This is a genomic window from Ralstonia sp. AU12-08 (assembly GCF_000442475.1).
Classification (GTDB): Bacteria; Pseudomonadota; Gammaproteobacteria; order Burkholderiales; family Burkholderiaceae; genus Ralstonia; species Ralstonia insidiosa.
This window is the reverse complement of the sequence record NZ_ASZV01000058.1, coordinates 1-57,671: the sequence shown is the minus strand read 5'-3', so window position 1 is coordinate 57,671 and position 57,671 is coordinate 1. Positions and strand designations below refer to the sequence as shown.

The window sequence follows — 57,671 nt, the reverse complement described above, 5'->3', positions numbered from 1 at the left end:
GTACGTCATGTGCGTAAGAGCCCTTTGAATGACTCTGTGCAACGTACATCATGCGACTAAGCCGTGGGTTTTTATATCTGCGAGATTCCCTAGTTGTCCTGATCGGATTGCATGTGTACCATGCGGTACGTTTTAATTTTGAACTGATGCAGGATCGCCATGAAAGCAGCGTTTACCCCTGAGCAGGGCCAGGAATTCCAGAGGCGTGCCGATGCGGTGTGTGCTGCCATGCGCGCGGCGGGCCTGCGGCAACTGGTGCTGACAGACACCGACAACCTGTTCTACCTGACCGGCGCCACCTTTGACGCGCTGGAGCGGCCGTTCTTCCTGATCCTTGATGCAGATGGCGGGCGGCAGCTGGTGGTGCCGGCGCTGGAACTCGACCACCTGGGCAAGGCGTGGGGCGCGCAGGACCGTGTCTCGACCTATCGCGAGTACCCGGCACCGGCCGGAGAGACCTGGCATGACGCATTGCTTGGCAAAGGGCTGCTGCAAACGGGTTTCGCGTTTGAACCCAGCCTGCCGATGTCAATGGCGCGGGTGTTGCTGGATGCCGGTGGCGAGCCGCACGAGCTGATGGAAGGCATCCGCATCATCAAATCTGCCTGGGAGATTGCCGCCATCGAGCGCGCCGCACACTATGCGGACTGGGGCGTCCGGCAAATCCTGCGCAATGCCTCGGAGGGTGCGCTGGTGGCCGAAACGTTTACGCCGGGGCAGGCGCTCTCGCGCAAGATCATCCGCGAGACCCCAGATTGGGACCCGGTCGCCACGCGCGTCATCTGCGGGGCGTGGCCGGCGCCGCTGAGCGCGGAGCCGCACGCCATTCCGCGCCTGGACATGACGCTGGGCGAAGGCCCACATGTGGCGATGGTGCTGACCCGCGTCAACGGCTACGCGGCGGAGAGCGAGCGCACGTTCTTCACCACACGCCCCGACCCACGTGCGCGCGAACTGTTTCACCTGCTGGAGGCAGCGCGCGAGCGGGCGTTCTCACTCGTGCGGCCTGGCATGCACTGCGCAGAGCTGGACTGGCAGGTCAACCGCTTCCTGGCCGGTTGCGGCTATGCGGGCGACAGCGTACGGCTGCACCGCTGCGGACACGGCTTTGGCCTGGGCAATCACGAACCACCGTGGATTGCCGAAGGCAGTGAACACGTGCTGCAGGAGAACATGGTGATCTCCATCGAGCCCGGCATCTACCTGGCGGGCGAGGGCGGATACCGTCACTCCGATACCGTACTCGTCACCGCCAATGGCTACCGCTGCTTGACCAAGGCACCAATACGGCTGAATGAGCTTGTGCTCGGGCGCCCCGGGTTGCGCCACCGCTTGCAGCGCAGCCTGGTCCGCAACGCGCTGAACCTGTGAGCGGCCATGCAGATCGTGCTGCTGCAGATTGCTTACCTGTGTATCGCGCTGGGCTTCAACGCGCTGAGCGCCGGTCTGGCGCTGGCGGGTAGCAAACCGCTGGCACCCACCAACCTCGTTGCCGCCACCGGCGTGTTCGCGCTGTACGCGCTGTCGCTGTGGTCGGGGCATGCCGTGTTCGATACGGCGTACCGCGCGGCGATGCTGTGTTTCGTTCTGGTGCTCGGCACTGGTGGCGTGCTCGCCCATCTGCGTCGCGGGCCGACGCAGGCCTATCGGTCAGCGTTTGCCTGGGGCGCCGCCATTCTTATCAATGGGATGGGTGTGGTGCTGAATATGGCCGGCGCGCTGCTGGGCGCCCGTGCTGTCCTCTGACGCCATCAGCGGCCACTCGTGAGTGACTGGCGCAACGTGTCTTTCAAGACCTGAAACGCTGGGTTGTCGTTGTCCTTACGATAGGCCAGCCATAGCTCCACCGGCTTCGCGGGGGTGGTGCGCACGGGGCGGTAGACCACGCCTTCAAAATGCAACATCGATGCCGCAGCGGGAATCAGCGCCACGCCAATCCCCGCGCGCACCAGTGCCAGCATTGAGTGAATCTGGCTGACGTACTCGACGATGTCGGGCAACACCTCGGCACGTTCGAGCAGACCACTCACCAACTGGTGGAAGTAGCGCGCCTCGTAAGGCGAATACATCAGCAGCGGTTTGCCCTCGCAATCGCGCAGGCTGGGGCGCTGCGGCCAGGTGTCGGCCACCGCTTCGGGCAGCGCCAGTACGAGCGGCTCTTGCGAGCACGGTACGGCGATCAGTTCGCCATGTTCCACGGGCGGGCGCAACAGGCCAACGTCAATCTCGCGCGCATCGAGCGCAGCGAGCTGTGCGCCGCTCACCATCTCCTTCAACGTCAACCGCACCCCAGGGGACGCCGCTCGCACGGCACTCACCAATGCGGGCAACTGCCCATAGCCGACCGTTGCCGTAAAGCCGATCGCCAATGAACCGGCGGCACCCGTGGCAACGCGCCGTGCCGTGGCCGCCGCTTCATCGGCCAGCCGCAGGATGCGCGCGGCATCCGGCAAGAAGCTACGCCCAGCAGCGGTCAATCTGACAGAACGGCTGTTGCGCTCAAGCAGTTCGGTGCCCACTTGGTGCTCCAGCAAACGCACCTGGCGCGACAGCGGCGGCTGCGTCATGTGCAGGCGCTCAGCCGCACGCCCGAAGTGCAGTTCTTCTGCCACGGCGACAAAGCAACGGAGTTGGCTCAGCTCGAACATTGATTCAAGACAGGTATGGATTGACGTTCATGACTATCTTGAATTGGAATGATGCGCAGCGCAAGAATTGGCCCGCTCGGCAGTCCCCGGACAGCGCCCACCATGCGGCACAAACACCTTCCTGCATGGCGCGATAGTGTGTCTGGGCGCCAGGCGGCGGTCACTTCATGTGCATTTGCAGCATCCGACCCGATGGCCAAGGGAACACCCTGTATCAATACAAAACGTGTATCAATCGAGTTATTAGTTGGCTTGGACTTGAATCGCTCCCGATGCAAGAATTCGCTCACCAACAACACGTGACCACTGCCCCACGGTGGTCTCCATGCAGAGCGAGACATGTCCCGATATACCCCCAAAGAATTCGCCCAACAGATTGGTTCGGGCTTGCTGTCCTTCCCGGTCACGCACTTCAAGGCGTCCGATCTTTCGTTTGACGAAGAGGCCTACCGCAAGAACCTGGCCTGGCTGTTCAGCCACGAGGCTGCCGGCCTGTTTGCCGCAGGTGGTACGGGTGAGTTCTTCTCGCTCACCGCTGCAGAAACGGACCGCGTTGTGCGCGCTGCCGTGGCCGAGACGGGCGGCAAAATTCCGGTGATCGCCCCGGCAGGCCGTGGCACCGCAGAATCGATCGAGTACTGCAAGGCCGCGGAAGCCGCCGGCGCCGACGGCATCCTGCTGCTGCCCCCGTACCTGACCGAAGCCTCCGCTGATGGCGTAGCCGCGCACGTGGAGCAGGTCTGCAAGTCGACCAAGCTGGGCGTGATCATCTACAACCGCGCCAACCAGATCCTCGACGCCGATCACCTCGAGCGCCTGGCAGAGCGCTGCCCGAACCTCGTCGGCTTCAAGGACGGCGTGGGCGATCTGGAACTGATGACGCGCATCTACGCCCGCCTGGGCGACCGCTTCACGTACATCGGTGGCCTGCCCACCGCTGAGACCTTCGCGCTGCCGTACCTGACGATGGGTGTGACGACGTATTCGTCGGCCATCTTCAACTTCGTGCCGAAGTTCGCCCTGGAGTTCTACGCTGCCGTGCGTGCGTACGACAACGCCAAGGTCTACAAGATGCTCAATGACTTCGTGCTGCCGTACATCCAACTGCGCAACCGCAAGCGCGGCTATGCAGTGTCGATCGTCAAGGCCGGCATGAAGGTGGTTGGCCGCAGCGCGGGCCCGGTGCGTGCGCCGCTGACGGACCTGACCGACGCAGAACTGACCGAGCTGTCGGCCCTGGTGTCGCGTGTGGCCGAAGTCGAAAAACTGGCTGCCTGAGCGCAACTCGAATAAGGAACCCACTATGTACTTGAGCGGCGAACTGCTGCTGGGTGCTGCCCGCGTTGCGGGCGGTGCCGGCACGGTTCGCGCCATGAACCCCGCCACCGGGGAATGGCTCGAACCCGAATTCACCCTGGCCTCCAAGGCCGATGCCGCGCGTGCCGCCGAACTGGCCGCCGCGGCTTTTGACGTTTACCGCGAGACTGCGCCGGAAGCGCGCGCCGCCTTCCTCGAAGCCATCGCCAGCCAGATCGAAGCGCTGGGCGATGCGCTGATCGAGCGTGCGATGGCCGAATCCGCTCTACCGCGTGCCCGCCTGGAAGGCGAGCGCGGCCGCACCTGCGGCCAACTCCGCCTGTTTGCAAACGTGGTGCGTGCCGGTGATGCCGTGGGCGCACGCCTCGACTCGGCACTGCCCGAACGCAAGCCGTTGCCCCGTTCCGACCTGCGCCTGCGCCGTATCGCGCTGGGCCCGGTGGCCGTGTTTGGTGCGAGCAACTTTCCGCTGGCGTTCTCGGTGGCCGGTGGTGATACCGCATCGGCACTGGCCGCCGGTTGCCCGGTCGTCGTGAAGGCGCACCCGGCACATCCGGGCACGTCCGAGCTGGTGGGTCGTGCCATCCAGGCGGCGGTTGCCCAGTGCGGGCTGCCGGAAGGCGTGTTCTCGCTCATTCTGGCCGACAACGATGTGGCAGGTGCCCTGGTGGCCGATCCGCGCATCCAGGCGGTGGGCTTTACCGGTTCGCGCGCGGGTGGTCAGGCACTGCTGCGCATTGCGCAGGCACGACCGCAGCCGATTCCCGTGTATGGCGAACTGAGCGCCATCAACCCCGTCTTCCTGCTGCCGGACGCGCTGGCCAAGCGTGCCGCTGCGCTGGGGCAGCAGTACGTGGCGTCCCTCACGATGGGCGCTGGCCAGTTCTGTACGAACCCGGGTTTGCTGCTGGCCATTGATGGGCCGGACCTCGACGCGTTTGAAGCGGCTGCCGCTACCGCCATGGCCGGGGCCGCTGCACAACCGATGCTCACTGCCGGTATTCACGCTGCGTACACGCGCGGTGTCGACAAGCTGGCCGGCGAGGCCAACGTGCGTTGCGTCGCACGCGGGCAAGGCAGCGACCAGCCCAACCGCGGGCAGGCCGGCTTCTACACCACGGATGCCAAGAGCTTCCAGGCACAACCGACGCTGCACGACGAGGTCTTCGGCGCCACCGGCCTCGTCGTACGTTGCCGCGATGCGGAAGAGCTGCGCGCGCTAGCCGAATCGCTGGAAGGCCAGTTGACCGCTACGCTGCATCTGGATGCTGGCGATACGGCGATCGCCCGTTCGCTGCTGCCGATCCTGGAGCGCAAGGCGGGCCGCATCCTGGCCAATGGCTGGCCGACCGGCGTTGAGGTGTGCCAAGCCATGGTGCACGGCGGCCCGTGGCCCGCCACGACGGATTCGCGCACGACCTCGGTCGGCACGGCAGCCATCGAGCGCTTCTTGCGTCCGGTGTGCTACCAGGACCTGCCGGCAGACCTGCTGCCGCAGGCACTGCAAGACGCGAACCCGCTCAAGCTGCGCCGTCTGGTCGACGGACAGTGGCAGTAACCAAGCAGTCAGCAAGCAAATAAAAAGCCGGGCCGCACAGGACCCGGCTGCTTCAACCCCGGCGCATCTGGCGCCGGACGATGGAGGAGACCATGGATATCAAAGCCCCAGCTGTGGGAGCGCAGAGCGTGCCGCGCACCGAGCGCATGACCCGCGTGCGCTTTGTGATCCTCGCGATGCTGTTCATCGTGACGACCATCAACTACGCCGATCGCGCGACCATCTCCATTGCTGGCTCAGCCATGCAGAAGGAGCTCGGCATCGATGCCGTGTCGCTCGGCTACATCTTCTCGGCCTTCGGCTGGGCCTATGTGATTGCGCAGATTCCCGGCGGCTGGCTGCTCGACCGTTTCGGTTCCAAGCGCGTTTACACGTTCAGCATCCTGCTGTGGTCGCTGTTCACCCTGGCGCAGGGCGCGGTCGGCTTCTTTACGGGCGCGGCGGCCATCACCGTGGTGTTTTGCCTGCGCTTTCTGGTGGGGGCGGCAGAGGCGCCGTCCTTCCCAGCCAACAGCCGCATCGTGGCGGCATGGTTCCCTGCCAATGAACGCGGCACCGCATCGGCCATCTTCAATTCGGCGCAGTACGCGGCCACGGTGGTGTTTGCCCCGTTGATGGCATGGCTGGTGCACGAGTTCGGCTGGCATCACGTGTTTGTCGTGATGGGCGTGATCGGCATTGCCATGGCGATCGTGTGGAAGACCTTCGTGCACGACCCGAAGGACCACCCCGGCGTCAACCGCGCCGAGATCGACTACATCGAAGCCGGCGGTGGTTTGGTCAACATGGACCGCGCCGGCGTGGCCAAGACCGAAGGGCCGAACCTCGGCTACGTCAAGCAACTGCTTGGCAACCGCATGCTGATGGGCGTGTATATCGCGCAGTACTGCATCAACGCGCTCACGTACTTCTTCATCACGTGGTTTCCGGTGTACCTAGTGCAGGCGCGTGGCATGTCGATCCTGAAAGCCGGCTTTGTGGCGTCGATTCCGGCAGTGTGCGGCTTCTTGGGCGGCATTCTGGGCGGGATCATTTCCGACGCGCTGCTGCGCAAGGGGGCATCGCTGTCGGTGGCGCGCAAGGTGCCGATCGTGCTGGGCATGCTGCTCTCGATGAGCATGGTGATCTGCAACTACGTCGATGCACAGACCATCGTGGTGGCGGTGATGGCGCTGTCGTTCTTCGGCAAGGGTCTGGGCGCACTAGGCTGGGCCGTCAACTCCGACACAGCACCCAAGCAGATTGCCGGGCTGTCGGGCGCGCTGATGAATACCTTCGGCAACCTGTCGAGCATCACGACACCCATCGCCATCGGCTACATCGTCAATACCACGGGCTCTTTCAACGGGGCGTTGGTGTACGTGGGTATCCATGCTGCCGTGGCCATCCTCTGCTACCTGGTCATGGTGGGCGAGATCAAACGCGTCGAACTCAAGCCGCTGTAAGCCGACAGGAGACGCCGTTATGACGTTGCAATCGATCGAATCCGGCGCACGCACGGCTGCAACGCAGACGCCGCGTGTGACGGAGATGCAGGTGATTCCCGTTGCCGGGCGAGACAGCATGCTGTTGAACCTGTGTGGTGCGCATGCCCCATTCTTCACCCGTAACCTCGTCATCCTGAAGGACAACGCCGGGCGCACCGGCGTGGGCGAGGTGCCGGGCGGGGAGGGCATCCGCCAGGCGCTGGAGCGCGTGATTCCGCTGGTGGTCGGGCAATCCGTCGGCCGCAGCAACGGCGTGCTGAACCGCATCCGTCGCGCGCTGGCGGGCGGTGGCAACGCCGCACATCAGGCGACGGTGCATCAGGTGACGTCCGCCTCGGAAGCCGCTGTGCTGCGGCAGCCGCACGAGATCAACCTGCGTATGGACAACGTCATCACGGCCGTAGAAGCTGCGCTGCTGGACCTGCTTGGCCAGTTTCTGGAAGTGCCGGTAGCGGAACTGCTGGGCGCCGGACAGCAGCGCGACTCGGCCCCGATGCTTGCTTACCTGTTCTACGTGGGCGACCGCCGCAAAACGGATCTGCCGTATCTGGACGGGAAAAACGGTGCGGATGATTGGCTGTGTTTGCGCCACGAAGCCGCCATGACTCCTGAGGCCATCGCCCGCCTAGCGGAAGCTGCCACCGAGCGCTACGGCTTTGCCGACTTCAAGCTCAAGGGCGGTGTGATGCGCGGCGCGGAAGAGATGGAGGCGGTTGCCGCCATCAAGGCCCGCTTCCCGCACGCACGTGTCACGCTGGACCCGAACGGTGCCTGGTCGCTGAACGAGGCCATCGCGCTGTGCAAGGGGCAGGGCCACCTGCTGGCCTATGCCGAAGACCCCTGCGGCCCGGAAGCCGGCTACTCGGGGCGCGAGATTATGGCCGAATTCAAGCGCGCCACCGGCATCCCGACCGCCACCAACATGATTGCCACCGACTGGCGGCAGATGGGTCACGCGATCCCGCTGCACGCCGTGGATATTCCACTGGCCGATCCGCACTTCTGGACCATGCAGGGGTCCGTGCGCGTTGCGCAGTTGTGCGATGAATGGGGGCTCACATGGGGCTCGCATTCCAACAACCATTTCGATGTCTCGCTGGCGATGTTCACGCATGTGGCCGCCGCCGCACCGGGCAACATCACCGCCATCGATACCCACTGGATCTGGCAGGAAGCCGAAGAGCGCCTGACACGCGAGCCGCTGCGCATCCAGGGCGGTCACGTGGCCGTGCCGGATCGCCCGGGACTGGGCATCGAGATCGACATGGAGCGCGTCATGGCGGCCCATGCGCTGTACAAGACTCTGGGCCCAGGCGCACGCGACGACGCGATGGCCATGCAATACCTTGTGCCAGGCTGGACGTATGACCCCAAGCGTCCGAGCCTGGGGCGCTGACCCGCGAGACCGCTTGAGTTGCACCACCCAATTCCGGAGCCTGTGATGTCCGAATCCACGCTGGCCACCGAGGCTGGCACTGAAACCGAGAAAGCGCTGACGATCCGCGTGCATGACGGTGACAACGTCGCCATCGTCGTCAACGCGCGCGGCTTGCCGGCAGGGACAGCGCTGGCCGATGGCACCGTGCTGGTCGAAGGCGTACCGCAAGGGCATAAGGTGGCATTGGCCGACCTTGCAGAAGGCGATGCCGTCATCCGCTACGGCGAGGTCATCGGCTATGCCGTCAAGCCGCTGCCGCGCGGCAGCTGGATCAACGAGCATGCGGTGAAGCTACCGTCCGCGCCGGCGCTCGACGAGCTGCCGCTTGCCACGCGCCCCGACCCCAAACTGGCAAAACTCGAGGGCTATACCTTCGAGGGCTATCGCAACGCAGACGGCACGGTCGGCACGAAGAACGTGCTCGGCATCATGACCAGCGTGCAGTGCGTGGCCGGTGTGACGGACTACGTGGTCGGCCGCATCAAGCGTGAACTGCTGCCGCGCTACCCGAACGTCGATGACGTAGTTGCGCTCAACCACGTGTACGGCTGCGGCGTGGCCATCAACGCGCCGGCAGCCATCGTGCCGATCCGCACGCTGCAAAACCTTGCCCTCAACCCGAACTTTGGCGGCGAGATCATGGTGATCGGCCTGGGCTGCGAGAAGCTCGTGCCCGAGCGCCTCGTGCCGGAAAAGCTCGCTCCCGGCGGCCGCATTCCCATCGAGGTTGCTGGCACGGCAGACTCCCCCGTGCTGCGTCTGCAGGACGAAGCATTCGACGGCTTCGTCGGCATGACCGACGCCATCATGGAGATGGCAGAACGCCGGCTTGAACACCTCAACAAGCGCCAGCGCGAAACCTGTCCCGCATCTGATCTGGTGGTGGGCGTGCAATGCGGTGGCAGCGATGCGTTTTCCGGCGTGACCGCCAATCCGGCCGTTGGCTTTGCCGCCGACCTGATCGTGCGCGCTGGCGGCACGGTGATGTTCTCGGAAGTGACCGAGGTGCGCGACGCCATCCACCTGCTCACGCCGCGCGCCATCAACGAAGACGTCGGCCGCGCATTGCTGCGCGAAATGGCGTGGTACGACGACTACCTGAGCGGCGGCCAGACCGATCGCAGCGCCAACCCGTCGCCGGGCAACAAGAAGGGCGGCCTGTCCAACGTGGTGGAAAAGGCGCTGGGCTCGATCGTCAAGTCGGGCAGCACGCCCATCGTCGACGTGCTCGGCCCCGGTGAGAAAGTACGCCGCAAGGGCCTGATCTTCGCCGCCACGCCGGCCAGCGACTTTGTGTGCGGCACGCTGCAGCTCGCCTCGGGCATGAACCTGCAGGTGTTCACCACTGGGCGCGGCACGCCGTACGGCCTGGCCATGGCGCCCGTCATCAAGGTGTCGACGCGCAAGGCGCTGTCTGAGCGCTGGCATGACCTGATTGACCTCGACGCCGGCCGCATCGCCACGGGTGAAGCCAGCATTGCCGACATCGGCTGGGAGCTGTTCCACCTGATTCTCGACGTGGCCAGCGGCCGCAAGCAGGTCTGCGCTGACAAGCTCGGCTTGCATAATGCGCTCGCGCTGTTCAACCCCGCTCCCGTAACCTGAACTATGACTGTGACCCATACCGACACGCCTGTGCAAGCCGATCCGCTGGCAGGCATCACCACCCGCTGCCATCGTCTGCTGCTGACGGGCGCGGGCGGCAATCTGGGCAAGGTGCTGCGCGAGCGCCTGCCGAAGTACGCCGACGTGCTGCGCATTTCCGACATTTCAGACCTGGGCGCCGTGCGCAAGGGCGAGGAGGTCATCCCTTGCAACCTGGCCGATCCGCACGCAGTTGACGCACTCGTGGCCGGAACGGATGCCATCGTGCACCTGGGCGGCATCTCGGTGGAGCGCCCGTTTGAAGAGATCCTGCCGGCCAATATTCAGGGCGTCTACAACCTGTACGAGGCGGCGCGCCGTCACGGTGTGCGCCGCATCGTGTTCGCCAGCTCCAATCACACCATCGGCTTCTACAAGCAGGGCGAGGTCATCGACAACACGGTGCCGACCAAGCCCGATGGTTACTACGGTTTGAGCAAGGTCTTTGGCGAACAGCTCGCCAGCTTCTATTTCAACCGCTATGGCATTGAGACAGTGGCCATCCGCATTGGCTCGTCGTTTGCCGAGCCCCAGGACCGCCGCATGCTGGTCACGTGGCTGGGCTACGACGATCTGGAGCAACTGATCCGCCGCGCCGTATTTGTGCCAAAGGTTGGTTTTACGGTGGTCTACGGCATGTCGGCCAACCGAGACTGCTGGTGGGACAACCGCCACGCTGCCCACCTCGGCTATGTGCCCACCGAGACCAGCGAGATCTTCCGCGCACAGGTAGAGGCACAACCACCGCTGCCCGCGGACGACCCGGCCGCGCTGTATCAGGGCGGTGCGTTTGTCAAAGCCGGCCCGTTCGGAGACTGACCCGATGCATGCAAATGTAGAACGCATCGGCACGATGCACTGCGGTGTCGGCGAGAGTCCGGTGTGGCACGTGGGCGAGCAGGCGCTGTACTGGACGGACATTCCCGGCCGCACGCTGTGGTGCTGGAACGCATCCACAGGCCATTGCGACGCATGGACGTTGCCCGAAATGGCAGGCTGCATCGCCATGACGTCCGGTGGCTGGGTCCTGGCAATGGAGACCGGCATCTTCCGCGCGCAGCAGCCGAAAGCAGATGTTGCGCTTGCGCCGCTGGAGCGACTCGCCACGGTGGAACATGCGCGCCCCGACATGCGCTTCAACGATGGCCGCTGCGACCGTCAGGGCCGCCTCTGGGCGGGCACGATGGTGTTCGACACCGCGCTGGGTGTGCCTGCCGGCAAGCTCTATCGCTTCGATGCCGCCGCCCGCCGTGTAGAAGCCGTCATCGATGACCTGATCGTCCCGAACGGCCTGGCCTTCAGCCCCGATGGCCGCACGATGTACCTGTCGGATTCACACGCCAGCCGGCAGACCGTCTGGGCATTCGACTACGAGATCGACACCGGCACGCCGCATAACCGCCGCGTCTTCATCGACATGCACGCCCACCCCGGTCGCCCCGATGGCGCCGCCGTGGATGCCGACGGCTGCTATTGGATCTGCGGCAACGATGCCGGCCTCGTCCACCGCTTTACGCCGGACGGCCGACTCGATCGCAGCATCGCCATTCCCGCAGCCAAACCCGCCATGTGTGCCTTCGGTGGGCCGGGGCTGGACACCCTGTTCGTCACGTCGATCCGAATCGACAACGACCCGCTCTCGGGCGCCACGTTTGCCGTGCGCCCGGGCGTGACAGGACTACCGGAACCTGCCATGCATTGCTAACCGCAGTACCGCCCCACACAGTGCAATGCCCCGTGTTCTGCCGCAGGTGCGCTGGGCAGTTAGCATGCGCTCAGCCGCACCCGGCGGTACGCGCTGACGTCAACACCGCCGCACGAAGCGCCCAGCCATGTATTTTTTGGCTGGGCGTTTTCATTTTGCCCGCGCCCGCCCGCTACAATCGCGGGCTTGGATTCGTAGATGGCATTTCGAAATGGGGCTTGGCTGGTTTGGCATTTCTACCGTGTGGCTGCTGCCGATGGTGTGGCGGTACGCGACGCGGGCACTGGCGGGGGAGCGCGGCTTTCTCAAGGGCCGGGGCACCGTGCGGCTCTGGCTGGTCACGGTGATGGCGCTGTGCACCAGCGCAACGCTCGAAGCGCTCACCTCGGGCGCCGATCCGCAGGACAAGGCCGGTGGAGCAGCAGGGCGCGCGCTGTCGGCGCTGTTCTCCCACATGCTGGGCTGGACTGGCGCCTTCCTGCTGATGCTCGGCGTGCTGGTCTGGGTGGCGCCCATGGTGTTTGGACGATCGTGGCGGCAGCTGTTCAACCGCAGCCGCACCGTGCAGGAAGACGCACTCGACGAGCCCGCCCCGGATCATGAAGAACCGCATGACGAGAGCCTGAAGCCGACTGCGCTTGGCCTCGGCGGCGCTGCGCAAGCCCATTGGACCGGCAACGCTGGCCCTGCGCAGCCGACCGTACGCCACCGTGGCATCGAAGCCGTTTCTGCCCGCCGCCAGCCGACGTGGCAACCACCCCCTCGCACGCGTCCGTCGCCGCCGCAGCCTGGTGAGATCTGGCCGCTGCTCGATGCGCAGAAGGCTGCGGCTGCCAATCCTGCCGTCGACACAAAAGCGGCCCCGACCTCGACACCTTTAGCGACACCTTCTCCGGCGCCTGCGCCTGCGCCTGCATCCGCCCCGGCTCGCCCCAAGCCGCGTGCCACGATCGTCAGTAGCCCGTTCCATCAGCCTCAGCTGGGACTGCGCCAGCAAATGCAACCGGCGCCTGCCACCGCGCAAGTCGAAACACCTCCCGAGCCACCCAAGGCCGCCGATGAACCTGTTGTCGAAGCAGTCATGACAGACCATCCGGAAGTGGAGACCGTTGAGACACAGGAAGCGGCACCCGAGGTGCAGACGGTGGATCTGGAGGCGGTGCGCCAGGAAGCCGAAGCACTGCTGGCGGAACTGCGCGAGCTGATCACACCTGCACCTGCGCCTGCGACGCCCGAGCTGGCACCGATCGCTGTCGAAGCTGGAGTCGACGCCGAAGTCGAAATCGAAACCACCGAACCGGAGCCGATTGTCGAGGCGTTGCCGATGCCTGAGGCACCTGACGCCGAGCCATCGCTGGAAGAGCTCGAGCCATCGCCCGTTGCAGCACCGGCCACCAAACCGCGCATCGTTCTGCCCGCTGTGGTGGGCAACGTGGTCTCGCGCGCGGCGCCGCAGGCCGCTGCCGTGGCTGCCCCCGTGCCTGCGCCGGCCCCTGTCGTGCCGCGCCATGTGGACTACCGCCTGCCGGGCGCCGCTCTGTTGACGGCAGCTTCCGCCAACACCGAGGCCGTCTCCCCCGAACACCTGGACGAAACCAGCAACCTGATCACCCAGCGCCTGGCCGAGTTCAAGGTGCCGGTGACCGTGGTCGGTGCCTCGGCTGGCCCGGTCATCACGCGTTTTGAGGTCGATCCGGCCATCGGTGTGCGCGGTGCGCAGGTGGTGGGGTTGATGAAGGATCTGGCGCGCGCGCTGGGCGTGACCTCCATCCGCGTGGTTGAAACCATCCCCGGCAAGACCTGCATGGGCCTGGAGCTGCCCAACGCCCGCCGCGAAATGATCCGCCTGTCGGAAGTCGTGAACGCGGCGGATTTCCAGTCGCACGCCTCGCATCTCGTGCTGGCCATGGGCAAGGACATCACGGGCAACCCGGTGGTGACGGACCTCGCGCGCGCGCCGCACCTGCTGGTGGCCGGCACAACGGGCTCGGGCAAATCGGTGGCCGTCAACGCGATGATCCTGTCGATGCTGTACAAGGCCACGCCCGACGACGTGCGCATGATCATGATCGACCCGAAGATGCTGGAGCTCTCGGTGTACGAGGGCATTCCGCATCTGCTCGCGCCGGTCGTGACCGACATGAAGCAGGCCGCGCACGCGCTCAACTGGTGCGTGGGCGAGATGGAGAAGCGCTACCGCCTGATGTCCGCCCTGGGCGTACGCAACCTGGCCGGCTACAACCAGAAGATCCGCGCAGCAGAGCAGGCGGGCCGCAAGGTGCCGAACCCGTTCTCGCTCACGCCCGATGCACCGGAGCCGCTCTCCACGCTGCCGCTGATCGTGGTGGTGATCGACGAGCTGGCTGACCTGATGATGGTGGCCGGCAAGAAGATCGAAGAGCTGATCGCGCGGCTGGCGCAAAAGGCGCGCGCGGCGGGCATTCACCTGATTCTGGCGACGCAGCGGCCGTCGGTGGACGTCATCACCGGCCTGATCAAGGCCAACATTCCGACACGCGTGGCGTTCCAGGTGTCGTCCAAGATCGACTCGCGCACGATTCTCGACCAGATGGGCGCGGAATCACTGCTCGGCCAGGGCGACATGCTGTTCCTGCCGCCGGGCACCGGCTATCCGCAGCGCGTGCACGGCGCCTTTGTGGCCGATGAAGAAGTTCACCGCGTGGTCGAGCACTGGAAGCAGTTCGGCGAGCCCGAGTACGACGAGGCGATCCTGGCGGGCGACCCGGGCGAGGCTGCTGCCAGCGGCGACCTGTTCGGTGGCGAGAGCGGCGACGTGGAAGCCGACCCGCTCTACGACGAAGCCGCAGCCTTTGTGCTGAACACGCGCCGCGCTTCGATTTCTTCTGTGCAGCGGCAACTGCGCATCGGTTACAACCGCGCCGCCCGCCTCATCGAGCAGATGGAAGCCGCTGGGCTGGTATCGCCGATGGGTCGCAACGGTCAACGCGAAGTGCTGGCACCGGGCGGCGGTGATTGAGCGCCGCCACCGCATGGAGACAAGCGATGGACGAGAACCAGGGCAATCTCTTCGCTGATGTGCCGGCCGGTGCTCCCGAAGAGGTCTTCACCGCGCTGCTGGAGCGCCCCGGGCTGAAGATCGAGCGCATCGTCTCCAATGGGCAGGCCAGCCCGCCCGGCTTCTGGTACGACAGTGCCCAGGAAGAATGGGTGCTGCTGCTGAAGGGCAGCGCGGCGGTGCAGATCGAGGGCGAAACGGAACCGCGCTTGTTGCGGCCGGGTGCTTGGCTGCACCTGCCCGCGCATTGCCGGCACCGGGTGGCATGGACCGATACCAGCCGACCGACCGTCTGGCTGGCCGTGCACTACGGCGCCGGCTGAACGGAAACGACTTCCCTGCGCGCTTCCATCAAGCGTGCAGGCTAGCGCCCAGCTTGTCGGGATTGCGCACCAGATGGATGCTGGCCACACGGCCATCTGCCTGCCAGTGCAGTGTGGCGGCAAGCTCCAGGCGGCCGCTGGTGTCGTGCAACAAGTAGCCAGGCTGGCCGTTGATCCGGGCACGCCGCAGGTCGCCTCCAGGCTCGCGGCGGCGCCAACTCTCGACCAGTCCGCACAGCACCCGGGCGACCGCAGCATTGCCGCGCACCGGACGTGGAATGGCTGCCACGCGACCTCCACCGTCGCTCATCAAGGTGGCCTCGTCACACAGTAGCGCTGCCAGCGCGTCCGGGTCGCCCGCCTGCAGTGACGTCTCAAAGGCCTGCAGCAGCGCATCGACCTGGGTCTGGTCAAGCTCGCAACGTACGTATTCGCGCCGCACATGCCCTCGGGCCCGCGCGGCCAGTTGCCGGCAGGCGGCGGTATCGCGGCCGAGGCGCGCCGCCACCTCATCGAAGGGCAACTCAAACACATCGTGCAGCAGGAAGGCGGCGCGCTCGAGCGGTGTCAGGCGCTCAAGCGCAAGCAGGAACGCCGTGGAGACATCCTCGGCATAGGACAGGTGGGCCAGCGGATCGGCACCGCGATGTTCAGTCGCCGCCGCCATGCCGCTCTGCTCAAGCACGGGCTCGGGCAGCCATATGCCGACATAGTGCTCGCGCTGGCGCTGCGCGCTTCGTAGCTGATCGATACAGGCATGGGTGGCCATGCGGGTCAGGTAGGCTGCGGGTTCGTGCAGGCCGATCAAGGGCGTGTCCTGCCATTGCAGCCAGAGCGCCTGCACCAGGTCCTGCGCCTCGCTGCGCGCGCCAAGCATGCGCCACGCCAATGCCAGCAGGCGTGGGCGCTGGTCTTCGAAGATGCGCAGATGTTCGCCCTCGGCTGGCTTGGTATCGGCTTGGGAGCCGCTCATCGGGTGGTCTCCAATCGGTGGCGCGCCGTTTCACGCCAAGTCGAAAGCAACGCTACCACACGGTCAGGTTGGTCGACGTGCAGGTAATGGCCACTGCCGGCCAGCACCTCGGGCGAGACGCCTGCCTCGCGCGCAATGCTCTGCTGGTTGCCCTGCCAGGCGGCGTGCATGGTCTCGTCTTCCAGGCCCGCCGGAAAGTCGCGCATCACCGCACTGCTGAGTACCACGGTCGGCACTGGCGGCAGGGCCGGCAATGCACGTGCCTGCTCCAATACGGCATCGAAGCCGGCATTCTCATCTCGCAGGGTTCGGTAGTGGCGCGCAGAAAATGACCAGTCAACCGCACTGGCACGCTGCGCATCCGGCAGGCGCTGGGCAATGAGCGAGGCCGGCTGGTTAACCAATCGCAGTACCCCCAGCGGCGCCAGCGTATCGCTGAGTGCAAGCAGGCGACCGAGGTCTTTCCGGAAGCGGGCGTAACGATCGGGAGGGAACTGCGCGGCATAGTCGCGCCCGACCGCGTCGATAAAGGCCAGGCCTGCTACATCTGCCGGGTAGGCGCGCGCGTGCATGCCGACCAACAGACCGCCCATCGAGTGACCCGCCAGCAGCCAGGGTGGCGCTTCGCCCGCAGCAAGCAGCGCACGCCGCAAATCGTCGACCGCCTGCATGCCGAGGCGCGGTGCGGGTGCTGCGTCCGACCAGCCATAGCCGGCACGGTCATAGCTGCAGACTCGCCCGCCGGCTGCCAGGCCGTCCTGCACCCAGGCCTAATCCTGTGACCAGCCTGCCATGCCGGCTTCGAGCACCAGCGTCGGTGCACCCTGGCCGGTGCAATACAAATGCAGATGCCGGTCACCAATCAGCACGCGTTGGCCGGGGGGCGTGTGCGCGGCGGCGGCCTCCTGCTGGTACTGCCAGGCGCAACCGCCTGCGGCAAGCGCGATCAGACTGCCGAGCGTGGCAACGGCGATGCGCAGGCTGGTTGACCACCGGCGCGCAGACGTGGAGGAGGAGTCGAGGAAGAAGGTCATCGGGACAGGCGGATCAGGTTGGTTGACGTGATGCGACCAGCCACATGCCTCTGGCCAGCCGCATCTTCGCTTGCCGTGCCACTGGCGACACGACACCCTGATGACGGATTGGCCGTCACGAATGTGACATCGGCCGACCTGATGGGCGCGGCTATGCTCCCGATACCTCCTGAACCCGTCGCAGTTGTGGCGGATAACCGTCGTTCAGTGTTTTCAGGAAAGCCACCACGTCGCGGATCTCTTGGTCGTTCAACGCAGGTTTTTCCCCTGCACGGCGGTTGAACGGCGGGTCCACATCGTCGATGTTGCCGCGCAGGGCGGGGGGCAGATCGTCATAGGCGACGGTCTTGCCGCCGGCATCGCGGCTGTACCACTTCGCGGGTTTCAGGTCGCGCTCCACATAGAAGCGCACCGCATCTTCCAGACTGTGCATTCGCCCGTTGTGGAACCACGCGCCGCGCTTGGCCGTGTTGCGCAGGCTGGGTGTCTTGAACATACCGCAGTAGGCAGTCTGATGTGCCTGGTCCTGTCGCTTCGGGCCACACAGGCCGAGGTCGTAGTAGGCCGGATCGGCATTGGCGCCAATCTCCGGGTTGCGCGGCACGGCAAGCACGGCGAACTGGTAGTCGGTCAGCAGCGGATGCGAGCCATCGGCGCCCTTGCTGATCAGGTGACATGACGCGCAGTTGCCCTTGTCGGGGTTGGCGAAGAGCTGGAGGCCACGTTGCTCGGCGGCGCTCAGCGTTGCCTTGCCATCCAGGTATGCGTCGAACTTGCTGTCGTAGCGGTGGAAGCTGGGGTCGTCCAGTTCGAAGCGTTCCAGCGCGCGCATGGCGTGGTCGAACGCTTGGTCCGGGTTGTCGAATGCGCTGGCGCCAAACGCTGCGCGGAATGCGTCGGCGTAGGGTGCGCGCTTGAGCTTTTCCACCACGGCAGCACGGCTCTCGTTGGCCATCTCGTCCGGGTCGAGCATTGGGCCGGCGGCCTGATCGTGCAGTGAATTGAAGCGGCCATCCCACATCAGGCCGCCGGTGGGCGGGCTGTCGGTTTCGGTCAATCGCTCGGTCAGGCTGGCGGCCTGCACCTTGTGCCAGATCGGTGTCTGGTTGAGCGTATAGGTCAGGTTGGGTGTGGCGCGCTTGCCCTGGCGGTCAAGGTTTGGCCCGCCAAGTTGTACGGCAAGCGCATTGGGTGGGCCATAGCCGTGGGCAGGGTCGTGGCAGCTTGCGCAGGATTGCCGGCCCGACGCCGACAGCGTGGGGTCGAAGAACATCGCTTTGCCCAACTGCGCCAGCGTGGCGGCATCCGGCATACGGACGGCCTGCGCAGTGTTGGCGGAGGGGGCATCTTTCTGTTGGCAACCAGCCAACAGAGCCAGGATCAGGGCGCCGGCCACCATGCCCAGGCGCTTTGAGAGTGCAGTGAAAGCTGTCATGGAAACGACAAACCGCCAGGGCGCGAACCCCGGCGGTCACATCTGCGTGGCGGCAAAACCGCCGCAGATCAAAGGTTAATTAAGGTTGGTGAACACGTCGCTGCCCATCGACTGCAGGCCTTCCTGGCTCGCATAGCCAAGGTAGCCGCCCACCTGGAAGATGTCTTCCAGCGTCTTGAGCAATGCGTAGTGGTTGTATTGCGTGGTCGACACCGTGCCCGGCTTGATGAACGGCGAGAGCAGCACTGCGCCCGTGCGGTCGCCACCGTGGCTCTGCGTCACCAGGTTGATGTTGTACGGGTAGTGCGATACCGATGCCGGGAAGCTCTGCGTGATCGGGAACGTCACGTTCGGGCCCGGCTGCTGGTTACAGCAGGTCTGGCCGGTGAAGGTCATGGTGAGCGTGGGCGGCGTGGTGGTCGTATCCATCGTCTGCGACGCATAGGCGCTTTCATCAAAGTTGATGATGAGCAGACCGTCCTGCTGATACGCCGGCGAAGCCATGATCAGCGGCACCCACTTCTGCAGGAAGGCATCGGCCGACACCAGCCCGCCCGGCGCACCCGTCACGCACGGCGAATCGTGGCCGTCGTTGCACAGGTTGGGCGTGATGAAGGTGAAGTTGGCGGTGGTGTTGATCGACTGCAGATCCGTCGCCAGGCCGTTCAGGTTGACCACATTGGTCGCGCAGTCCGGCGAGTCGATGATCGAGTGGAAGTACGCAAACGGGTTGTGGCGCGTGGCGTACATGTCGGCCGGCGTACCGCCAGCCGTCGCGGCCTGTGCCGACTGCGTCTTGTCCTGCGTGTTCAGCGTCGGGTGGCCGCAGGTGGCGGACTCACGCGTGGGGTCGTTGCCCATGTCTTCCATGTAGCCCTTCCAGGTCAGGCCCACGGCCTTGAGCTGGTCAGGCAGGGTCTTGATGGAGGTGGGGTACACGCAGCCCGTGCCGATGGCCTGGCCATGGTCAGCCATGCCCGAGAGGGCGAAGTCCTTGTAGACCTGGCAGTCCATCTGCGTGTCAGGCGTGACAGCCTGGCCGCTCAGCATGGCAACGTAGTTGCCCAGGCTTACGTGCGTGGTGCCGTAGTACTGCTGCAGGTGCGCGCCCTGGCTCACCAGCGTTTGCGACAGGTAAGGCGCCTTGGAGTTGGCGGCAAACGTGGTCGCGTAGTTCTGGTTTTCCAGCGTGATCACAAACACGTGCTTGATCGACTGGATGGTCTTGGGGGCAGGCGCAGCCGGGGTAGGCGCGGGGACAGCGGCAGTGGTGCTGGTGTTGCCACCATCGCCGGTACCGCAGGCCGCAACGAGGAGTGCGGTGGCAACGGCCGCGCATGAGGCCGCCAGCCAGCCCGCTCGGGGAAGCTTGAACATCGAGATTGTCCTTATCTTGTGGGTATGGCGCGCCGGCGCTTTGGCTCGGTCCACCGGCGCGCGCCAGATATAAACAAACTTGTATGTTTGTTTTGTGACAAAAATGCCGTGTGCAGCCCGTAATAAGCGGTATCACGGGCGGACTTATTTACAATTGCGCCCATGGCCACCCAAGCAGAACGCACCGCCGCCACGAGGCAGGCGCTGATCGATGCCTCCACCCAATTGCTGATCGAGCAGGGCTACGCAGCCTTTGGCGAGGCGCGGGTGTGTGAACTCGCCGGCATCAGCCGTGGTTCGCTGCGGCATCAATTTCCGGAAGGGCGATACGACTTGCTGCCGGCGATGGTGGCTTCGCTGCTGGATCGGGAGGTGGCGCAGCTGGCGGCGCTGGGGCCGCTATCGGCCAGTGTGCGGATGCACCTGATGCTGCACATGCTGGTGCAACGGCGCCAGCGGCATACGTCACTGGCGATTCTGGAGGTGTGGATGGCGTCGCGCGGCGACGAGCGGCTGGCCCAAGCCGTCGGGCCCCTGCTGGCGATCGTGCCGGAGCGGCTGTTCGGGCAAGACCCGAATGGCCCGCCGCAACCCGAATTGCTGGCGCTGCGCCTGTTCCTGCATGGCGCAACGCTGCACAGCTTTGCCGCTGATTACAACCGAGATGAACTGGCCGACGCTGTGCAATGGCTGCTGGCCCAACTCACGCCGCCGCCGGAGCTGAAAGTGGTGCTGGCCCGCATCGGTCATGCGGGCGCCGCGCAACGCACGGCTTAGTTGACGCGTCAGCCGCCCGTACGCTGCTTCTGCAGTATCGCCAATTGCTGCGTCAGGTAGTTGCTAGTGTTCGTCATGCCGGCAACGACTTTCGACAGCGCATTGAACTGCGCGTAGTAGAGCGCCTGCTTGGCGTCCAACTGGCGCTGCATCTGCGTCATCTGGTTGGACAGCGACGTCAGCGAGCTGTTGATGGCGTCGGTGGCGTTCTGCACCATGCCTTTGTCGGCCAGCAGGTTGGTCGATACGGTGTGCAGTTGTGCTGCGTAACCACGCTGGACCGTTACGCTGCCACGGTCGCCCAACGCGCCACCCACTACCTGCACGGTCAGGCCGTCGGCTGCAGAGCCGTTGGCGCCGTACAGGTTCTGCCCAGAGCTGGCAGCAGCCACGCCGTTGATGGTGCCTTGCACGTCGCGCCCAGCCGTTGCAGTCGGGCTGCCGCCCAACAGCGACGCCGCGCCATTACCCGACACCGACACAGTTGAAATCGAGCCGTATTGCCGGTCAGTGAAGGTCAGCACGCCGTTGGCATCCGCCGCAATCGACACATCCACCTTGGCCCTCTGCAGGTCATGCGATGCGTTGATCTGGCTCTGCACCTGAGCAGCTAGGCTCTGCGGCGTATAGCTGCCGGCCGGCACCTTGATGCTGGTGGTGATGCCGCTGAGCGTGACCGACAGGCTGTCGTTCACGCCGCTCTGGATGGTCGTATTGGCTGGCGCCGAGCCCTGGAGCGAACCCTGCGTGGCCAGTTGCGTGACGTTGATGGCGTAGTTGCCCGCCTGCGTGGTCTTGGAGAACGCCGCGACCTTGAGCATCGAGTCCGTTGCCGTGCCGGTGCCCGCAAACAGGGCGGCCACTTGGCCGGGCGATTTTTTGAGGGCCGCGGTGAGCTTGCTGTCGTCGATCGACAGCGTGCCTTCTTTGTCCATCGTCACGCCAATGCTGCCCAGCGATTGGAACGCGCCGTTGCCGATCCCCTGGCCCAGCACGTCCGTTACCTGGTTGATGAGCGCCTTGGTGCTGACATCCCCCGCCAGCGCGCCGTTGTTGGCAGCGTTGGCGGTATCAAACTTGGTCAACGAATTGAGCTGGATACGCAGCGCGTTGTAAGCCTTGACGAAGTTCAGCACCGACTGGCTGGCCTGACCCGCATCGTTGCCGACCGTCACTGTTGTGCTGCCGGTCTTGGACAGTGTGAACGACGTGCCGTCCACCACATCCGTAAGGGTGTTGGTGGGGCTTTGCACATTGATGCCGTTGACGTTGGCCAGGGCGTTCTGGCCCGTGGCCACTTCGGTCATGTTTTGCGTGCCGGCCGGATCGTGTGACAGCAGCGATTGCAGCGTCGAATCGCCCGACACCGAAATCTTCATCTCAGAATTAGCGCCGCCGGCGGTGGAGGTCAGCACCAGGCGGTACGGATTGCCGCTGCCGTCATTGACGATGCTGGCCGACACGCCCAGGTTGGCCGAGTTGATGGCGTCTCGAATGCCCGACAACGTGTTGTTGGACGCATCGATCTTGATGGAGCCGCCCGCCAGATTGCCGTTTTGCGTGAACGTGGCGCCGGCGTACTTGCCGTTGGTGAAGGTGCCGCCCGACACCGTGCCGAACGAGAACGAAATCGTGGTGGGCGTGCCGCTGCCGACGGGCACCTTGTTGGATGCCTGGCCCTGCGCGCTCAGCACCTGCGCCTGCGCAAGCTGCGTCACCTTGACGTTGTACGTACCCGACGGCGCCGCGCTGCCCACGTTGACGTTCAGGATCGACGTGTCGTGCCCGCTGGCCTTCATGCCGCTGAAGGTATCGGCGCTGGTCAGGTTGGCCATCGCCGTCTGAAAGGTCGACAGCGCGCCCTTGAGCGAACCCACGGCGGAAAGCTGAGCCTGGAAGACCTTCTGCTGGTTCTGACGAACCGTCATCCCTTTGCCTTCAGCCTGCATCAGCTTGGTGACCAGGGTGTTGACGTCGATGCTTGTACCGATGCCAGGGATGGAAATCGGTGGGATATAAGTGCTGCTGGTCGTCGCCATGGGTGAGAACGCGCGCGCGCAAACGGTTGTTTCTTCACAATGTGACGGCAGCCAAGCGCACTTCTTTAGGGCCAACCCTGTCTAGGCAGGCTTTTTTAGGCGGGTTTTGTCAGGAAACCGAAAGAAAGCGGGGAGGAGGGCGGCCGGGAGGGGAGTGTGGCCGTTCCAAACACTAGGCGAACCAACCCCGCAGTGTGAATAGGCATCAGGGCTGCCGGCGCTTAAAGTGAGACGGTAGACGTTGCAACACTGCACTGATCAAGCGTGTATCTCATCATGCACTTTTTCCACACCGTCGGCGCACAGCGCCATGTGTTCGACGATCTCAAGACGCTGCTGGCCAAGGCCAGCCCGGCGCGCTCGGGCGATTACCTTGCCGGCCTGGCCGCCACCAGCGAGGCCGAACGCATGGCCGCACGCATGGCCCTGGCCGACGTGCCGCTGTCGACCTTCCTGAATGAAGCGCTCGTGCCTTATGAGCACGACGAGGTCACGCGCCTGATTCTGGACAGCCACAACCTCCAGGCTTTCAAACCCGTCGCGTCACTCACGGTAGGGGAATTCCGCAACTGGCTGCTCCTGCATGAGACCGACAGTGCCGCCCTGGCAAAGGTGGCACCCGGTATTACGCCGGAGATGGCCGCCGCGGTCAGCAAGCTGATGCGCAATCAGGACCTGATCGCCGTCGCCCGCAAGTGCCGTGTGGTCACGCGCTTTCGCAACACCATCGGCTTGCCAGGTCGCCTGTCGGTCCGGCTGCAACCCAATCACCCGACGGATGACCCCAAGGGCATTGCCGCATCGATCATCGATGGCCTGCTCTACGGCTGCGGCGACGCCACCATCGGCATCAACCCAGCCAGCGACAACCTGGGGGCCATCATCTCCCTGCTGCAACTGGTCGATGAGTTGCGCGGGCGCTATGCCATTCCCACACAATCCTGTGTGCTGACCCACGTAACCAATACGATGCGTGCCATCGCGCAGGGGGCGCCGGTGGATCTGGTGTTTCAGTCGATTGCAGGCAGTGAGCAGGCCAATGCCGGGTTTGGCATCAGCCTGGCGCTGCTGGCGGAGGCGCACGATGCCGCGCAAAGCCTGGCACGCGGAACCGTCGGCAACAACGTGATGTACTTCGAAACCGGGCAGGGCAGCGCACTGTCGGCCAACGCACACCACGGTGTCGACCAGCAGACCATGGAGGCACGGGCGTACGCGGTGGCGCGGGCGTTCTCGCCGCTGTTGGTCAATACGGTAGTGGGCTTCATCGGCCCGGAGTATCTATATGACGGCAAGCAGATCATCCGTGCCGGGCTGGAAGACCACTTCTGCGGCAAGCTGGTGGGCCTACCGATGGGTTGCGACGTCTGCTACACCAACCACGCTGAAGCCGACCAGGACGACATGGATACGCTGCTGACGTTGTTTGGCGTGGCGGGCATCCACTTCATCATGGGCGTACCGGGCGCGGACGACATCATGCTGAACTACCAGAGCACGTCGTTTCATGATGCGCTCTACTTGCGCGATACGCTGGGCTTGCGGCCCGCACCGGAGTTCGAGGCTTGGCTGCAAAACATGGGCATTGTCGACATGGCCGGCCGCCTGCAAGACGCCACCGCGCGCCAGCCACTGCTGCAACTGGCTCACACGCTGTAAATGCCGCCATGCCGACGCGAAACCTTGTTCAACTCAACCCTTGGGCGCACTTGCGTGCGTTGACCGATGCGCGCATCGCACTCGGCCGGGTCGGCAACAGCCAGACCACCGATGCCGTGCTCGCCTTTGGCCTGGCGCACGCGCAAGCCCGCGATGCCGTGCACCAGCCCCTCGACAGCCCAGCCGTGGCAGCCGCGCTTGCGCAAGCAGGCTTCGCCAGCCTGATCGTGCATAGCGCAGCCGCAGACCGGGCCCAGTATCTGCGCCGGCCCGATCTCGGCCGCCGGCTGAGCGACGCCAGCCGCGCCAGCCTTGCTGCGGCGCGGCCAGCCAAACCGTTCGATACCGCTTTCGTGATTGCCGATGGTCTCTCCGCACTCGCCGCACAGAGCCACGGCGCGCCGCTCCTGCGCAGCGTGCGCGAGCGCTTGCCAGCAGACTGGTCGATTGGCCCCGTCGTCATCGCAGAACAGTCCCGCGTGGCGCTGGGTGATGAGATTGGCGAACTGCTGGGCGCGCGGCAGGTGGTCATGCTTATCGGCGAGCGCCCTGGGCTGAGTTCACCGGACAGCCTCGGGATCTACCTCACGCATGCGCCACGCGTTGGCCGCACGGATGCCGAACGCAACTGCATCTCGAACGTTCGCCCCGCAGGGCTTGGCTATGACCAAGCCGCGGACAAACTCGTCTTTTTGCTCAAGGGTGCGCGGGCGCTAGGCCGCAGTGGCATCGATCTGAAGGACGACACTCCCGCCACGAACGCCATGGCAGCGCCAACTGCCGCGCAGCTGCAAAAATAGGGCGAATCGGCTCCCGGCCCCAGGCGCAGCGGCCTGGTTTGTTACGACTGGTCAAGCGCAAGGTGTGCTGATAAAGTGACTCGGCCCTGATCCATCGTCGAGCCAGTCAGCGCCATGCTGGCGGGCGGCGCCGAGACATTGATGCCACGCCGAAACCTGCCCATTCCGACGCGCGTCTTGCTGGCTCCTGCCCTGGCGGGCCTGGGGTCGGCGCTTCAAGGCTGCAGCGCGCATAGCGCGCCTTCGTATCCAATCTTTGGTGCGTACTTTCCGCTCTGGCTGCTGAGCGGGTTGATTGGCGCCGCGGGGGCGCTGATCGCGCATCGGGTTTTGGTCATGACCGGGTGGGCAAGCTGGATACCACTCCAGCTCTCTGTCTGCGTGGCGATCGGGGTTGTGATTGCCGTGATCGTCTGGCTGTCTGGCTCGGGGCATCTCCTATGAAAATGGCCGGCCTGCACAAACCCGCACTGCGCGGTTACCTGATCGCGCTGGCGATCATCCTGATCGGCGTGGCAGTGGCGGTCTATGCCTACGTCCACACTTCGCGCTATCCCTCCACCGACGACGCGACCATCGATGCCGATGTCGTGCACGTTGCCACCCCGGTGGGCGGTCGTATCGTCAAACTGGCCGTGACCGAGAACCAGCACGTCAAGAAGGGCGACCTGCTGTTTGAAATCGACCCCGTACCGTATCGCCTGACGGTTGCACAGGCCCAAGCCGATCTGGAACTGGCCCAGGCCTCGCTCGATACGCGGCGTCGGTCGCTGATCGGCGAGCGCTCTAAAGCCAGCATTGCGTCTGACCAAAGCAGCCGCGCCGCCTACAACTACGAGCTGGCCTCACGCACCGTCAATCGGCTGGCCCCGCTGGCCGCCCAGGGATACGTCCCCACCCAGCAACTGGACCAAGCGCAGGTGGCGCAGCGTGACGCCGCCATTTCGCTGCAGCAGGCCAACGAGCAGAAGCGCGCCAGCGCGCAGACCATTGGCGACGAGGCCGATGCCATTGCCATGCTGCACGCCCGCGAAGCCGCGCTGGCCCGCGCCCAGCACGCGCTGGAAGACACCGTGGTGCGCGCACCGCACGATGGCTGGGTCACCGGCCTATCCGTGCTGGCAGGCGAGACGGTCGCGCCCAACCAGTCGATCTTCACGCTCATCCACTCCGGCGAGTGGTTTGCCGTTGCCAACTTCCGTGAGACAACGCTCTCCGCCATCCAGGTGGGCGACTGCGCCACGGTGTATTCCATGATCGACCGCAGCCAGGCCATCCACGGCAAGGTGGACGGCATCGGTGCCGGTATCGCCGATACGGATCGGGTGAACCTGCCGCGCACGCTACCCATCGTCCAGCCATCGGTGAACTGGGTGCGGGTGGCGCAGCGCTTCCCGGTGCGCATCCGCCTGGAGGAGCCGGCCGACCGTCTGGTCCGGGTAGGTGCCAGCGCGATTGTCGAGATCAAGCATGGCGCAGCCTGCCGGTGACATCGCACGCGGGCCGTGGCCTCGCCCCGGCGAGGTGCTGCGGCTGCTGGCGCCCGCGCCGGGCAGGTTGGAAGCCACAACCCGCATCGCCCTGATCTGCGCGCTGACGACGCTGGTCACGAGCATGTACGGCACGCCCTTTGCCGCCATCTCTGCCTACGTGGTGTTCTTCATGATCCGCCCCGACCGCGTGACGAGCATCGTGCTGTCGATCGCCATGTTGCTGCTGGTGACGGTGGTGCTCGGGCTGATCATCGTCATCGCCATCTTCTGTATCGATGACCCGATGTGGCGCGTGGTGTGGATGGTCGTGCTGTCGGTCGGTTTGCTGTTTCTGACGTCGGCCAGCAAGCTCCGCCCGGTCGGGGCCATCCTGGCCATGATTGTCGGGTATGGGCTGGATGAACTTGGGATTGCGCCGGTGGGGGAGCTGGCAACGCGGGCGCTGCTCTATGCGTGGCTGATGGTGGCGATTCCGGTTGGGGTGGTAATCGTTGTGAACCTGCTGATGGGACCGGCGCCGCGTAAGCTGGCTTCCCAGGCACTGGCTCGGCGCCTGCGCCTGGCAGCGCAACAACTGGGCGAGGCGGGCACCGATCGTGCCGAACTCACCGCGTGCCTGCGCGAAGGCAGCCAGCAAATTGCCACGTGGTTACGTCTGTCGAAGGTGGAGGGGTCGACCTCGGCGACCGACTTGGCGGCGCTGCAGCAGGCGGTGGCATCCACCACAGCCATTCTGATGGCGGTGGACCTGGTTGCCCGCGAGCCACAGGCGCACCTGCCGGCACCTGTTGCCACGCCGGTCATCGAAACACTGCATGCCATGGCGAACATGCTGGAGCAGGGCGGCTATCCGGTCGATATCGAGCTGAGGCTGCCCGCTGGCGTTGCGCTGCCGCCGCTGGCAAGCGCGGTGGCGACGGAATTGCAATCCGCCATCGTCCACTTTGCAGTCGTGGACAACGCGCCCGCCGCAGAACCGGAACCGCCCAAAGCGCGTGGTGGCTTCCTCCTGCCAGACGCACGCACCAACCCGGCCCACCTGCGCTATGCCCTGAAGACCACCGCCGCAGCGATGTTCTGCTACCTGCTGTACATGCAGCTCGACTGGTCCGGCATCCACACCTGCTTCATCACGTGCTACGTGGTGTCGCTGAGCAGCGCAGCGGAGACGGTTGAGAAGCTGACACTGCGCATCGCCGGCTGTCTGGTGGGGGCGGCGTTGGGGATTGCGACGATCGTGTGGGTGCTGCCGGCCATGACGTCCGTCACCGAGCTGATGGCGCTGATCTTTGTAGGCATATGGCTGGCGGCGTGGGTCGCGCAGGGCTCGCCGCGTATTGCGTATGCAGGCTTCCAGATCGCTTTTGCCTTTCTGTTGTGCGTGCTGCAGGGCGCGGCGCCGGCATTTGACCTGACCATCGCGCGGGACCGCATCATCGGCGTCCTGCTGGGCAATGTGGTGGTGTACCTGATGTTCACTCGGGTCTGGCCGGTGAGCATTGCCGGACAGGTGGATGCTGCATTGGCGGCACTGCTGCGCCAGTGGGAGACCGTCCTGCGCACCGCACGCACTGCACCAAGGCGCATGCTGGCTGCACAGGCCATGGCGCAACAAGGCGCGCTGGAAGCAAACGTCGCGCTGCTGCGGTATGAACCGACCTGGGTGCGCCCCGAATCGGAATGGATTGCGCAGCGCCGCCGCGCGCTGGTCGAATTGGAAGCGCTCGAAGGCCCGTTGTTCCTGATCGCCGAGCACACGCCCGATGATGCCCCCTCGCAAGCGCGATTGCGCGGCGTGGCCGAGCGTGCCGGCGTGAGCGGGTTTGCGATCGACACTGGCGCCATCACCACACCCGATACCACGCGTGATGCGCTGTTGGCGCTGGCCGACGAGCGCCTCGCAAGAATCGCGCGGGAGACCCCCGATGCCGTACCGAAGGAGTCGCTGACGCATGCGCCAGCCTGATCTGTTGGCTGTTTTCCTCAGCCTGGCCGTGACCGTCACGGCCGGGTGTGCGACGTCCGCACTGGACATGGCGCCGGATCGCCCCGATCGCCCGTGGCAGCCACGCACGACTGACACTGGCGAGATCATCCCAGGTGCGCCATCACTGCCCACGTCACCGAACGAGGGACGGGGCGGCTACATATTGCCGGCCAACACCGCTGCGGCGGTAATTCCACCTGCAGCCACATTCGACCCCGCACACGCCTACGCGCTGCCCGAGCTGATCGACGTTGCCGAATCGAACAATCCGTTGACGCGCGTTGCGTGGAACGATGCGCGCAATGCCGCACTCGTGGCAGGCATGGCAAAGAGCGCCTATCTGCCTTATCTCTCGGCCACGGCCATGGCTGGGTATCAGACGGGGCATGGCTCATCGTCGACACCGCTGGGTACCGCCAGCACCGATACCACGGTGCACGGAACGGTGTCGGTGCTGTCGCTGCAATGGCTGTTGTTCGACTTTGGCGGCCGCGCCGCGCGTTTGGATGCCGCCGAGCAGCTATCGGTGGTAGCCAACATCGGTTTCACTGCGGTGCATCAGCAAGTGATCTATGACGTGACGGTTGCGTTCTACGCCTATGAAGCGGCACGCGCCCGCACCGTGACAGCTGCGCAAGGGCTGAGCAACGCCGAGGCCATCCTGGTGGCCGCCAAGGCACGCTACAAGCAGGGAATCGGCACCGTGGTGGAAGTTGCGCAGGCTACGCAAAACCGTGCGCAGGCCAACCTGGCACAAGTCCAGGCGCAGGGGGCGGAGAGCGACCGGTATCTGGCGTTGCTGTCTGCGGTGGGCATCTCGCCGCTGTCGAAGCCGAAGATTGCCGACCTGCCGATCCGCACGCTGAACCCGGCGTTGCGCACCCCGGTCGACCAGATCGTCGCCGATGCCATCGCCCGGCGCCCCGACGTGCTGACCGCCTACGCGGCCGAAAAGGCCAGCCAGTCGCGCATTCAGGCAGCGGAATCGGAGTTCATGCCCAAGGTGTTTGTCTCGGCTTCCACCTCCTACAACTCGGGCCGTGCGGCCGTCACGGCTATCCCGCCGGTCGGCCAGCAGGCGCCAACGGTGAACCTCAACGGCACGCGCTATGGCGTGGGTGCCTTTGTGGGCGTGACCATTCCGCTGTATGACGGTGGTTTGCGCTCCGCCGTGCTGGCACAAGCGCGCAACGATGCTGAAAGTGCGTCCGCCAAGCGTGTGCGCACGACGCAGGAGGCCGTGCGCCAGATCGTTGCCGGACAAAACACGCTGCAGACCAGCCTGACCTCGCATGAAGCGGCGCAGGCGCTGGTGGCCGCCGCCCAGACGACCTACGACGCAGCGCTGGCGGCATACCGCCACGGCGTCGGGTCGATCACGGACGTGCTGCTGGCACAAAACCAGTTGCTACTGGCCAAGAACGCCTACGTCGACACCTACAGCGGTGCACGCACCGCAGCGGCTACGCTGGCACTCGCCACCGGGGCGATCGGCGCAACGCAGGACACGGCGCCGCGCTGACGGCCTCCATTGCACGGAGACCGTCGCGCGCAGCGTTACACCGTCTCGCCCGTCTTGCGCTGATCGACCTGCTTGCCACGCGCCAGCACCGGCACCAGCGCCGCCCCGGTATGGCTGGCCTTGACCTGCGCCAGCGCCTCCGGCCCGCATGCGGCAACAATCGTGCCGCCTTCATCGCCGCCCTCGGGGCCCAGATCGAGAATCCAGTCGGCCTCGGCAATCACGTCAAGATCGTGCTCGATCACGATCACGCTGTGGCCGCCGTCCGCCAGGCGATGCAGCACGCGGATCAGCTTGGCCACGTCCGCCATGTGCAGGCCCACGGTGGGCTCGTCCAGCACGTACAGCGTGTGCGGTGCCTTCTGGCCACGGCGCGTAATGTCATCACGCACCTTGGAGAGTTCAGTGACGAGCTTGATGCGCTGCGCCTCACCGCCCGACAGCGTGGGCGAGGGCTGGCCCAGCGTGAGGTAGCCCAGGCCGACGTCCTTCATCAACTGCAGCGGGTGGGCGATGCTGTTCATCGCACTGAAAAACTCCACCGCCTCGTCGATCTCCATGGTCAGCACTTCGCCGATGTTCTTGCCACGCCAGGTAACGGCCAGTGTCTCGGGATTGAAGCGCTGGCCGTGGCACACGTCGCACGCGACCTTCACATCGGGCAGGAAGCTCATGGCGATGGTGCGCACGCCCTGGCCTTCACAGGCGGGGCAGCGGCCGTCGCCGGTGTTGAACGAAAAGCGCGAGGCGGTGTACCCCCGTGCGCGGGCTTCCAGCGTGTCGGCAAAGAGCTTGCGGATGGTGTCCCACACGCCGATGTACGTGGCCGGGCACGAGCGCGGGGTCTTGCCGATCGGGGTCTGGTCGACTTCCAGCACGCGGTCGATGGCTTCCCAGCCGGTGACGCCGTCGCAGCCATGCCAGTCGTGTTTGACGTCAAGCTTGCGCGGTGTCTTGGCATCCGGCACCTCAGCCTGTGCGGCCTTGCGTGCACGGCGCGTAGCCGGTGAAGACAGCACAGAACGGCCCACCGCATCCAGCAGATTGGTCATGAGCACGTCGCGCGCCAGCGTCGATTTGCCCGAACCGGAGACGCCCGTAATCGCCACCAGACGCGACAACGGCATCGTAGCCGTGACGTTGCGCAGGTTATGGAGCTTGGCGCCGTGCACCGTCAGCCATTGCGCGGGCACAGCCAGCGAGCCCGATCCACGATTCGTTGGCGCCACCACTTCACGGCGCGGCTGCAACGGGTGCTCGATCGGCCGTGCCAGGAAACGCCCCGTCAGCGAATCCGGCTGAGACGCCAGATCCTGCACACCGCCTTGTGCGACGAGCGTGCCGCCACGCTTACCGGCGCCGGGGCCGATGTCGATGATGTAGTCGGCGCGGCGGATGGTGTCTTCATCGTGCTCCACCACCACCAGCGTATTGCCCTTGTCACCCAGCTTGCGCAGGGCGTCGAGCAGGATCTGGTTGTCGCGCGGATGTAGGCCGATGGTCGGCTCATCCAGCACGTAGCACACGCCCTGCAGGTTGCTGCCGAGCTGCGCGGCCAGCCGGATACGCTGTGCCTCACCGCCTGACAGGCTGGGTGCGGCGCGGTCCAGGCTCAGGTAGCCCAGGCCAACTTCTTCCAGGAACGACAGGCGGCTGTGGATCTCCGCCACCACATCACGCGCGATATCAGCTTCGCGGCCGACAAGGTCCAGCCCTTCGATCCAGCGGCGCGTCTGGCTCACGGTCCATTGCGCAATGTCGACGATAGGCTTGTCGGAGAACGTCACCGCACGTGCCGTCGGGTTCAGTCGCGTGCCGTGGCAGTCGGGGCAGGGCAGGTCGGTCATGCCGTCCGGATCGACTTCCTCCGAAGGCAGCGTCTGCTCGCGGCCGCGGTCATCACCGCCGAGTACCGTGTCGTCAAACGCAGCGCGTTGCTCGCGCGTGAGCGCCAGGCCTGTACCGACACAGCTCGGGCACCAGCCGTGCTTGCTGTTGTACGAGAACATGCGTGGGTCCAACTCGGGGTAGCTGGTGCCGCAGGTGGAGCATGCGCGTTTGGTGGAGAACACCTTCACGTTGCCGACGTGTGCCGTGCCACCGCTGTGCATGGCGTTTTGCAGGCCATCGAGCGGGGCCAGCACATGCATGATGCCCTTGCCGTATTCCAGCGCCTGTTCCATCAACGTGCGCAGCGCAGCTTCGTTTTCCGGGGAGACCACGATGTCGCCCACCGGCAGCTCCAGCGTGTGCTCGCGGAAGCGGTCCAGACGTGGCCACGGGTCGACCGTCAGGAATTCGCCATCGACGCGTAGGTGCGTATAGCCACGCGCCTTGGCCCATTTGGCCAGGTCGGTGTACACGCCCTTGCGGTTCACCACCAGCGGGGCGAGCAGGCCGATGTGCTCACCACGATGGTCACGCATGAGCTGGGCGAAGATGGCCTCGGGGCTCTGCGCCGACACAGGCGTGCCGTCATGGATGCAGTGCTGCACGCCCAGCTTCACATACAGCAGGCGCAGGAAGTGCCAGACCTCAGACGTGGTCGCCACCGTGCTCTTGCGGCCGCCGCGCGACAGGCGCTGCTCGATCGCCACCGTAGGCGGAATGCCGTACACCGCATCCACCTCGGGCCGGCCCGCCGGTTGCACGATCGAACGCGCATACGCGTTGAGCGATTCAAGATAGCGGCGCTGCCCTTCGTGGAACAGGATGTCGAACGCCAGCGTCGATTTGCCCGAGCCGGACACCCCCGTCACGACGTTGAACTTGCCGTGCGGGATGTCGACGTTCATCGCTTTCAGGTTGTGCTCGTGCGCGTTGACGATGCGCACCACGTTCTCGCCCTGGACTTCGGCCACGGCGGCGCGCTGTGCGCGGCGTGCGGCCAGCGCGCTTTGCAGTGGCACGCCTTCGTCGGCGGCTTGGGGCTGCCCAATGCTTGCCTCGTACTGCTTGAGCGCTGTGCCCGTATGCGAGGCGGCGCATGCCTTCACCTGCTCGGTCGTGCCGGCGCAGACCAGCAGACCGCCCGCGTCACCGCCCTCGGGGCCGAGGTCGATGATCCAATCGGCGGCGCGGATCACGTCCAGGTTGTGCTCGATCACGATCAACGAATGCCCCGCGTCGAGCAGCTTGCCAAAGGCGCGCATCAGCTTCGCGATGTCGTCAAAGTGCAGGCCGGTGGTCGGCTCGTCGAACATGAACAGGCGGCCGGCGTTGGCAGGCACGTCTTGTTTGACGCGTTTGCGTGCAGCGGCTTGAGCCGCCTGCGCAGCTTCGGCCAAGAAGCCCGCGAGTTTCAGACGCTGCGCTTCACCACCGGACAACGTCGGCACCGGTTGGCCCAGCTTCACGTATTCCAGGCCCACATCGACGATGGGTTGCAGCACGCGCAACACGTCGGCGTCGTTGGCAAACACGGTGGCGGCTTCGCTCACCGTCAGTTCCAGCACGTCGGCCACCGACAGCTTGTGCGCGCCGCGTTCCAGCTTCACTTCGAGGATTTCCGCGCGATAGCGCGTGCCGTCGCAATCCGGACAGCGCAGGTAGATGTCGCTGAGGAACTGCATCTCGACGTGCTCGAAGCCCGAGCCGCCGCAGGTCGGGCAGCGCCCATCGCCGGAGTTGAAACTGAATGTGCCAGCCGTGTAGCCGCGTTGCAGCGCCATCGGCACCTTGGCAAACAGCTTGCGGATCTCATCAAACGCGCCCACGTAGCTGGCCGGGTTCGAGCGCGCGGTCTTGCCGATGGGCGATTGGTCAACGAAGACCACATCGCTGATCTGATCGGCGCCGCGCAGTGCGCGAAACGCGCCGGGCGATTCCGTCGCCTTGCCGAAATGGCGTGCCAGGGCAGGGTGGAGCACATCCTGGATCAGCGTCGACTTGCCGGAGCCGGATACGCCCGTTACGCACACCAGGCGTTGCAGCGGCACTTCAATCGTCACGTCTTGCAGGTTGTGCTGGCTCGCGCCTTCCAGCACGAGACGCGGCGCACCGTTGATAGGGCGCGCCTGCCAGTCGGTTGCATTGGCCACGCGGCGCTGCCCGGAGAGATAGGCACCTGTAAGCGTGTCGGCTTTTCGGATGGCCGCGGGCGTACCGTCGAAGACGATGGTGCCGCCACGCTCGCCGGGGCCGGGGCCCATGTCGATCAGGCGATCAGCCGCCAGCATGACCGAGGGATCGTGCTCCACGACAACCAGCGTGTTGCCTGCATCACGCAGCCGCTGCATGGCTTCAACAATACGATCCAGATCGCGCGGATGCAGGCCGATGCTGGGCTCATCCAGCACGAATAGCGTGTTGACGAGCGAGGTGCCCAGCGCCGTGGTCAGGTTGATCCGCTGGACCTCACCGCCAGACAGCGTACGGCTCTGGCGGTCCAGCGTTAGGTAGCCAATCCCCACGTCGCACAGATACGCCAGGCGCGTACGCACCTCGTCCAGCAGCAGCTTGAGCGCATCGTCGAGCAGCGAGGAAGGCAACGTCAGTGCATCAAAGAAACGGCGGATGCGCTCGATGGGCAGCAGCATTACGTCGTGCACGGTCAGGCCAGGCAGGGCTTCAAGCTGGGCGCGGCTCCATTTCACGCCGCGCGGCATGAAACGGTGTTCGGGGGCGAGCACGGCGTCGGCGTTTTCCTTGCTGCCGAGGCGCCATTGCATGGATTCGGTTTTCAGGCGCGCACCGCCGCAGGTCTCGCACGTCGTATAGCTGCGGTATTTCGACAGCAACACGCGGATGTGCATCTTGTACGCCTTCGACTCCAGGTAGTCGAAGAAGCGGCGCACGCCATACCACTGCTTGTTCCAGCCGCCGCGCTTGAAGGCCGGATCGCCGTTGACGACCCAGTCGCGCTGGGCTTCGGTCATCTCTGCCCAAGGCGTATCGCGCGGGATGCCGGCCGCCGCAGAATAGCGCATCAGATCGTCCTGGCACTCCTTCCAGGCCGGGGTCTGCATCGGTTTGATGGCACCTTCACGCAGTGTCTTGCGCTCGTCCGGAATCACCAGGCCGAGGTCGACGCCGATTACGCGACCAAAGCCTCGGCAGGCATCGCACGCGCCATAGGCGGAATTGAACGAAAACAGCGCAGGCTGCGGATCGGCGTAACGCAGGTCGCTCTCCGGGCAGTGCAGGCCGGTGGAGAAGCGCCAGATTTCAGGCTCGGCAGCCTCGTCTGCGGGCAGCACGTACACATTGACGCGACCGCCGCCGCGCTTGAGCGACGACTCAATGGCCTCCAGCGCACGGACACGCTCGGTGCCCTGCAGGCGGAAGCGGTCTGCCACCACGTCGAGCAACTTGCGCTCGCCCGAAGGTGTCATCACCTCGCGCTCAGCCTGCACCCGCGTATAGCCGCTGACAGACAACCACTGCGCGACTTCTTCCGCGCTCGTATTGGCTGGCAGTTCCACCGGAAAGGTCACCACCAGGCGCGGATCTGCCTCGCGCGTACGCGCCAGCAGTTCGTTGTAGATGGTTTCCGGCGTGTCATGGCGTACCGGCAGGGCGGTATCGCGGTCGAACAACTGCGCTGCGCGCGCAAACAGCAGCTTGAGGTGATCGTTCAGCTCCGTCATCGTGCCGACCGTGGAGCGCGAGCTGCGCACCGGGTTGGTCTGGTCGATGGCGATGGCCGGCGGCACGCCTTCCACATGGTCGACCTGGGGCCGGTCCATGCGGTCCAGGAACTGGCGGGCGTAGGCGCTGAAGGTCTCAACGTAGCGGCGCTGGCCCTCGGCATAGAGGGTGTCGAATACCAGGCTCGACTTGCCAGAACCAGACGGGCCGGTCACCACGGTCATCTCGCCCGTGCGCAGGTCCAGATCGAGGTTCTTGAGATTGTGCTGACGGGCTCCGCGCAGGCGAATGACACCGGAAGACATGAGGGGTGGTCCTTGGAAAACGTGAGGAATGCCGGCACGGCTAGCCAGACGGGCGCCGGTCGGCAATCAGAATGCGGGCCGTAAACTGTAGCGGATTCTGAAAAATCGGTTCATTTACGTTACGAGACGCGGGCGCGAGGGTAACGCAAGGCTCCTGACAACGTTTTGTCAGGAGCCTTCAGTGGGAAAGGGAGGGATGGCGGGCGGAGAAGGGCGGCCGATCAGCCGGCAGCGAGCCCGTAGGAGGATTGTTGCTTGCCCGACACTTCCGATACGGGCAGTCGGGGGGTGAACCGGTGGTGCTCCACAACGCCCCCCTTGACGAAGACAAGCGTCTCTTCCGGAATTTCCTCCCAGGCGTCGGCCAAGTCGACCAAAGGTTCGGACAGCACAAGTACCGCATCGTCCCCCGCATCCGTGATCCGGGAGTTGTCCGGATAAAGCTCGTGCAGATGCCGGAACGACGTGCTGTGGAAGAGGGATCGCGAATCGCGCTCGCTGGAATAGCGTGCCGCGATGATCTGTTCACCGTCGGTCACGCAGACGGTCATGTTCAGCGGGTGCTCGATGCCGTGCCGGTGGCCGACGTGCTCGATCAGTCCCACCATCTGCTCCAGGGCGCTACGCGGCTCCCGCTGCAGCCCGAAGGTGAGCGCGAGGAAGAACATGACCTCGGAATCCGTCGACCCTTCGATCCAGCGAAACAGCTCTGGCGCGACTTCCATCATCAGGTCGCGCCGCAGCGTCGGGTAGTCGCGGATCAGCCCGTTGTGGGCAAACAGCCATCGGCCATATCGGAAGGGGTGACAGTTGGTTTCCTGCGTGGGGGTGTCCGTGGCCGCGCGCACATGGGCGACGAACAGCGGCGACCGGATGGCGCGGGCAGCTTCGCGCAGGTTTGTGTCGTTCCAGGCAGGGTGCAGGCACCGATACCGGAACGGCACCTCGGAATGGCCGCCGTACCAACCAATGCCGAATCCGTCACCGTTGGTGGTGGTATGTCCCAGACGAGATCGCAGGCTTTGGTCGATCAGCGAATGCGTTGGTCGAAACAGCACCGTCTCCATCTGAATGGGGTTGCCAGAGTAGGCCAGCCAGCGACACATGATGCGTTACCCGTAGAGGGAATATCTGGAAAATGAGTCTAGGCAATGCGGTTGGGAATGCACAGGAAAAGTGTTGCGCGTTGGCACACCCTGGGCACCCCCGCGACGCAGCGGCTTATCGCTGCGCCAAGGCCTCACCGCCGCGCGGGGTGGGCGTATTGCCGGCGTCTTGCGTTGCGTCATGCACGATATGTAGTTCGCGCATGCGGACGGGCAGGGTGCAGCGCGCGTCCTTGAGCGTCGTGCGAACTTGCTGCGCCAGCTTCCAGCGCATGTCCCAGAAGTGCTCCGTCTTGGCCCAGACACGCAAGTTCAGCACCGCCACGCTGTCGTCAAAGCGCATGACCATCGCCATGGGGGCGGGATCCGGCAGCACCAGCGGCTCGCTGGCGGCCAGCGCCTTGAGCGCCTCGATCGCACCGGCAATGTCGTCGTGCAGCGACACCTCGGTTTCCAGGTCCAGCCGGCGAGTCGGGTTGCGCGTGTAATTGCGCACCGAGTTGCTCCACAGCGCGCTGTTTGGCACGTATTCGCAAATGCCATCCGGCTTGGCCAGACGGGTCATGAACAGGCCGACTTCTTCCACAGTACCGGCCACCTGGCCACCACCGCCTTCAATGTAGTCATCCACCCGAAACGGGCGCAGCGCCAGCAGCATGATGCCCGCGGCAATGTTCTGAAGCGTGCCCTGCAAGGCCAGACCAATAGCAAGACCCGCTGCGCCCAGCACCGCAATAATGCTTGTCGTTTCAATACCGAGCCGGGACAGCGCTCCGATGACGGCCAGAATGCGGATGCCCCAGACGCTGATGTCGCAGAGGATGGGCGCAAGCGTGGCATCAAGCTTGGCCTGGCGGTTCATCAGCCGGCTCAGCCAACGGCCGGTGAGTTTTGACAGCCACCAGCCGCCGAGGAGAATCAGCAGCGCAGTACACAGGCTGATTGCGAAGCGGCTGAAGGTGCCCCAAAGGATGGGATCAAGGTAAGCGTGAAGGTTTTCCATCGTTGAATGCGTATGACATGACCTTGTGGTGGGAACCAGACTTTAGCGCTTGGTTCCCTCTGAGCTAGGCGCAGACTTGGTATGTCGGTACTTCTGTTGCGCGGGCCTTTCACTGCCTTACATTACATTTAGGGCAAGTTATCCACAGGCTCTGTTGCGTAACTGCTTCCGATCACATTGTTGCGTTTTCCAGTGTCGATCCACGCAACACCACTAGGCGCAACTAGGTGCCTCGCGGCTATGGCTCGGCGGGTGGCGGTGAGTTCGGAGGCAGGGGCTTGATGCTGGCTGCCTGGAGCGCGCCGAGGGCCTCGAGTTGTTTACGTGCGGCAGAGTAGTGCTCGTAGAAGGCGGCCCACTTGCTGAAGCCACCGAGCTCCCCCACCACCTTGATCATGGCCAGATGAGAGGACGCCAACAGCTTCACCTGGTTCTCGAGTGTAGTGATGCGCAGATCCTTGTCCGCAAGTGCTGCCGCAGTTTTCGCGACGGCCTGGTGTGATAGGCGGCGTTGCCAGCGGCGAAACTCGGCTTGGCGTTGCTGGTATTGCGTAAGCAACGCGCTGCGTGCCGGGCTGCGGGTGATCGAGGACGCGGCCTTGAGGGTAGGGTGGTGCCGGGTCACCGCTCGCGCGGTAATGTTCTCGTCGCGGGCCAGCAGTTCCTCCAGAACGCGCTGCAGGTCTGGATCGTCAAGAGCCCGTTTCTGTCTCTCGGCTTCAGTCATCGAGCACACCGCGTGGCGACGGCACTGACAGGTCTGGTCCATCAGGGAACGGACGCTCTCCGTCGGCGGTGGCCAGCAGCTTGCGCACGCCGTCCAATCTGACCCGCGCATGAGAAATCTGGTTGTCACGCCCTGGCGTTGTAGCAGGCCGCGCCTGCGCGTGCTCAAGTGCGGCTACAAGCTTGCCCTCGAGCCGAATCAGATGCGCATGGTTTTCCGGCAAGTTGGTGGCAGACAGGTGGCGACAACCTGCAAAGCATTCCAGATGCTTGGGGCACGGGTCGACCGTGAAGCTGTTTAAGCAGTGCCCATAGGGTGTCGCGTGGAAGCCATCGGCTTCGGCACGCAGATAAGCGAAGGCGGCCTCATCACCCTCGTCAGCTTGGATGCGCAGGAACGAGGCGACGATGGGGCCGCTGGCTTTGCCGCCCAAGATCATCTTGGCCACCGTGGAGGCTTTTTCCCCCAACGACAGTTCCACTTCTAGCGGCAGCTCAATCTGATCCAACTGCTCGGCCAGGCTGCGATGGTCATACTCGTAGCTCTGGGCCACGCTACGCCGATTAAAGCGCTTGGAGATGATCGTGTCGGCGACTCCGAGCCGGAACAACTCGGTGTTCTGCAAGTGCCGCAGCATGTGCGACTCGATACTCAACTGCTTGTCTTCCGGGCTTTGCCCATAGCGTCGGAACAGGGACGCCGACGTCGGGGGCTGTCCAATCGCGTTCGCCACTAGCTTTCCATCCGGCCGGTTCACTGCCATTACGCGCGTCACATCGCAGAGACCATCGGCGCGCTCCTCCACCAGCGAGCGTTTTGGCGTCAGGAACAACAACTCCCAGCTCTGCAGCGTGCCCGTCGCCAGCGGCAACGCTTCCGTATCCGAGAGCTTGGTCGGTACGGCAACACGCAGATACGCCTCGAGCTCCCCCACATGCAGGTAAGTTTGTTCCCACGCGATGCGGCGACCTGGCGGGACTACGCTGCCGTCCGGAAGCCTGAACGAGAGCGTATGGCTGCCCTGGTGCATCGTTTCCTCAAGGCGGTTCAGGTACACATATGCCGCCATATCCAGGCTGGCCCGCTGTGCGTAGCTAGCCCGTTGCTGCTCCTGGATATCCCGGAACACGGCTGCATCGAACCGGACACGATAGCGCTCCATCAATTCGGCTCGCCGATCGCTGTCCATGGCGGCCCAGAATGGATTGCCCGTCAGATGCGGATACAACTGTGTGGCGGGAACGACCTCATGCTGTGCATACCAGGGCAGTAAGCGCCCCATCTCAGTTTGCAGTCGCAGCGTTCGGCGCAATGGCTCGGTCAGATCCAAGCTGCGCTGCAGAGTCTCCGTGAGCAACTCGCGAAACATCTCAGGTACATACTGGGCCTTTTCGAACAGCACCCGGCTGTCACTCTCTTTAGTCTGTTGTTTTTCCGCGAAGTGGCGCAGCATTAAGGCATCCGCATAGCCTCCCTGTACTCCAGCGGGCCGACCTTGCCGGTCGTAGTAAACCCGGGTGCGCTGCCAGTCCGCCGGCAGCAGCACGGCCTCCCCAATACGCAGGCCCGTCACGATCATCATGCGCAGGCACAGGAAGCGTAGCGTGTCGATGTAGCTGCGCGGTGGCTCGGTCATCACGATCCGCACCAACTCCCAGAAGGCACGCCGCTCCGGCAAGCGTTCAGAGCGCTTGCGCTGCTCAAGACTGTCGCTCAACTCGTCCTGGGATTTCAGGAAGGCGGCGCGGCGGCGCGTCAAAGGGGAGCGCGGTTGAAGCACGCCGCAATACACCGGTCCCGCATCCGCGAGCTGGTGCACATCGAACAGGTTACGTAAAACGCTTTCCACCAACGCGCCCAGCTTACCGCTCGCCTGCAAGCCGCTTGCCAGCTGGATAGCACGACTGCCGTCCTCGACCGTCAATTGCCAGGGCTCCTTGTCCGACACGCATGTAGCCAGCACCCGCAAGGGGCGCACGATGCTTCCAGCGATATACCCCGTGGTGTTGCGCTTGACCAGCAAATGCTCCAAGGTTGCCGCCTTGATCAGATCCTGCCAAGCCACCGACAGAGGGGCCGCCGAGAGCGCCGGCGACTGCAAAGCCATCGTTTGCAACATCTGGGGGTCGCGGCCGAGATGGCTCAGGTAGTACTTGGGTGGTAGTACATCGCCGGCGAGTTCGTTGAGGTTCCAGGCATGCCCCTCGGTCACGCGCCCGTCCGGCTCAAGCGGCAGCAACCAACACAGACCCCGCTGTTCCGCCAGCGTGTGGCCCAAGTCCACGTAGGCACGGTAACCCGCGTTCATTTGGCCTCGCCCTCCAGTTCAGCGAGGATTGCTTGCACACCAGCAATGGCATGCTGTAATTGCAGGTAGGCGGGAGAGGATGCCTCGCCTCGCGAGGCATCATGGAAGAGGCGCACCACGCCACGCAGGCCTGCCAGCACTTCGCGATGCAGGCTAGCGTCACGCACCGGCATGAACCGATGGCAGCCATAACACGATGTAATCGGGTTAAACGGACACGCAGGTTGTCCGCTGGTGCAGCCACCAATGCCCGCAATCGGCAGCCCGTGCGGCACGCCGGCGATCTGCTGTTCGCCCTTGAGCGAACTCAATTCTTCCGAGCTGACAAAGCGCGCATGCGCAATGCGGGCCACCCGCTGATAGACCGGCGACAGCCCCATCGCGCGATTAACACGCTCGGCCTGGTTGGGTGAGCCGTCGAAGTACACCAGCCCCGTCGCCAAGTCGGCATGCCCCAGGAATGCGGCCAGCTCTTCCTGGTTAGCCCCCGCGTCCACCAGCCGTTGCGCTGCCGTGTGCCGCAGATCCGTGGCCGTGGCCCGCGCGCCGAGCAAGCGCTCCGTCAGTTCTGCAATCCGCGTCGATGCGTCCGAGGCTGAGCCCACGCAGCAGAAACGCTGGGCACCAGTATGCTGCTGGGCTCGATGCGCCTGCTCGAGTTGTGCAGGAAGTGCCGCCCACTCCCGCTTGACACGCCGTGGTAAGGGCTTGATCACCCTACTGCGCCGCTGCTTCGCCATGCGGAACGTCAAGTGCACAGAAGGAGACACATCGCTGGCATCCTGCCAGACGCGCACGTCACGCAAGGTCAGCATCGCAATCTGGATCGGTCGCATGCCAAACTGATAGGCACTCAGCAGCATCACGGCGTCGCACAGATCCGCAAGGTCTATTTCTGAGCCGGCTTGCACAGTCTGCGAGGTCTCGTCCAGGTAACGAATAATCACCGCCTCCTCCTCGACGGACAGGAAGACTTCGCCCGTGCGCACGCCAGCATATTTATCGTTAGCCGGCCAGGGCAGGGCAACGCTGACGAACTCGAGATACCCCGGGGCCCAGCCGCACAAACGATAGTGGCAGAGCATGCGCAGCAGCCCCTTGGCGAATCCGTAGGCCCTGACTGGCCTATCCAATGCCCGTAACGCCATCCATCTGGGGATGCTTCCTTCTGGCCCTACCACCAGTAAGCCCATAACCTCCGCGTGGCTAAAGTACCGGGCCCCTCCGATGTAATCGGCTACCGTCGATACGTGCAGGCTTTCGGTCAACAGATGCGCAAACAGATGGCGCAGCAGCATCCCGTAGCCACTACCATAGGCAGAGAAGTCGAGATACTCGATGCGGCCATTGGCATGAATGGGGAAGACTGTCGCGCTGGCCGGTGCTTCGATTACGCGCGTCGTGTCATCGAAGTCGTCGTAATAGCGCAGAAGGGGCGGTAGATCAGGCAGTTGCCGCACGATCTGGTCCAACCAGTCATCGGCGTCCTTCACTGTCCATTGTTGTCGGTCATCGGGTTGAACCGGCATCGCGCCCCCCGGCAGGTAGGGCGCGCAGCACCGCGACCTGATCATCGAAGACGTTGTTCCAGACCGCCGCAAGGCGGTCCTCGAACACGGCCCGCGCATAGTTTGCGGGCTGGTCGGACGTGCGAGACCAACCGAAAAAGGTGCGCATTTTTTGCAGCGCCTCATCCATCGAGTCGCCCTGGCTCAGCAATTGATTGAGCCGCACCACCGCACAGGTATGGCGCAGATCATGCGGCGTAATGCTCGTCTTTCCGGTTCGGTCCTCCAACTCCGCCAGCGCAGCGGCAGGCAAGGCCCTGGAGATGCGCGCAAAGAGCGTGGTCAGGGATTCCGTCGACAGCGGGGTATTGGTCTGCGCGTTCAGCAGATAGGGATGATCAGGCCGTCCGCGGTAATTGTCGACATAGCATTGCACCAGGCTGGAGGTCAGTTCGCTGACGGGGACCTGCCGGATCGAATCGGCGGTCTTGATACCCGGCCGGGAGTAGCGGGTATCGGTGTCGACACGCCCTTGTTCGCTGACATTGATCCAGTAGCGGCGGCGCTGCTGTCGCGCATCCAACCCGGACTTGATGGCATTCGCGTTCAACAGCAGCAATTCGCCGCGGCGCAACCCCTGGTGCAACATCAACACAAACGCGGTAAAGACGCGCCAGCGCGTGCGCACGCCCTTAAAGGGGTTCGTGCCGGATTCAGGATCCAGAAGCGCATACATCGCCTCGACGACCACGGCCGGAAGTGCACGCAGAATGTTGGTACGGAATTGGCGCTGAACCTGCAGTTGGCCGTACAGCAGGTTCAGGCGCTGCCAACGCGCATCGAGCCGCGCTAACTGGTTTTCATGCTGCGTGGCATGTCCCAGCCAGGTCGACACCATCACGACGAAGTCCAGCCCGGCACGCCAGCGCTTCTGATCTGAACCCGTGATCTGAGGCTGATTACGGATCGACACGAACCAGCCCTCAAGGATGGAGCCCAAACGCGCTTCGTCCAAGCTGAACAACGCGTCGTCCAAGGCACCAACCCCAAACAACTTGTCGGCATACGAGTACAGGCGCTCAACCGCGTACAGCTTGCCCAGGCACGTCAATTCGGCCAGATTCGCCAGCTCGAATTGAGCCCAGACGCTGGCCCAGTACCGCGGCATCCCACAGCGGTCCACCAGCATCGCACCATGCAGACGCTGCGGAATTTCCGGTTGCTGCACTTGAAGGGGCATGATGACCTACCACGCGAACAGACGGATGTGATTTAGTGCTTCGCTTTTTTTATTGCTCGAGAAAAAATTACCGCCGTTGAAATGCCTTCTATTTATTAAGTCAAATTTCTTACAGGATTCCCAATCGACTTGGCTTTTTACATGGAAATATTATCGATATTATTTAAATATAGACGCCGAATATTTCGCATTTCCAGAATTTGAATAAAATAAATATTTACGCCTTTCACTAAATAGTGGCGCCGCAAATTGGAATAAGACTGCACTCCGCTATCAAATTGAATGCGGAATGTTTCGCGTTCGATCACGCGATATCTTGACGTAATAACACGGCAAAAGAGAATTGCAAGTCGGTATATTAACTAGGCTCGCTTAGTTACAAAAAAAACTGAGCCGGCGCGATAAAAGTTGCCGGCAAATCACTTTTGTCGCGAGATGGGCGGTGCGCGGAAGCAATTCTGTGCGCAGATGATTTCCCCAGAACAGCACTGTGTAGCCAACACCCAAGTCAGATTGGTCATCGCCACTTGTGCGGATCGTGGACGCCGGCAGTTGAGAATTCCGCGACGCTGACTAGCCGAAGCCGCATCCGAGAGCTCCAACCGGGCAGGAGGCTCGCGAAGTGGTAGCAGTACTCGCTCACGAAGTGGCCAAAGGATCCTGCATTGGGTGCGTCGACAGCCATCTCACCAAGCTGACATGTGATGGAGCACGCGATAGCGCCTGAGCGGTCATGGCCAACAAGCACTGATGGCCTCGCCATCTCAATTGGCTTAGCAATACCGCGGAGTCGCCCAGTATCGACTGGTACCACTCCCAGTGGAATCAGCTGAATATGACGGTTCTGCCGGCCTCGCTTCGGGTTGCTACCCACCGACAGCGGTTGTAGACAACGACCTATCTACACCTTGCGCTTTTGCAGCAAAACAGCCGGCTCGACTCCCAGCGCCACAGCCACTCGCTCGATGTTGTAGATGGTCACATTCTTCTCAGCTCGCTCAAGCATGCCAATGTAGGTCCGATGCACGCCAGCACGCTCGGCAAGCTCTTCTTGAGAGAGTCCGATCATAAGGCGTGTGCGCCGAACGTTGTCGGCGAATATGGCAACCAGGCGGCAGTTCTCGGGGCGGACGGACATGCCGAGAATGTCCGCCGTTGCACACTATGGTTCTACATACTATGATTAGCACGTTTACCAGATCAAGCCGGACACTCGATCCCCTTGGGGGCCGGGACGTGCCAATGACAATGCCCATGCTTGCCCCAAGACCCAGAAATGCTGCTTACGGAATATGGCTTCGAAGAGCGCTCGGCGGCCCGCCAGCACCCAGCACAACGATTTCAAGCATGGCGGTACGTAGGAATTTCTACCGAATCGACCTGCTTTCTCGTCGATTCTTGCGTTGATCAGCCGGGCGTGGAGGCTACGGCCCGCGCCAAGCTGTGTGCATCGGCCAGTGAGTTGCTTGACTCATTGGACCGGCTGGGGAACGTTGAGCATCGTGTGTATTGGCTGGACTTCTCGGAAGGGAATGAGTTGTCGTGCCGCCTTATGGCCGTTGTTGCCCTTTTTCGCTATGCGACGAGCGGAGCAACATGGTTCAACTTTATGGCTCAGGATGGAACGATGCATGCTTGCGATAGTCGCCAGCCTGACCCCGACGATGATTCCGGGTGGACCATGGTGTGGGCAGCGTGGTAGGGCTGCCCGAGCTCCTCTGGGGCAATGAACACACCCCGGCGGCACGCCGATTGTGGCGAGTAGAAGCTCAAGCGCCGTCTCATGATCAGCGGCGGTTCTGCCGGAATGTCAGTTGTCGTTGAAGGTGTGTGCAATGGCGCGAAAAGTCTCAAATGCTCGCAAGGTTCCCGCGGATGCCGCATTTCGCAGAAGAAAGAAATTTGAGCGGGCGGTTCAACTGCTTGCGTCGCGGCTCGGTGCCCCACGCGTGAGTATCAGTGGCACTCCGACATTCTTTTTTCGATCGCGTTGCACAACCGTGCTCAAGCGGGTTAGAGCGGGCAGGATTGAAGTGATGATCCAGAACGGTGAACCTTTTGTCATCCTCAGTTTGAAGCGCCTCGGTGCATTGGACGCCCACCCCGAAATCAACGCGCGGTGAGCCCGTTTTGAAGGGGGTAGGAGAGCGAGGAGCATCATGTCCATCTAAGTTTTAGGTGGACACGGACATGTCAGGTCAGTCGGGGCTGACGTGACGTTATCGGCCGGCCGCATCAGCGTTCGCTGAACCGCCTTTCGAACTGATGGCGGGAAAACATATGCAGGAGAAGTCCTTGCCATGCAGGCAGATTTGGAAGTGCTGCACAATTTGAAAATTGCGCGAGTGTCTACTGATAACACCCACTACGTTCGCCTAGTTGATATCCCTCAGCCATTTCGTGCGGAGTTTCGCGCGTGGATGAGCTTAGGGCAGTGCCCTGTAATCGAGGGCGAAGATTGGTGCGGTTGTATGTACCAACATGACTTCGAAGGCTACCGCCAGGAGCGGCTAAAGGGCGTCTACCGTAAGTGGCAGGGCGCTGCACCGTGGGAGTTGCCGCACTATGCGCCGCCGGCGAACGGCGATCAGAGGTAAACGACCGACGAACAGGCCTTCACGGTTGCGGCTTTGAATGATGACACCACAGTGGCCTTGACCTTTGTCAGCGCTGTGTGTGGGTACCGCAGGGGAGTGGTATTCGATCGGCTTCGTAGGAGGCAGCCAGGCTGGCAAAAGTGTCTAGGGAGTGGCGCACGATGAAGCTTCTCATCCTGAGCGACCTTCACCTTGAATTCTCATCGCTCGACATCGATACGGGCCGGCATAGATGTCATTGTGCTCGCCGGCGACATTCACCTGGGCACCAGAGGTGTTCCGTGGATTGAAGCTCAGAGCCATGGCTTGCCTGTCATCTAGCCATAGCGACCGTACTCGGCCGCCAGCGCAACGATGGCCTGCGTGAGTGCGTCCTCGTCGGCGCGCACCGTCGCCACATAGCGCTGTACGGCCCGGGACTGGCCCACGACGCGGCAGGCTTTGCGCTCCGAGACCTCGAACCGCTCCTGCAGCATGCACACGGCGCGCCGGCGTCGCTCGGGGCTCACCAGTTTCCCGAAGCGACCTCCTTGAGCATCGCCTTCTCCAGCGACAGGTCGGCAACCAGCCTGCGCAGCCGGGCGTTCTCGCGCTCAAGCTCCTTGAAGCGTTTGGCTTGGTCGTGCTGCAGGCCGCCGTACTCCTTGCGCCAACGGTAATAGCTCTGCTCGGAAATGCCGGCCTCCTTGCAGGCCAGTTGAGCGGTCTTGCCACTGCCCATCGCGACTTCGATGAGGCGCAGCTTCGCGATGATTTGTTCGGGGGTAAAGCTCTTGCGAGGCATCTTGGGTTGCTCCTTGCCAGGGTTGAATTCTCTCTTTCAACCTGGACTCGAAACAACCGGTCACGTCAGTCGGGAGCGGCGGCTTAATCAGAGGTTTGATTTGTGCGAGAGATGTCGGGCGTTGTGGCGATGCCTACTTCTTTGAAGCCCCTGGCCAGCAGCGTTGGCCTAAGTTCCTTAAGGGCACTGTCGGGCACAGCCACCCACAGAAGATCTCGGGCGCGGGTCGCCGCGACATAGCCGATGCGGCCGACCTCCGTGCTGACACCATCCAGTAGTGCCAGCGCATGCTCCTTAAGGGTGATGTACAGCACGGCGTCCAGACTTTCCCCCTTGGCCTTGTGAACGGTGTCGACCCGCAAGCGCGTGGCATCGCTATAGGCCAGGTCCTCGACACTTGAGAGCGGCGCGTTCGGCAGAGCCTTCTTGGACAGCTTTCGGCCGATGTTGTCGGTCGGCTTAAGGCCGAACTTTGACTCAAGGCTGGCCAGCAAGACCTTGATGCGGCTCAGCAGCAAGGAGTGCCACTGCGTATCGGCGACCAGCGATGAGGCAGGGAGACCAGTGGCCGCATCGCGCGTAAATGCCCAGATTGCCTTGCGGAGTTCCCGATTCACCGCATCACTGCCGGACTGTGTGATTTGACTGACCAGGCCATGGGGCGCGTTGTCTAGCAGCGCGACCACAGCGACGGCTACGCGCTGAAACGCCGTCAGGAAGTCTTTCCGCCGGTCGCGCAGCACCGCAGCAGCCGCGAAAGCCTTGACCAGGCCTTGGCCGGCGGGCGTCTCGTCGCCGCGCAGTGTATCGGCGAGACCTCTTCCCCGGCAGAGGACGGCTGAGCGCGTGATCTTCGCGCCAACGGCGGACATCGCGCTCTGAAACGCGGTGACGAGTTGTGGGTGCTGGTTCCGCTTATAGCCTGTGAAGAAGGCGCCGTTCGGCGTGCTGGGTGCAGCTCGCTCCGCGACATCGCTGCGACCACACAGACCGTTGGCAAGAGCCACTATGCTGGGGGTCGATCGAAAGTTCCGTTGAAGTGAGTGCTGCTTGACACCGGTGCGTTGGTGGTAGTCGATCAGAAACTTACCGTCTGCGCCCGCGAACTCGTAGATGCCTTGGTTGGGATCGCCGATGAGCGTTACACACGAGCCAGCCCCGATGAGCAGCTCCAGGATGGCTTGGTGCACCGATCCAATGTCCTGCGCCTCGTCGATCAGGATGTGCGGGTATCGGCGGGCCAAGGCTGCGAGGAGCTGGGGGTGCTCCTTCAGTGCCCGGTATGCCCAATACCGTCCCAGGTCATGTGTGTAGGCACCAGTGCGGCCCAGCTTCGCAATGAGATTGCGCGCTGTGGACGTGTCCACCAGCTCGATCTGTTCGTTGAAGACGTGAAAGAACACTTCGTCGCCCTTCACGAATGCCAGGTGCAGCGCCGTGATCGGCTGGGGAAAAGACGATGTCGAGAACTTGAAACCCTCCAGAAACGATTCGCTGCCCGTCACCAGGAATGCCGTCCGTGCGGACTTCATAGTTCGATGGCCGTGAGGGCGGATGATATTGGTAGTGAGGAAACCATCCAGTGTGTCGATGTCGACCATCGACCTGCGGGCGCTGGACGGCAGGCTGCTCGCGAGGTTGTCATAGGCTTTGCGGAAGGTGTCGACGGCCACGTTGGAGAAAGACAGCAGCGCCACGCGGCCGCGTGCCTCGCCAAGATTGCGGCGCATTCGCACGAGGCGGTGCACGGCCGTCTTGGTCTTACCGCTGCCGGCGCAGGCTATGACGCACAGCGGCACCATCGGCGCGTCGACGACATCCTGCTGCTCTGGTGTCAGCCCGCTCATGGTTTGGGAGCCTCCTCCGTTCTGCAAGCGTGTTGGATGGCGGCCTTGATGTAGGTCGGTACGATGAAGGACACCTTGTCGTCTGAAATGACCTGGGCCAGCGACTGGGCGAAGCTGCCTTTCTGGACGTTGTTCTTCCGGCGTTCGAACATACCGCGAAACAGTGCCTTGGCCTTAGCAGCGTCGCCAACCTCTGCATCGACGGTGGCAGTCAACGACTTGGCGATCTTCGGGTGCAACTCGGCCAACGCCTTGAGCATCGCTGTGCGGTTGTCCGATTCTAGGGCTAGGTCGTACTCGAAGGTTTTGAGGCCATGGAACACCTTGACGTGCGTGTCCTCACGGCCCTTCATTTTGGCGGTGTTGGCCGACACGGTGATGACATCGCCGGGCGCTGGATACACCGGCTCAGGGTCATCGTCGTCGCCTTCGTCTACTGATTCGTCAGCGGCTGCGCCGGCCGGCGATGACTGGTGTGTGCCTTCCACGGCCACCGCTCCCGCCACAGCTGGTGGTCCATCCTCGGACGGCACCGGGTCGGCGTCGGTAAGGATCGCCACTGGAATCTTCAGCGCCTTGTCCCCAAAGAGGGGAAGGAACGAGTCGAAGTTCAAACCTTCGACGCTGATGAGGCTCACACCATGCTGGCGGAGGTCGCAGCCGATGCGCTTGGCCAGCGCGTTGACCATCATCAACTCAGCCGCGCCCTCGACGAAGATCACGCGGCGGGCAAAGAATAGTTCGGCGCGCGTGACGTCGAGGTAGCGCTCCAGCTTCTCGCGCTTACCCTTCTCGAAGACGACGCTGCGCGGGAGGAAGGTCTCGACCGCGGTACCAGTGTCGACCAGGCATACCAGGCTGTTCAGGTCAGCGATGCTAGCAAAGTTCGGCGAATGGCTAGTCACAAAGAGTTGGACGGGCTTCTCGCCTTTGACGGCCTGGATCGACTGTAGGTATTGCAACAGTACGGCTTGAAGTTGGGGATGCAGATGCGCCTCGGGCTCCTCGACGATCAGGCCCCGATAGCAAGAGTCGGGGTTCTTGGTCAACTCGCTCAGCACGACTGCCATATAGATCAGGTTATTGAAGCCCAGCCCGTTCTGCTCAATCTCGAAGGCATCCACCAGCAGCGACAACCGGGACTTCAGGCTCTTAAAGTCGCTAGCGCTCAGGCCGACCTCCAGCAGCTGCGCGAGTTGCGGGCCTAGCATCGTTTTGTGTCGGGTGTTGATGGCCTCATGCGTGTTGACAATGGGAAGGTGCGCCTTCAGTTTGCTGTCGAGTTCCTGCAGCGCTTTGTTGATGCCGTCAATGCCGGTCTCGTCTGCCAACAGTTGTAGCAGCCGCGCAAGCTGGCTGGTCCGGCCCGGCTTCAGGCCTTGCGAGGCATCGCGTAGCGGTGGCAGGTACACGCCCCGCAAGTTTTCCATCATGTCCGACGTCAAGCCCACGTCTTCGTGCTCTCCGCACCATCGCTTGGCGCGCAGGCGGCCAGCTTTGTCTGCGTCTGAGTAGCGAACCTTAATGTGCGCCTCCAGACTGCCGGCCGCGCCCGGCACCAGCGCGGCTAGGAAGTCCGCTTCGTCGTCGAGGCTCAGCCCACTGAACACGTATTCGAACACGATGTCACCGGACGGCGCGCCATCACGGGGGCGGTGCACATCTTCTTCGCCGAGGCGCGGGTAGGGGTCGTCATGCCCGGCCAGCAGCGCCCGCAAGGCGTCAACCACTGCCGTTTTACCGACGTTGTTGCCGCCGACCAAAACATTCAGACCGGCTTGGAATGACAACTCCGCGAACTTCAGCTTGCGGAAGTTCTTGATGACGAGTTTTGATAGGTGCATTTTTCCCCTTGTCGTGCCTCTTATTCTGATTGGCCGCCGCTAACCGCCGAGCTCAAATTCTCTTGGCCCATCGGGCGTTGACGTCCATATAGCGAACTTTCGCTTTTGGCCGATAGCAACTGGCAGAGACCTGATCTGTCATCGGCCACTTCCGCCCCTAAGTTGCCGCTCTGCGGATGATGTCCAACGCGGCTGTTCGCCCCCAAGTCTCTACTGTGGCTCGCTTGACCGGCATCAATGCGACGGACGAAGAGCAGCTAAGGCGTCTTTGACGTTAGAAACAACCTGACAGCCATAGCGTTTGTCTAGCGCTATGTGGCCAGCCGTCACAGCCGATTTCAATCCGCGCTCGGTGAGAAATACATCACAGTATCCCAATGCCGCAGCAGCATGGTGAAAGTCGGGAAAATCATTTGCTTCAAGCTGCTGCGCCTTGTTCCATCGAACTGCCGCGTGAAGACAAGTGTTGATATGCAAGGTGCGAAGCGCATTCTTAACTTCATTGCTCTTGAAGCTTTCAGAGAGAAAGGCGTGCCACCGCCGGACAAGATCGTCCCACTCACGGCCCTCATACGGCATCGGGTTCCCAGTAGCAAGTTCCGCCATATCAGAAACGATGCCGGCCGCGATCGGAGCAATCAAAGTGGCGATACCTCGAAGCTCAATGGCGTATGTGTGTTCAAAGCTTTTCAATTCATGGGCGTGCTCCGCATTGCCCGCATTCAATTGCTCGGCGAGCCTATCGAAGGCCGTGTCGGGTGGCGTGGAATCTCCGATTAGCCGCACAATCTCCGACAGGGGCGTTATCCACATGTGATCGAAAAACGCTTTCTGTAGCGCCAGTTCCCGCGCCGCATCGAATCCTGTTTGAGTGGGATGAATCTGACCGAGTACATAGCTCAGTTTCGACCACACAGCGCGGCGAATCGGGACAAGATCCTGCTTCTCACCTTTCGATTGGATGAAGTGCTCCAGTTCCAATGCGAGCCGTTCGTCATATGCGACAAGCGAGACTCCCAGGCTCAGTTCATCGATCAATTGCGCGGTTGCGGCTCTCGTTTCCGCATCTTCCTGTTTGAAGAGTTCCATGAAGGTGCTTTCACTGATGGGGCAGAAAGCGATACCCGACGCCACCTGTTCTTTTAGAAGTGCCAGTAGAGCAACCTCATCAGGAGTTGTTCTCCTGTTTGCTGCGACATCCCTGAGAATGATCCAGAATTTTTGGTCGAGGTAGATGGCCCTGCGCGCCTGCAGCGCGTCTCCAAGCTCCCGCTTCCGACGCCGCACATGCTCGCCCAGTGATACATCCGGCGATTCCAAATGCCTGCGAATTCCATATGAATCGTTATTACTCACGTTGAGTGACGTTCCGTAGGTTCGATCGGATTGGTGACGCGTCAGGATACCGTTCGCCAGCAATATTGGCCGCAAGATGAAGGCCCCAAGCGAACCTAATCGTCAGCTCGTTGCTGTAAAGCGATCGACCACGACGCCGAAGCAATGGACTACTTCTGGTCGAAAGCGGTTGGTAATTGCACTACCCCGCGACCTGCGGCCGCCTTGTCTTCTGCAATACAGGCAAGTTCCCGCCCTGCGGTTTGGACTAGAACCCAAGAGGTGCCGTTCAAGTGATAATCCAGGGAGAGAATTGATGGCCTTGGTATAAGAGGGCAAAGGAAGCACGTGGTTGGCTCACTGCGGGCAACACGAATGGGGATAGGGCTGGATCAGCGAGGTGTAGAAGCTACCGACGTTCCGCAAGCGCCGGAAGACGAGCTTTTCGGGTTTTTGTTGGGCAGAATAGATGCGTCGTTGCGATTTGGGGAGGGTCACTTCCGACGAAATAGAGGGGCTCAAGTCGCTCAAGAAGCGAGTTGTCGAACGGCTAGAGCGCAAGCATCACCGGGCCTGTGCATACTGCAGGCGCCCCGTCGGGCACTATGGATACGGCTGGAATATCGAGCACGTCTATCCGAAAGCGAGCTTCCCGGAGGATACTTTTTCTTTACGGAACTTCACGATTGCGTGTGTTGATTGCAATCGATGGAAGGCCGCACGCGGCGATCATCAATGCTTGCCCAAGGACTCACCATTATCGAACCCGTGGCGAATGGATTCCGCTACGGCGATCACATCAACCTTGTGCATATTGCGACCGAGGATATCTGCCTCGTGAAGTACCGGCCAATAAGCGCAGAAGGTACGCAAACATATGCAAAGCTGCAGTTTGAAGACATCGAGCGGTCGACGATCATGGATAGCGTTAACGACGACCTTGCGGCGCTCCATAGACGGATGAACGACCTACTTGCGAAAGTGCAGAGCGACGATTCTCAGAAAGACGTCGCTCGGTTGCTTGGCAAGCTGAAATCGAAGATCTATCGCGTCGACTGACTGTTCTGCGGCAGAAATTGCCTGCACTCACGCTACCGAGTTACATCGCGAAAGACAAATCTCCGGCATGACGAACGACTCACCCTGCGTCGGATGCATCCTGCTTCTTGAGCTCGGTGAATTTGGCCGCCATCGTGGGGTTGCCGCGAGTCAGTCTCTTGATCGTCACGTCCTGCGCCTTGTCGTTCGCTAGACGGAGGTTTCGATCTGTTCCGAGGAGGGCCTCTTTCGTCTTCTGCAGGTGGTCGATGGACTTGTCGATTTCGTCGATCGCTGTCTGGAAGCGCCTGGAGGCAAGATCGTAGTTCTTCGCGAATGCGGTCTTGAACGTCTCAAGCTCAGTCTCGAAGTTGGTGATATCGATGTTCTGCGCCTTAACAAGGGCCAGCTCAGACTTGTACTTGAGCGAGTTCATTGCTGCATTGCGCAGCAGCGAGATGATGGGGATGAAGAACTGCGGTCGTACGACGTACATCTTCGGGTAGCGATGGAACACGTCAACGATCCCGGAGTTGTAGAGTTCGCTGTCGGGTTCGAGCAGAGAGACCAGCACGGCATACTCGCATCCCTTCTCTGCGCGATCCTTGTCGAGCTCCTTCAGGAAGTCCTCGTTCTTGCCCTTCGTCGCGGTGCGGTCGTTCTCGTTCTTCATTTCGAACATGATCGACACGATCTCAGTGCCAGCCTCATCCGTGTCGCGGAAAACGTAATCCCCCTTACTGCCGGTCCGAGCGTCGTTGTCTTTCTCGAAATACGCCCGTGGAAACGCCGTTGCTCGAATGCGGTTGAACTCGGTTTCGCAGTGCTGCTCGAGGGTTTCGCCCACCATCTTGGTCGACAGTCGAGCCTTCATATCCCGGAGCCGCTCGATCGCGTCATCGCGATCCTTGAGCTGCGTCTCGTACTTGTCTTTGAGTGAATTCTCCGCGAGCTGCTTTTCAAGCTCTACCCGTTCGAGGCCGCTCTTCAGTTCATTGCGCTCCTTCTCAACCACACTGACGGCCTCGGCAATCGCAAGCTTCTGTGCAACCTCACCGGCATTGAGCTTTGATTTGAGATCCTGGATTTCCGCATCCTTCGCAGCTGCGGCCTTTTGCAGCTCGTTCACCAGCTTCGCCTCGGCGAGCTGGGCGGCGTTGAGCTTGTCCTGCCTGGCCTGCTCAAGCTCATTGGCCAAGGCGTCGCGCTCCTTTTCCACGACACTCAGGGCCTCGGTTACGGCGAGTTTTCGCGCAACCTCACCGGCATCAAGCTTGGCCCTCAGGTCCTGGATCTCAACGTCCTTGGCTGCGGCAGCCTTCTGCAACTCACTGGTGATCTTGGTCTCGGCGAGCTCGACGGCATTGCGCTTGTCCTGCTCCGCGAGCTCAAGCCGGTCGTGCAACTGCTGCTCGAACTCGCTGTCGCGAACCTGCTTGAGGATATCTGCGTACCCGGCCTCGTCGATCTTGAACGCTTTCCCGCAGTGCGGGCAGATGATGTCATGCATGTTTGGATTCCCTCGCTTTCAAGATAGCGCCGCCGCGGCCGCCCATATGTCGGGCCGCCGATTTCACGCTCTATTCGTGTCGGTGTCGCCGTACGGTACCCGATGGCAGTCCCGTTGGCCCACCCATCGATACCTCGCCACCGTAGAGCAAGCGTCATTCATCGGAACCGCTTCAGCGTGTCGGAACGCCGGTTGGCTACCGTCGGGACGTGGTGGCGCTGCGGTATATCACGCTAGTCCACCCAGGCCGCATCGACCTCTCGCAACAGGTGGCCTGCCAGAACGTAGTCTCCGAGCCTTGTCGCCTTGGCTTCTAAATTCTCTAACTCGTCTGCAGGCAATCGGCCCAGATCAAACTGACAGTAAAGGTTGCGTTGCCTGAACGTTGCCTTTGGCCGCGCCAGTCCCGCAACCAGCGCTGCAGGCGATTCGACGGCGATGCTCTCGTGACCGCGGTACTCCACGCGGATGCCAGCTGCTCGTCCGACGCGGCCAAGTTCCACAGCATCCTGCCAGCCCGACTCATAGTCCAACTCGAGGACCGCGACTTCGCCTGACTTCAGCAGCCGCAGCGCTTCCGCTCTGGTGCAGGCGCGTGCCGTTGCCGTACGGTCGTTCCCCGAAATTCGCGAGGGCATGCGTACCACCTGTCCTGCTTGCATCATCTTGGTCTGAGCGAACCTCATTGGTTGCCCCCTGCTTAACTTAGTTGACTTGGCCGCGCCCGGCTACTCTCCAAACGGACGCCAACCAGCACTTGCCCGGCCTTGCTGGAGGCGTAACCGCCACTTTGACGCGGAGCTTATTGACGGATCGCTGACGACCTCCGATACTGTATAAATATACAGCATTCAATCATGGCAGCGCGTGACTTTCCAGCACCGACAACCCGGCGCAACAAGCTTTCTTCCGGTGAGCTCCGAGCACTATGGCAGCGCAATCCCACGCCAGAGGTGCGCGAACTGCTCTGGGAGATTTACCGCTTGCAGGACGTGGCCCGGCAAGCGCAGAGCGTAGTGACTCTGGCCCGCATGTGGGACATCGACAAACCGTTTCTTGCGCGCCTGGACGCGCTCGATGCCGCGTTGTTTGCGGAGCCGTGTTTGTGGGAGCGACCGCTTGCCTGGTCCACTGATGAAGAGCAAGCGCTGAAGCGGCTGTCGCGGAGCCGACGATAGTCCCCGCATGGAGCCATCGAACGTCGTTCCCATTGCGGCGTCGCTTTCCTGCCCTGAGTCGAAAGCGCTTGCATCAAATCCAGCAAGACTACGGCCATGATCCGGTTGTGCGCCGGCTCCTGTGGGAAGTCAAATGCCTGCACGTCATCGCTATGCGTGCGCGGCAGTTGGAGCAGGCCATGGGGCCGGGAGAAGGAACCACCGACACCGGCTTCATCCTTGGGTGAATCCACTGTCATTCGGGTTGTGAGGGGCACGGCGGACGGACCAGCCGACCCCTTCAATCTGCGGTTTCTACCACCGCACCTGAACTCGATGTGGTGATGGTCGGAGGAATCTGGCACACATCGGGCATCCTCGCCCCCTCTCTTGTGTGCAACGCCTCTCCGCTCCAGTCCTGCAGAGCCTTGGCGAACACGAATGAGGTCTGCTCCAGCTTTCGGCCAAATGCGTCTTCGAAGGCGACGCGAATCAAAAATGGCAGAGTTCGTGTCGAGGTGTACCCGGGTCCAGTGCGTTGGACAAAGACGTCGTGAACGTCCAGCGTTGCTCCAAAAATGCACGCGTTGGGGTTCGCTCGGCGGAGGTCGGGGTGGAGCTTGTATGCGTCCGATAGAGCAATCAAAGGCTGGTCGTAGCTCTTTGTTCCCTCAAGCGACACTGCGTCGCCGATCGCCCGCATCGTCCTGCTCACCTTGAGCTTGCGGTAGGGTTTCAGCGATTGGTAGGTCTTTCCTGTGGTGGGATCCAGCACCGAGAGCTTGACCCATGCAGCAGGCATGTGCGTAGAGCTCTTTATCGTGAGCGTTAGATAAGGCTCATCCTCACCCAGCCAATTGCGCCACTCCGCGGCAGTCACCTCTAGCTTTGTGGGGTTCTGAATCTGCAGGAGGACGCGTTGTGTCTGCGCGAACTTCTCCTGCTCCGTCGTCCGAGGCCCATAGTGCACGATCGTGGAGGTGTTGTTTACGGTCTCCTGCTGAGTCGTGTAGATGTTCCCGCTATTACTGTTGACAGCGACTGCGCCTCGGCCTTTCGAAGTGATGGAAGGAAGTGGTACTTCAGCGTGCCCCCAAGACGGTGTGAAAGCGAGAAGAGTTGCTAGAACTCCGATAGGAAGGCACTTCATTTGGCCTCCGTAGGGGACTTAGTTGCTTCGCTGGCCGACGCCGTCGAGCGGCTGGCTTCTCCGGTCGAAATGGTCCCGCTGTTAGTCATGACCGCGACACTCCCGGGGCCTGTCGCGGTTACTGTTTGCGTCGGGCGCTCCCAACGCCAGACCGCAAGTCCAACCACGATCGCAACTGCAGCGATCCACAAATATGGGGCAGGCCCTTTGATGAGTAGATCGAGCCAGCGAATTGTGAAAACCCCGTTACCGCTGTGCTTCGATGTTGTTTTGCGGTTCTTGTTTGCAGCCAAACCTTTTTCCCTATATCACTCGAATGTGAGTGATGAGGATATCTAGATTGCTGCGCCCCGCAATTGCCCCTTAGAGG

At 63.0% G+C, this 57,671-nt stretch carries 44 protein-coding genes and 1 pseudogene; 23 read left to right on the top strand and 22 right to left on the bottom strand.

The window, feature by feature from the left end; translation table 11 throughout:
- Window positions 1-159 precede the first annotated feature (159 nt).
- Together C404_RS57715 and C404_RS57710 are read left to right on the top strand one after the other, a co-directional pair.
- Complete coding sequence (locus C404_RS57715; protein WP_021197762.1) at window positions 160-1,371, top strand: M24 family metallopeptidase; 1,212 nt, start codon at window positions 160-162, stop codon at window positions 1,369-1,371.
- 6 nt (window positions 1,372-1,377) lie between these two features.
- The gene (locus C404_RS57710; protein ID WP_021197761.1) at window positions 1,378-1,746 is read left to right on the top strand and encodes a hypothetical protein; all 369 of its coding nucleotides are present in this window, start codon (window positions 1,378-1,380) and stop codon (window positions 1,744-1,746) included.
- A 5-nt stretch (window positions 1,747-1,751) separates the two neighbouring features.
- On the opposite strand, the gene C404_RS57705 is transcribed toward C404_RS57710, so the two are convergent.
- Window positions 1,752-2,648, bottom strand: coding sequence for a LysR substrate-binding domain-containing protein (locus C404_RS57705; RefSeq protein ID WP_021197760.1), 897 nt, complete (start codon window positions 2,646-2,648; stop codon window positions 1,752-1,754).
- A gap of 339 nt (window positions 2,649-2,987) precedes the next feature.
- Here C404_RS57705 and kdgD point away from each other — a divergent pair, with 339 nt between their 5' ends.
- The 9 genes from kdgD to C404_RS57660 all read left to right on the top strand — a co-directional run bounded on the left by kdgD (window position 2,988) and on the right by C404_RS57660 (window position 15,157).
- On the top strand, window positions 2,988-3,926 hold the full coding sequence (gene kdgD / locus C404_RS57700; RefSeq protein ID WP_021197759.1) for a 5-dehydro-4-deoxyglucarate dehydratase: 939 nt from the start codon (window positions 2,988-2,990) through the stop codon (window positions 3,924-3,926).
- A 25-nt stretch (window positions 3,927-3,951) separates the two neighbouring features.
- The gene (locus tag C404_RS57695) at window positions 3,952-5,523 is read left to right on the top strand and encodes an aldehyde dehydrogenase (NADP(+)) (RefSeq protein WP_021197758.1); all 1,572 of its coding nucleotides are present in this window, start codon (window positions 3,952-3,954) and stop codon (window positions 5,521-5,523) included.
- 92 nt (window positions 5,524-5,615) lie between these two features.
- Window positions 5,616-6,968 carry an MFS transporter gene (locus tag C404_RS57690; protein WP_031330275.1) on the top strand — a complete coding sequence of 451 codons (1,353 nt, stop codon included), beginning with the start codon at window positions 5,616-5,618 and terminating at the stop codon, window positions 6,966-6,968.
- 19 nt (window positions 6,969-6,987) lie between these two features.
- The gene (locus tag C404_RS57685) at window positions 6,988-8,406 is read left to right on the top strand and encodes an enolase C-terminal domain-like protein (protein ID WP_021197756.1); all 1,419 of its coding nucleotides are present in this window, start codon (window positions 6,988-6,990) and stop codon (window positions 8,404-8,406) included.
- A 45-nt stretch (window positions 8,407-8,451) separates the two neighbouring features.
- A complete protein-coding gene (gene garD / locus C404_RS57680; RefSeq protein WP_021197755.1) occupies window positions 8,452-10,053 on the top strand; it encodes a galactarate dehydratase in 1,602 nt (533 codons plus the stop codon).
- 3 nt (window positions 10,054-10,056) lie between these two features.
- Entirely contained in the window at window positions 10,057-10,911 is an 855-nt protein-coding gene (locus tag C404_RS57675; RefSeq protein WP_021197754.1) for an NAD-dependent epimerase/dehydratase family protein, read from the top strand.
- 4 nt (window positions 10,912-10,915) lie between these two features.
- The gene (locus tag C404_RS57670; protein ID WP_021197753.1) at window positions 10,916-11,797 is read left to right on the top strand and encodes an SMP-30/gluconolactonase/LRE family protein; all 882 of its coding nucleotides are present in this window, start codon (window positions 10,916-10,918) and stop codon (window positions 11,795-11,797) included.
- A 211-nt stretch (window positions 11,798-12,008) separates the two neighbouring features.
- On the top strand, window positions 12,009-14,795 hold the full coding sequence (locus tag C404_RS57665; RefSeq protein ID WP_021197752.1) for a DNA translocase FtsK: 2,787 nt from the start codon (window positions 12,009-12,011) through the stop codon (window positions 14,793-14,795).
- Window positions 14,796-14,821: 26 nt separating this feature from the next.
- On the top strand, window positions 14,822-15,157 hold the full coding sequence (locus C404_RS57660; protein WP_021197751.1) for a cupin domain-containing protein: 336 nt from the start codon (window positions 14,822-14,824) through the stop codon (window positions 15,155-15,157).
- 28 nt (window positions 15,158-15,185) lie between these two features.
- Here the strand turns inward: C404_RS57660 and sigJ are convergent, their stop codons facing one another.
- The 5 genes from sigJ to C404_RS57640 form a co-directional block, all read right to left on the bottom strand.
- The gene (gene sigJ, locus C404_RS57655; RefSeq protein ID WP_021197750.1) at window positions 15,186-16,130 is read right to left on the bottom strand and encodes an RNA polymerase sigma factor SigJ; all 945 of its coding nucleotides are present in this window, start codon (window positions 16,128-16,130) and stop codon (window positions 15,186-15,188) included.
- Window positions 16,127-16,894 (bottom strand): alpha/beta fold hydrolase, encoded by a 768-nt coding sequence (locus C404_RS58990; protein WP_021197749.1) that lies wholly within the window; start codon window positions 16,892-16,894, stop codon window positions 16,127-16,129. The genes sigJ and C404_RS58990 overlap by 4 nt, the downstream gene beginning before the upstream one ends.
- A 6-nt stretch (window positions 16,895-16,900) precedes the next feature.
- Window positions 16,901-17,164 carry a hypothetical protein gene (locus tag C404_RS58985; protein WP_021197748.1) on the bottom strand — a complete coding sequence of 88 codons (264 nt, stop codon included), beginning with the start codon at window positions 17,162-17,164 and terminating at the stop codon, window positions 16,901-16,903.
- Between the two features lie 151 nt (window positions 17,165-17,315).
- Window positions 17,316-18,599, bottom strand: a complete 1,284-nt coding sequence (locus tag C404_RS57645) for a cytochrome-c peroxidase (RefSeq protein ID WP_021197747.1) — start codon at window positions 18,597-18,599, stop codon at window positions 17,316-17,318.
- 75 nt (window positions 18,600-18,674) lie between these two features.
- Complete coding sequence (locus C404_RS57640) at window positions 18,675-19,982, bottom strand: alkaline phosphatase family protein (protein ID WP_049286066.1); 1,308 nt, start codon at window positions 19,980-19,982, stop codon at window positions 18,675-18,677.
- A gap of 156 nt (window positions 19,983-20,138) precedes the next feature.
- On the opposite strand from C404_RS57640, the gene C404_RS57635 reads away from it, so the two are divergent.
- Window positions 20,139-20,753, top strand: coding sequence for a TetR/AcrR family transcriptional regulator (locus C404_RS57635; RefSeq protein WP_021197745.1), 615 nt, complete (start codon window positions 20,139-20,141; stop codon window positions 20,751-20,753).
- Window positions 20,754-20,761: 8 nt separating this feature from the next.
- Here C404_RS57635 and fliD read toward each other — a convergent pair whose 3' ends face one another.
- Window positions 20,762-22,792 (bottom strand): flagellar filament capping protein FliD, encoded by a 2,031-nt coding sequence (gene fliD / locus C404_RS57630; RefSeq protein WP_021197744.1) that lies wholly within the window; start codon window positions 22,790-22,792, stop codon window positions 20,762-20,764.
- 276 nt (window positions 22,793-23,068) lie between these two features.
- Here fliD and C404_RS57625 point away from each other — a divergent pair, with 276 nt between their 5' ends.
- From C404_RS57625 to C404_RS57600, 6 genes are all read left to right on the top strand, one after another.
- The gene (locus tag C404_RS57625; RefSeq protein ID WP_021197743.1) at window positions 23,069-24,451 is read left to right on the top strand and encodes an ethanolamine ammonia-lyase subunit EutB; all 1,383 of its coding nucleotides are present in this window, start codon (window positions 23,069-23,071) and stop codon (window positions 24,449-24,451) included.
- 8 nt (window positions 24,452-24,459) lie between these two features.
- Window positions 24,460-25,251, top strand: a complete 792-nt coding sequence (gene eutC, locus C404_RS57620) for an ethanolamine ammonia-lyase subunit EutC (protein WP_031330274.1) — start codon at window positions 24,460-24,462, stop codon at window positions 25,249-25,251.
- A 141-nt stretch (window positions 25,252-25,392) separates the two neighbouring features.
- Entirely contained in the window at window positions 25,393-25,695 is a 303-nt protein-coding gene (locus tag C404_RS57615; protein ID WP_031330273.1) for a hypothetical protein, read from the top strand.
- Window positions 25,692-26,741: a multidrug transporter subunit MdtN gene (mdtN, locus tag C404_RS57610; protein WP_031330272.1), complete on the top strand. Its 1,050-nt coding sequence runs from the start codon at window positions 25,692-25,694 to the stop codon at window positions 26,739-26,741. The genes C404_RS57615 and mdtN overlap by 4 nt, the downstream gene beginning before the upstream one ends.
- The gene (locus tag C404_RS57605; protein WP_021197739.1) at window positions 26,722-28,710 is read left to right on the top strand and encodes an FUSC family protein; all 1,989 of its coding nucleotides are present in this window, start codon (window positions 26,722-26,724) and stop codon (window positions 28,708-28,710) included. The genes mdtN and C404_RS57605 overlap by 20 nt, the downstream gene beginning before the upstream one ends.
- Window positions 28,697-30,253 carry a TolC family protein gene (locus C404_RS57600; RefSeq protein ID WP_021197738.1) on the top strand — a complete coding sequence of 519 codons (1,557 nt, stop codon included), beginning with the start codon at window positions 28,697-28,699 and terminating at the stop codon, window positions 30,251-30,253. The genes C404_RS57605 and C404_RS57600 overlap by 14 nt, the downstream gene beginning before the upstream one ends.
- 35 nt (window positions 30,254-30,288) lie before the next feature.
- Here C404_RS57600 and uvrA read toward each other — a convergent pair whose 3' ends face one another.
- From uvrA to C404_RS57560, 8 genes are all read right to left on the bottom strand, one after another.
- Window positions 30,289-36,147 (bottom strand): excinuclease ABC subunit UvrA, encoded by a 5,859-nt coding sequence (uvrA, locus tag C404_RS57595; protein ID WP_021197737.1) that lies wholly within the window; start codon window positions 36,145-36,147, stop codon window positions 30,289-30,291.
- Between the two features lie 221 nt (window positions 36,148-36,368).
- Complete coding sequence (locus C404_RS57590; RefSeq protein ID WP_049286061.1) at window positions 36,369-37,253, bottom strand: class II glutamine amidotransferase; 885 nt, start codon at window positions 37,251-37,253, stop codon at window positions 36,369-36,371.
- Window positions 37,254-37,368: 115 nt separating this feature from the next.
- Entirely contained in the window at window positions 37,369-38,256 is an 888-nt protein-coding gene (locus C404_RS57585; protein WP_021197735.1) for a mechanosensitive ion channel family protein, read from the bottom strand.
- A 238-nt stretch (window positions 38,257-38,494) separates the two neighbouring features.
- On the bottom strand, window positions 38,495-38,983 hold the full coding sequence (locus tag C404_RS57580; RefSeq protein ID WP_021197734.1) for a hypothetical protein: 489 nt from the start codon (window positions 38,981-38,983) through the stop codon (window positions 38,495-38,497).
- Complete coding sequence (locus C404_RS57575; RefSeq protein WP_021197733.1) at window positions 38,976-41,291, bottom strand: hypothetical protein; 2,316 nt, start codon at window positions 41,289-41,291, stop codon at window positions 38,976-38,978. Before C404_RS57575 ends, C404_RS57580 begins: the two co-directional genes overlap by 8 nt.
- Window positions 41,288-42,820 (bottom strand): site-specific integrase, encoded by a 1,533-nt coding sequence (locus C404_RS57570; protein WP_231973369.1) that lies wholly within the window; start codon window positions 42,818-42,820, stop codon window positions 41,288-41,290. Before C404_RS57570 ends, C404_RS57575 begins: the two co-directional genes overlap by 4 nt.
- Window positions 42,801-44,039, bottom strand: a complete 1,239-nt coding sequence (locus tag C404_RS57565) for a tyrosine-type recombinase/integrase (protein ID WP_031330269.1) — start codon at window positions 44,037-44,039, stop codon at window positions 42,801-42,803. The genes C404_RS57570 and C404_RS57565 overlap by 20 nt, the downstream gene beginning before the upstream one ends.
- 901 nt (window positions 44,040-44,940) lie before the next feature.
- Window positions 44,941-45,177 (bottom strand): helix-turn-helix domain-containing protein, encoded by a 237-nt coding sequence (locus C404_RS57560; RefSeq protein ID WP_021197730.1) that lies wholly within the window; start codon window positions 45,175-45,177, stop codon window positions 44,941-44,943.
- Window positions 45,178-46,339: 1,162 nt separating this feature from the next.
- On the opposite strand from C404_RS57560, the gene C404_RS57550 reads away from it, so the two are divergent.
- Window positions 46,340-46,636 carry a hypothetical protein gene (locus tag C404_RS57550; protein ID WP_021197728.1) on the top strand — a complete coding sequence of 99 codons (297 nt, stop codon included), beginning with the start codon at window positions 46,340-46,342 and terminating at the stop codon, window positions 46,634-46,636.
- A gap of 320 nt (window positions 46,637-46,956) precedes the next feature.
- Here C404_RS57550 and C404_RS60775 read toward each other — a convergent pair.
- From C404_RS60775 to C404_RS0130600, 4 genes and pseudogenes are all read right to left on the bottom strand, one after another.
- Window positions 46,957-47,420, bottom strand: a pseudogene (locus tag C404_RS60775) (transposase); the annotation flags it as partial.
- A gap of 83 nt (window positions 47,421-47,503) precedes the next feature.
- The gene (locus tag C404_RS57540; RefSeq protein WP_021197725.1) at window positions 47,504-49,267 is read right to left on the bottom strand and encodes a UvrD-helicase domain-containing protein; all 1,764 of its coding nucleotides are present in this window, start codon (window positions 49,265-49,267) and stop codon (window positions 47,504-47,506) included.
- Window positions 49,264-51,111 carry an ATP-dependent nuclease gene (locus tag C404_RS57535; protein WP_021197724.1) on the bottom strand — a complete coding sequence of 616 codons (1,848 nt, stop codon included), beginning with the start codon at window positions 51,109-51,111 and terminating at the stop codon, window positions 49,264-49,266. Before C404_RS57535 ends, C404_RS57540 begins: the two co-directional genes overlap by 4 nt.
- Window positions 51,112-51,345: 234 nt before the next feature.
- Complete coding sequence (locus C404_RS0130600; RefSeq protein ID WP_152524507.1) at window positions 51,346-52,467, bottom strand: hypothetical protein; 1,122 nt, start codon at window positions 52,465-52,467, stop codon at window positions 51,346-51,348.
- Window positions 52,468-52,915: 448 nt separating this feature from the next.
- Between C404_RS0130600 and C404_RS61055 the strand changes: the two genes are divergently transcribed.
- The gene (locus C404_RS61055; protein WP_081659383.1) at window positions 52,916-53,287 is read left to right on the top strand and encodes an HNH endonuclease; all 372 of its coding nucleotides are present in this window, start codon (window positions 52,916-52,918) and stop codon (window positions 53,285-53,287) included.
- On the top strand, window positions 53,182-53,505 hold the full coding sequence (locus C404_RS57530; protein ID WP_021197722.1) for a hypothetical protein: 324 nt from the start codon (window positions 53,182-53,184) through the stop codon (window positions 53,503-53,505). Before C404_RS61055 ends, C404_RS57530 begins: the two co-directional genes overlap by 106 nt.
- Window positions 53,506-53,584: 79 nt before the next feature.
- Here the strand turns inward: C404_RS57530 and C404_RS57525 are convergent, their stop codons facing one another.
- The gene (locus C404_RS57525) at window positions 53,585-54,994 is read right to left on the bottom strand and encodes a DUF2130 domain-containing protein (protein ID WP_021197721.1); all 1,410 of its coding nucleotides are present in this window, start codon (window positions 54,992-54,994) and stop codon (window positions 53,585-53,587) included.
- 233 nt (window positions 54,995-55,227) lie between these two features.
- Entirely contained in the window at window positions 55,228-55,632 is a 405-nt protein-coding gene (locus C404_RS57520; RefSeq protein WP_052027489.1) for a hypothetical protein, read from the bottom strand.
- A 219-nt stretch (window positions 55,633-55,851) separates the two neighbouring features.
- Here C404_RS57520 and C404_RS57515 point away from each other — a divergent pair, with 219 nt between their 5' ends.
- Window positions 55,852-56,172: a hypothetical protein gene (locus C404_RS57515; protein ID WP_152524506.1), complete on the top strand. Its 321-nt coding sequence runs from the start codon at window positions 55,852-55,854 to the stop codon at window positions 56,170-56,172.
- A gap of 68 nt (window positions 56,173-56,240) precedes the next feature.
- Complete coding sequence (locus C404_RS60355; RefSeq protein ID WP_021197718.1) at window positions 56,241-56,399, top strand: hypothetical protein; 159 nt, start codon at window positions 56,241-56,243, stop codon at window positions 56,397-56,399.
- Window positions 56,400-56,452: 53 nt separating this feature from the next.
- On the opposite strand, the gene C404_RS57510 is transcribed toward C404_RS60355, so the two are convergent.
- On the bottom strand, window positions 56,453-57,301 hold the full coding sequence (locus C404_RS57510) for a hypothetical protein (RefSeq protein WP_064496287.1): 849 nt from the start codon (window positions 57,299-57,301) through the stop codon (window positions 56,453-56,455).
- Window positions 57,302-57,671 lie beyond the last annotated feature (370 nt).

What these genes read in the sequence shown, in the direction of transcription:
- C404_RS57670 (WP_021197753.1), top strand. Translation starts at nt 10,916, where the DNA reads ATGCATGCAAATGTAGAACGCATCGGCACGATGCACTGCGGTGTCGGC.
- sigJ (WP_021197750.1), bottom strand. Translation starts at nt 16,130, where the DNA reads ATGAGCGGCTCCCAAGCCGATACCAAGCCAGCCGAGGGCGAACATCTG.
- C404_RS57540 (WP_021197725.1), bottom strand. Translation starts at nt 49,267, where the DNA reads ATGAGCGGGCTGACACCAGAGCAGCAGGATGTCGTCGACGCGCCGATG.
- C404_RS57600 (WP_021197738.1), top strand. Translation starts at nt 28,697, where the DNA reads ATGCGCCAGCCTGATCTGTTGGCTGTTTTCCTCAGCCTGGCCGTGACC.
- C404_RS57695 (WP_021197758.1), top strand. Translation starts at nt 3,952, where the DNA reads ATGTACTTGAGCGGCGAACTGCTGCTGGGTGCTGCCCGCGTTGCGGGC.
- C404_RS57590 (WP_049286061.1), bottom strand. Translation starts at nt 37,253, where the DNA reads ATGTGTCGCTGGCTGGCCTACTCTGGCAACCCCATTCAGATGGAGACG.
- C404_RS57570 (WP_231973369.1), bottom strand. Translation starts at nt 42,820, where the DNA reads ATGCCGGTTCAACCCGATGACCGACAACAATGGACAGTGAAGGACGCC.
- C404_RS57605 (WP_021197739.1), top strand. Translation starts at nt 26,722, where the DNA reads ATGGCGCAGCCTGCCGGTGACATCGCACGCGGGCCGTGGCCTCGCCCC.
- C404_RS57635 (WP_021197745.1), top strand. Translation starts at nt 20,139, where the DNA reads ATGGCCACCCAAGCAGAACGCACCGCCGCCACGAGGCAGGCGCTGATC.
- fliD (WP_021197744.1), bottom strand. Translation starts at nt 22,792, where the DNA reads ATGGCGACGACCAGCAGCACTTATATCCCACCGATTTCCATCCCTGGC.
- C404_RS57515 (WP_152524506.1), top strand. Translation starts at nt 55,852, where the DNA reads ATGGCAGCGCGTGACTTTCCAGCACCGACAACCCGGCGCAACAAGCTT.
- C404_RS57585 (WP_021197735.1), bottom strand. Translation starts at nt 38,256, where the DNA reads ATGGAAAACCTTCACGCTTACCTTGATCCCATCCTTTGGGGCACCTTC.
- C404_RS57575 (WP_021197733.1), bottom strand. Translation starts at nt 41,291, where the DNA reads ATGAACGCGGGTTACCGTGCCTACGTGGACTTGGGCCACACGCTGGCG.
- C404_RS57580 (WP_021197734.1), bottom strand. Translation starts at nt 38,983, where the DNA reads ATGACTGAAGCCGAGAGACAGAAACGGGCTCTTGACGATCCAGACCTG.
- C404_RS57660 (WP_021197751.1), top strand. Translation starts at nt 14,822, where the DNA reads ATGGACGAGAACCAGGGCAATCTCTTCGCTGATGTGCCGGCCGGTGCT.
- C404_RS57535 (WP_021197724.1), bottom strand. Translation starts at nt 51,111, where the DNA reads ATGCACCTATCAAAACTCGTCATCAAGAACTTCCGCAAGCTGAAGTTC.
- C404_RS57685 (WP_021197756.1), top strand. Translation starts at nt 6,988, where the DNA reads ATGACGTTGCAATCGATCGAATCCGGCGCACGCACGGCTGCAACGCAG.
- C404_RS57675 (WP_021197754.1), top strand. Translation starts at nt 10,057, where the DNA reads ATGACTGTGACCCATACCGACACGCCTGTGCAAGCCGATCCGCTGGCA.
- C404_RS57565 (WP_031330269.1), bottom strand. Translation starts at nt 44,039, where the DNA reads ATGCCCCTTCAAGTGCAGCAACCGGAAATTCCGCAGCGTCTGCATGGT.
- C404_RS57690 (WP_031330275.1), top strand. Translation starts at nt 5,616, where the DNA reads ATGGATATCAAAGCCCCAGCTGTGGGAGCGCAGAGCGTGCCGCGCACC.
- uvrA (WP_021197737.1), bottom strand. Translation starts at nt 36,147, where the DNA reads ATGTCTTCCGGTGTCATTCGCCTGCGCGGAGCCCGTCAGCACAATCTC.
- C404_RS57560 (WP_021197730.1), bottom strand. Translation starts at nt 45,177, where the DNA reads ATGTCCGTCCGCCCCGAGAACTGCCGCCTGGTTGCCATATTCGCCGAC.
- C404_RS57705 (WP_021197760.1), bottom strand. Translation starts at nt 2,648, where the DNA reads ATGTTCGAGCTGAGCCAACTCCGTTGCTTTGTCGCCGTGGCAGAAGAA.
- C404_RS57715 (WP_021197762.1), top strand. Translation starts at nt 160, where the DNA reads ATGAAAGCAGCGTTTACCCCTGAGCAGGGCCAGGAATTCCAGAGGCGT.
- C404_RS57550 (WP_021197728.1), top strand. Translation starts at nt 46,340, where the DNA reads ATGCAGGCAGATTTGGAAGTGCTGCACAATTTGAAAATTGCGCGAGTG.
- C404_RS57615 (WP_031330273.1), top strand. Translation starts at nt 25,393, where the DNA reads ATGCCACGCCGAAACCTGCCCATTCCGACGCGCGTCTTGCTGGCTCCT.
- C404_RS57530 (WP_021197722.1), top strand. Translation starts at nt 53,182, where the DNA reads ATGCTTGCCCAAGGACTCACCATTATCGAACCCGTGGCGAATGGATTC.
- C404_RS57525 (WP_021197721.1), bottom strand. Translation starts at nt 54,994, where the DNA reads ATGCATGACATCATCTGCCCGCACTGCGGGAAAGCGTTCAAGATCGAC.
- C404_RS57510 (WP_064496287.1), bottom strand. Translation starts at nt 57,301, where the DNA reads ATGAAGTGCCTTCCTATCGGAGTTCTAGCAACTCTTCTCGCTTTCACA.
- eutC (WP_031330274.1), top strand. Translation starts at nt 24,460, where the DNA reads ATGCCGACGCGAAACCTTGTTCAACTCAACCCTTGGGCGCACTTGCGT.
- mdtN (WP_031330272.1), top strand. Translation starts at nt 25,692, where the DNA reads ATGAAAATGGCCGGCCTGCACAAACCCGCACTGCGCGGTTACCTGATC.
- C404_RS57665 (WP_021197752.1), top strand. Translation starts at nt 12,009, where the DNA reads ATGGGGCTTGGCTGGTTTGGCATTTCTACCGTGTGGCTGCTGCCGATG.
- C404_RS57625 (WP_021197743.1), top strand. Translation starts at nt 23,069, where the DNA reads ATGCACTTTTTCCACACCGTCGGCGCACAGCGCCATGTGTTCGACGAT.
- C404_RS61055 (WP_081659383.1), top strand. Translation starts at nt 52,916, where the DNA reads ATGCGTCGTTGCGATTTGGGGAGGGTCACTTCCGACGAAATAGAGGGG.
- garD (WP_021197755.1), top strand. Translation starts at nt 8,452, where the DNA reads ATGTCCGAATCCACGCTGGCCACCGAGGCTGGCACTGAAACCGAGAAA.
- C404_RS57520 (WP_052027489.1), bottom strand. Translation starts at nt 55,632, where the DNA reads ATGCCCTCGCGAATTTCGGGGAACGACCGTACGGCAACGGCACGCGCC.
- C404_RS57645 (WP_021197747.1), bottom strand. Translation starts at nt 18,599, where the DNA reads ATGACAGCTTTCACTGCACTCTCAAAGCGCCTGGGCATGGTGGCCGGC.
- C404_RS57710 (WP_021197761.1), top strand. Translation starts at nt 1,378, where the DNA reads ATGCAGATCGTGCTGCTGCAGATTGCTTACCTGTGTATCGCGCTGGGC.
- kdgD (WP_021197759.1), top strand. Translation starts at nt 2,988, where the DNA reads ATGTCCCGATATACCCCCAAAGAATTCGCCCAACAGATTGGTTCGGGC.
- C404_RS58985 (WP_021197748.1), bottom strand. Translation starts at nt 17,164, where the DNA reads ATGACCTTCTTCCTCGACTCCTCCTCCACGTCTGCGCGCCGGTGGTCA.